A 55,393-nucleotide genomic window follows, 5' to 3' on the forward strand; every position below is an offset into this window, starting at 1 on the left:
CCCAGCGCCTGGGCATTCGCATCATCGCCGAAGGCATCGAGAGCGCGGGCGAACGCGATGCGCTGGTCGAGCTGGGGATCCGCTACATGCAGGGCTACCTGTTTTCTCGCCCCCAGCTCGGCGAGCTCAGCCGGTACTGAGCACCCCCGGTCGGTCGCAGCGCTGCAAGGCGTCTTCTCGTGGCGTGGCTCAGAGTCCCGAGCTTCGTCTGGGCGGGGCCCGCCATCCCCACGAGCGCCACTGGCAGCCCAATAAAGCCTTATTGGCCAGTTGCCATGATTGAACGGATGGTCAATTATCTCGGCACTGTGCGCCATATCGGTGCGCAGACTTGAGACAGCATGGAACGCCAGTAGCCGCGCCCACAGGTGACGGACACGCGAAGGATCGCCCGGGGTATCCCGTCGATACGCGCCTCTGTAATCGGTGGTCAGGGACGGCGTCTCGCTGCAGGAGAGCCCCGATGTCCATTCAGCGCCTGTTTTCCCTGATCTTCAGCGCGATCATCCTCTGCACCGCCCTGCTTTGTCTGCTGGTGGTGCTGCTGGTACAGAACCAGCAGCGGCTCGGCGACAGCCAGGAGAGCCGCTACCAGTCCTACCTGCTGGCCGACGAGCTGCGCCAGAGCTCCGATGACCTGACGCGCATGGCCCGCACGCTGGCGGTCACCGGCGATCCGCTCTACGAGAAGCTGTACTGGCAGGTGATCGCCATCCGCAACGGCGAACGCCCGCGGCCGCAGGAGGCCCAGCGACCGCATCTGGACTTTTTGGTCGCCGGGCAGGATCCCGGCCACGCCGACGGGACGGCCGTGGCGCTGCTGGAGCTGATGCGCCGCCAGGGGTTCAGCGAGGCCGAGCTGGCCAAGCTGGCCGAGGCCCAGGCCAACTCCGATGCCCTGGTGCAGATCGAGACCCAGGCGATGAATGCCGCGCTGGGCCTGTATCGCGACGCCCAGGGCCAGTACAGCGTGCGCGGCGAGCCGGACCTGGCGCTGGCCGGCCAGCTGATGCACAGCCCCGACTACCACCGCGAGAAGGCCAAGATCATGCGCCCGGTGGACGACTTCTTCGTGTTGCTGGACCGGCGTACCGGCGGCGAGGTGGATGAGCTCCACGCCATCGGCCAGCGCTACATGGTCGCCGTCAGCCTGACGGTCCTGCTACTGATCCTGATCGCCGTGCTGGGCATCTTCGCCATCCGTCGCCGGGTCAGCGGCGCCCTGCTGCGCCTGTCGGCCGAAGCCAGCCGGGTGGCCGACGGCGACCTCGTCACCCAGCTCGATGCGCGCAGCTCCGGCGAGTTCGGTGTGCTGTCGCAGTCGTTCGGGCAGATGGTCGGCAAGCTGCGCGAGATCGTCAGCAACGTGGTGCATTCGAGCAATCAGCTCAGCGTCTCCGCGGCGCAGCTGACCAGCACCACCGGCGCGACCCTGGACAATATCAAGCAGCAGGAGCTGCATACCGTGGAGGTGGCCACCGCCATCACCGAGATGGCGGCGACCGTGCAGGAGGTGGCGCGCAGCTCGGCGCAGACCGCCGAAGCGGCGCAGCAGGCCGACCAGGCCGCCGGCAACGGCCGTCAGGTGGTGGGGCAGATGGTGCAGACCATTCAGTCGCTGTCCGGCGAGATCGGCGAGGCCGCCGAGGTGGTGCAGGCGCTGGCCGGCAACACCGCCAACATTGGCGGCATCCTCGACGTGATCCGCGCCATCGCCGACCAGACCAACCTGCTGGCGCTCAACGCCGCCATCGAGGCGGCGCGGGCCGGCGAGCAGGGCCGCGGCTTCGCCGTGGTGGCCGACGAGGTGCGCAGCCTGGCCAAGCGCACCCAGGATTCCACACGGGAGATCCAGGGCATGATCGAACGGCTGCAGGAGGGCGCACAGCAGGCGGTGGCGGTGATGAGCCAGAGCCGCAGCCAGGCCGAGACGGGCGCGCGCCAGGCCGACGAGGCCGGCCTGGCGCTGGAGAGCATCACCCACGCCAACCGGGTGATCAGCGAGATGGCGGTGCAGATCGCCAGTGCCGCCGAGGAACAGGCGGCGGTGGCCCATGACATCAGCCAACGCATCGAACGCATCCGCGACCTGGCCAGCAGCAACGCCGAGGGCTCCGACGAGGTCAGCGCGGCCAGCCACAGCCTGGCGCAACTGGCCGAGCACCTGCAGGGTCAGGTGCGTCACTTCAATCTGGGACGCTAGGGTGCGCGACACGAATGATCTGTCGCTTGCCTTGATCGGTGGGAGGGGCATTAGCCGCGAGCGAACTTGAAGGCGTTAAAAGCATCGCGGCTAAAGCGGAACGCCGCCCAGCTCCTCCCACAGGCGTTCATGGTTGGCGCATCCTACGCGGCCGACGGTGGTGCGCGGCCGCGGGGCTCAGAGCGCGCCGAACACCTTCTTGGCCAGGCTGGTGGCGGCGCCGGCCGGGTTCTGGCGGATGCTCGCCTCCTGCTGGCCGATCATCTCGAACAGGCCGTTGAGCGCCTGTTCGGTGACGTAGCCTTCCGCGCTGCTGTGCTTGCCATCGACCACGCCGAAGGCCGCGGCCTGGCTGGCGAAGGCGTTGTACTGCTGGGCCAGGCCGACTTGGTCGGTGGCCTGCTTGACGATGGGCAGGAACCTGGCGCGGATCTGCTCGCGGCTGCTCTGGTCCAGGTACCGGGTGGCAGCGTCCTGCGGGCCGGCGAGGATGGCCTTGGCATCGCTCAGGGTCATCTTCTTCACCGCCTCGATCAACAGCGCCTGGGCCTGCGGCACCGCGGCCTCGGCGGCCTGGTTCATGCTCGCCTCGAGCTGCTCCACCTGGGCGCCCATGCCCATCATCTTCATGGTCTTGGCGGCCTTGCCGAGCTTGCCCGGCAGTTCGATGCGCACGTCCGGGTTGTCGCTGAAGCCGCCGGGGGCGCCGAGCTGCTTGACCGCGACCTGGGTGCCCTGGATCAGGGCGTCCTTGAGACCGGCGCTGGCGTCCTGCTGGGTCAGGTCGGCGAGCGACAGGGCGAAGGCGCTGGCCGAGAGCAGCAGGCCGGTGGCGAGAGTGGTGAGGCGAAGCATGCTGGGCGTCCTTGTGCGGGGAGGGAATAGGCGCAGCTTAACGGTGCGTGCCGGGCCGCTCAACGCGGCGCGGCCGCCGGTCATCGCCGGCGGCATCCGCCCGGTGGGCAAGCGGGGCGACGACTCGCTATGATCGCAGGCCATGACCTCCCTGCCGCCGCTTCGTCATCCCTGCCCGCCGGGCGCCTGCGACTGCCAGCGCGAACTGCTGGAAGCGCCTGGCGCCGACACGCGGATCCTGCTGCTCACCCGCCAGGAGGAGCAGCGTCTGCTCGAGCGCCTGGAGCGGATCGACAGCCTGGCCGACCTCGAGCGCCTGCAGCAGCGCCTGTTCGAGCAACTGGGCATCCGCATGCATATCGCCCCGGGGCATGGCGAGGTGCGCAGCATGCGTGGCATCGCCATCCGCCTGGAGCCGCAGATCGGCCTGTGCCGCAAGACTCGTCAGGCGATTCCGGCTGCGATCCGCCGCGCTCTGGAGCGGCGTCCGGAAATCGCCTGGCGCCTGCTCGACGCCCACGATCTGTTCCGCGACTGCTGACACCGGCGCCACCCGTCCCGCACTCGCCGCCGGCAGTGAACTCATGCGGCCTCCTCGGGTCTGTCTCCTGTCGGTCCGCCGGGGAAGTGCGTACGGCCGCTTGCCGTCTGGACGCCGACCCCCGTCGTCGCCCGCTTCCCCGTCGCGCTCCAGCCCGCGTCTTTGCGCGCGACCGACCTGTCGTCGTACCCGGTCGTCGGGTGCTGTTCCCATCGCCACGTGAAGATCGCCCCATGTCCCCAACACGTCATCGCCGTACCACCTCTGCTCCTTTCCAGCCCCTTGCCCTGGCGGCCTGCCTGCTCGGCGGCCTGCTGCCGGGCGTCTCGGCCCAGGCCGAGGAAGCCCGCTGGGTCAGCGACAGCCTGAACACCTACGTACGCAGCGGGCCCACCGACGGCTACCGCATCGTCGGCTCCCTGACGTCCGGGCAGAAGGTGCAGTTGCTGCGCACCCAGGGCGACTACAGCCAGGTGCGCGCGGAGAATGGCAATGCCGTGTGGATTCCCAGCCGCGACCTGCAGGAGGTGCCCGGCCAGGCCGAGCGCCTGCCGCAGCTGGAACAGCGGGTGGCCGAGCTCTCCGCCGAGCTCGAGGGCATCGACGAGACCTGGAAGACCCGTGTGCAGGGCATGCAGGAAACCCTGGACGCCCGCAAGAAGTTGATCGCCGAGCTGCAGACCGCGCGCGGCGCGCTGGACGCCGAGCTGACCACCACCCGCGCGCAGTTGCGCGAGGCCCAGGCGCAACTGGGCGAGGAACAGCAGCAGGTGCTGATGCGCTACATGGTCTACGGCGGCGGCATCGCCGGCGCCGGCCTGCTGCTGGGCCTGATCCTGCCGACCATGCTGCGGGTGCGGCGCAAGCGCAACGACCAGTGGATCTGAGCCGGGCCTCAGCTTCGCGCGATCAGCTGACGGGCGATGCCCTGTCGCAGCGGTAGCAGGCCCTGCGCCAGGCGCAGGCCGGCGCCGCGCAGCAGGCGCACGGGCAGGCGGTCGTCGGTGTAAAGCTCCACCAGCAGGTTGGTGGCTTGGTACAGCGGCCAGGTGGCCAGGCGCTGCTGGCGTTCATAGCGGGCCAGCAGCCCGGCGGCGCCGATATCCCGACCCCTGCCGCGGGCGGCGAGCACCAGCTCGCTCAGCCGCTGCACGCTGCCCAGGCCGAAGTTGAAGCCGTGGGCGGTGACCGGATGCATGCCCACGGCGGCGTCGCCGATCAGCGCGCAGCGGCTGCCGACCATGCGCCGCGCGTAGGCGCCGACCAGCGGATAGGCGTGGCGGCTGCTGACCAGCCGCATGGCGCCGAGGCGGCGCTCGAAGCGCCGTTCCATCTCCCGGGCGAAGGCCGTCTCGTCGAGCCCCTGCAGGCGTTCGATCTGCCGTGGCGGCAGGGTCAGCACCACCGACGACTGCCGACCGTTCAGCGGCAGCAGGGCGAGCGTCTGGCCGTAGCCGAACCATTCCCAGGCCACCTGCTGGTGGTCGCGCTCGTGCTCCATGCGGCACACCAGCATGGTCTTGCCGAAGTCCTTGAGCTGCGCGCCGATGCCGAGCTGGCGGCGGGTTTCCGAGAAGCGGCTGTCGGCGGCGACCAGCAGGCGAGCTTGCAGGCGCTCACCGTTTTGCAGCTCGAGTTCGACGCCGTCGTCGCGCTGGCGGATGGCGCTCAGCGCCGAATCGCAGCGCAGCGCCACATCGGCGCATTCGCCCACGGCCTGCCAGGCGGCGCGACGGATGGCCTGGTTGGCGACCAGGTGGCCGAGGCGCTCGGCGCCGGCCTGTTCGGCGCGAATCTGCAGGGCGAACAGCGAGGGGCCGTTGAACACCTGGGCGTCGCGCAGCACGGCGATGTCCTCGGCCGGCAGGCGCGCCCACAGGCCGAGGCGTTCGAGCTGCGCCTGCGAGGCGTGGGTGAGGGCGATCTCGCGGCCGTCGAAGGCCGGCTCGGCCAGCGCCGGCTCGGCCTGGCGCTCCAGCACGGCGATGGACAGGCCGTGCCCGGCCAGGGCGCGGGCCAGGCACAGGCCCGCCGGGCCCGCGCCGATGATGACGACGTCGAAGGTCATGCTGCTGTTCTCCGTATGGACTCAGGCGATTGCCCGCAGGGCGGGGAGCGAGTCTAGGGGCGGGCGCGCTGGCAAACATTGTCCCGGGTCATGGCTGAGGGCATAACCGCGGCCGGGGCGGAATCCCGCCATCGCCACCGCGCGCATTGCGCCACTTTGGCGAGAACTCGCCAACTCGGTGCGCCTGTCGTGCGCGGCAAGGCCCGCACCTCGGCTGAATCCTTTCAGCCGGCACGCATATTGCTCCAGCGGGCGACGTGTCCGGGACCGGCCCGCCAAGAGGCCGCAGCACCCGCCGCCCCCTCCGCATCGTCGCGGTCATCGCCCGCCGCGCGGTCCCCCCGGCCGCCCGGTGAAACCTTGCGCGCACGGCCCGCCGTGTGCCACGCCTCATCTGCAACTGGACTGTCCCATGAAGAAAATCCTCCTGACGCTGCTGTGCCTCGGCATGGTCGCTTGTTCCAAACCCCAGGAGCCCGAATCAAGCGTCGACGTGCTGCTGATCGGCGCCGGCGTGATGAGCGCCACCCTCGGCACCTACCTCAACGAGCTGGAGCCGGACTGGAGCATCGAGATCTACGAGCGCCTCGACCGCGTCGCCGGCGAGAGCTCCAACGCCTGGAACAACGCCGGCACCGGCCACTCGGCGTTCTGCGAGCTGAACTACACCCCCGAGAGCGCGGACGGCGGCATCGACATCGGCAAAGCGGTGGCGATCAACGAGGCCTTCGAGATCTCCAAGCAGTTCTGGGCCCACCAGGTCGATCGCGAGGTGCTGAACCGGCCGCACAGCTTCATCAACAACACCCCGCACATGAGCTTCGTCTGGGGCGAGGACAACATCGAATTCCTGCGCAAGCGCCATGCCGCGCTCGAGCACAGCAACCTGTTCCGCGGCATGGAGTTCAGCGAGGACCCGGCGCAGATCGCCCAGTGGGCGCCGCTGGTCATGCAGGGCCGCGACCAGGCGCAGCCGGTGGCCGCCACCCGCATGGCGATCGGCACCGACGTCAACTTCGGCGAGATCACCCGCCAGCTGGTCGATTCGCTGATCGGCAAGGACCAGGCTCGCCTGCACCTGGAGCACGAGGTGCGCGACCTGCAGCGCAACGAGGACGGCAGCTGGAGCGTGACCGTGGCCGACCTGGCCCGGGGCGGCGCCGAGCGCCGCGTCAGGGCGCGCTTCGTGTTCATCGGCGCCGGTGGCGGCGCGCTCGAACTGCTGCAGCGATCCGGCATCGACGAGGCCAAGGGCTACGCCGGCTTCCCGGTCGGCGGCCAGTTCCTGATGACGCGCAACCCCGAGATCGTCGCCCGGCACCAGGCCAAGGTGTACGGCAAGGCCTCGGTCGGCTCGCCGCCGATGTCGGTGCCGCACCTGGACACCCGGGTGATCGGCGACGAGACCGTGCTGCTGTTCGGCCCCTTCGCCACCTTCTCCACCAAGTTCCTTAAACATGGCTCGCTGCTCGACCTGTTCGGCAGCATGACCAGCGACAACTTCCTGCCGCTGGCCAATGCCGGCATGGACAACATCCCGCTGAGCACCTACCTGATCGGCCAGCTGATGCTCAGCCAGGAAGACCGCATGGATTCGCTGCGCGAGTATTTGCCCGAGGCGCGGGATGCCGACTGGGAGCTGATCCAGGCCGGCCAGCGCGTGCAGATCATCAAGCAGGACGCCGAGAAGGGCGGCGTACTGCAGTTCGGCACCGAAGTGGTGACTTCCGCCGACGGCAGCCTCGGCGCGCTGCTCGGCGCCTCGCCGGGTGCTTCGACTGCCGCGCCGATCATGCTGCAGCTGATCGAGAAGGCCTTCGCCGACAAGGTCGCCAGCCCCGCGTGGCAGGCGCGCCTGAAGCAGATCATCCCCTCCTACGGGCAGCAGCTGAACGACGACCTGGCGCTGACCAACCACGTGCGCCAGTGGAGCAGCGAGCGCCTCGGGCTGCAGCACATCGAAGTGGCGCCTGACGTGCAACTGGCCGCAGAGCCCGAGCCGGCTGCGGTGAGCCTGTAGGGCCTTTCACGCGGTAAGAACGAACCCGCCCTGCGTTTCCGCGCACGGCGGGTTTTTATGTGTAGCCCGGATGAAATCCGGGGCGGATGAGATGAATCTGTCGCGGCGCACCCTGCGGCTCGTCGCCATTGCGACCCGGCGGGTAGGGTGGATCACGCTTCACCGATCCACCGCTCTGGTGGATGTAAAAGGCGACATCCACCCTACGACGACAATCAGGGCGCTGCCGGCTCGTCCTCGTTGCGATCGAGCGCCACCTGGCGGATCGACAGGCGAATCTCCGCCGGCAGCACGCGCTTGGCGGCGCCTTCGGCCAGCTCGCCGAGCAGCGGGTGGTGGCTGAGCTTGCCGGCTTCGTCCTGGCGCAGCACGCCCTGGTCCAGCAGGCTTTGGATGAAGTGGCGGAACAGGCTCTTGTCGAAGAACTCCGGCGCATTCAGCCCATGCAGGATCGACAGGCGCTGGGCCATCACCGTGCACAGGTCTTCCAGCTCCTCGGCGCTGATCGCGTTCTGCCCGGCGTTGAGCAACAGAGCGATGGCCATGTAGAAACGCTGCAGGGTCTGCGCCACCGAGCGCGACAGCAGGGTCAGCAGCACGAACTGGCGCGAGCTGGGCGCCGGGCGCAGGTACACGTCGCCCTCGATCTTGAGCAGGCCCTGCTCGACGAAGGCCGCCAGCCACTGGTCGATCACGCCTTCCAGCTCGTCCTGCTCCCAGCGGATAAACAGCTCTGCCTGCAGGTAGGGATACAGCGCGCCGGTGAAGCGCAGGATCTGCTCGCGGCTGATCCGCGCGCTGCTCTGGAAGAAGCTCGCCAGCAGCGCCGGCAGGGCGAAGATATGCAGCACGTTGTTGCGGTAGTAGGTCATCAGGACGGCGTTCTGCTCGTCCAGATAGAGGATCTTGCCGAGGGCGTCCTTCTGCTCGGCCAGCAGCTGCATGCCCTTGACGTGCTCGATCAGCGCCGCGCCGTCGCCGTCCGGCAAGGTGGTGTGCGGCGAGTAGGGCACCGCGCGCAGCAGCGCCAGGTAGAGGTCGAGCACCCGAGCCAGGGCGCGGTCGTCCAGCGCCAGCCTGCTGGTCGACAGCAGCGCCAGCGCCACCAGGTTGACCGGGTTGATCGCCGCCGCCTCGTTGAGGTGACGCGCCACCCGCTCGCCGAGGCGATTGGTCGCCTCGTTGAGCCAGCTCGGGCGGAACTGCGGCGCCAGCTCCTGGCTGCGCCAGTCCGGCTGCTGCTGGTCGAGGAATTCGGCCAGCTTGATCGGCTCGCCGAAGTTCACCGAGACCTGGCCGAAGCGCTGCTTGAGCGCGCCGAGCACCTTGAACAGGTCGAAGATCGACTCCTTCTTCTTGCTCGCGCCGCGCAGCTCGCCCAGGTAGGTGCGCCCCTCCAGTACCCGCTCGTAGCCGATGTACACCGGCACGAAAACGATGGGCAGGCGATGCGAGCGCAGGAAGCTGCGCAGGGTGATGGCCAGCATGCCGGTCTTCGGCCGCAGCATGCGCCCGGTGCGCGAGCGGCCGCCCTCGATGAAGTATTCGACCGGGAAGCCCTTGCTGAACAGGGTGTGCAGGTATTCGTTGAACACCGCGGTGTACAGCGGGTTGCCCTTGAAGGTGCGGCGCATGAAGAAGGCGCCGCCGCGGCGCAGCAGGCCGCCGATCACCGGCATGTTGAGGTTGATCCCGGCGGCGATGTGCGGTGGCGTCAGGCCGTTGGTGAACAGCAGGTAGGACAGCAGCAGGTAGTCGATATGGCTGCGGTGGCAGGGCACGTAGATCACCTCGTGGCCCTGGGCGATGTCGCGCACGCCCTCGATGTTGTGCACTTTGACGCCGTCGTAGATCTTGTTCCAGAACCAGGAAAGCACCAGTTCGAGGAAGCGGATCACCGTGTAGGTGTAGTCCGAGGCGATCTCGTTGCCGTAGCGCAGCGCCTGGGCTTCGGCCTTCTCCAGGCTGATCTTCTCGCGCTCGGCTTCCTCGGCAATCGCCTGGCGCACCAGCGGGTCGTGCACCAGGCCCTTGACCAGGTTGCGCCGGTGCGACACGTCCGGGCCGATCACCGCGGCCTTCTGGTTGCGAAAATGCACGCGCAGGATGCGATGGACCATGCGCAGGGTGCGCTCCTGGCCCTTGTCCTGCTCGACCAGCTCGCGCAGGTGAATCGGGGTGGAGAACTGCACGCGGGTCTTGCGCCCCAGGATCAGGATGCTCACCAGCCGGCGCAGGCGCCCGGTCACCGCCCAGCTGTCGGCGAACAGCAGCTTCCAGGCGCTGGTCTCGCGATCCGGCGACTGCCCCCAGAACACGCTGACCGGCACGATCTGCGCATCGTCCACCGCGTGGCGGGAGAGGGCGGCGACCACCCGGTCCAGGGTCGGCGAGATGCCGCGCTTGTCCTGGCGGCCGAACCAGTCCGGCTCCGGCGTCAGGTAGAAGAAGGCCGCCGGCTCGACATGTTCCCCGACCGCCACCGGCAACACCGGGCGCGGCAGGCCGGCCTTGCTGCACTCGCGGTCGACCACCGCCAGGTCGCTCACCGAGGGCTGCTGCAGCACGTAGAACACCGGCTTGCTGCGGTCGAGCCTGAGGGTGAAGGCGGACTGGTTGATGGTTTCCGAGCGTACCCAGAGGTACAGCAGGCGGCGCAGCGCCCCGAAGGCGAGGCGGCGGAAGGGGGAACGGGTCATACGGACTCTGCTTGCATGGCAAAACGAGCGATTGCTCGGGAAGGGCGCTAGTGTGCCGCAAGGCCGGGCGACGGGCAAAATTCTCGCCCGGCGCGGCCACGCATCCGCAGGGGGGATCGCGCTTCACCGATGCACCGCTTTGGTGGATGTAAAAGGCGACATCCACCCTACGGCCTCTGCGCCATGCGCAGCGGGATCGCCTCGGTTGCGGCGGCGCGCGCGGCGCACTCTACCAGGCGCAAGCGCCGCGACTCGCTAGCGTGAGCGATATTCGCGCCGCCCACCCACGTCCACGCACCATTGTGGTGAGCAGTTGCTGCCTCACGGCCGCGCCCATGCTGGCCGGATGCCGCGCCAAGGCGCGACGGGCACGCTGGCATCTTTTCTGCAACGAGCCCGCTACCAGCGGAACACAAGCGCAGGACTCGCTCCTGCAAGGCAACGGCGCCTGAACCCACTGCGGCTTTCTCCGCGGGGCTTCGGGCGTTTTTTTTGAGCTGTCGGGCCACTGCGCCGGGCAACTCGCAACAGGTAGCCGGGTTCCAGCCGTATCCGCGGCGACCGGTGGAGAAACGGACTGATGAAGTGGCTTAGCTACCCCGCGCTGCTGTTGCTGCGCGAACTGGGCGTCGTCGGCATGCTGCGCGCCCTGCTCGGCGTCGCCCTGGCCAGCGGCGCCCTGGCGCTGTGGATGCCGGCGAGCCCCGTCGCGCTGGCCTGGACCCTGCTGGCCTACCTGGCGCTTTGCAGCCTGTGGCTGCTGTGGCACGAGCTGCTGCAGCTGCAGGGCTACTGCGACGACTGCGCCCGGCAGGCCGGCCAGGAGCCTGCGGGCGCGCCCGACTGGCCGTTGCTCCAACCGCTCGGCCGCAGCCTGCAGCAGTGGCTGCAGCGTGAGCGCCGCCAGCAACAGCTGCTGCAACAGCGTCTGGACGAAATCTCCCACTCCTCGCAGGAACTCGAGCAGAGCGCCGTGCTGGTGACGCGCAACGCCGAGAGCCAGAGTGACGCGGCGAGCCTGGCGGCGGCCGCCGTCGAGCAACTGAACGTGAGCATCGTCCAGGTCGCGGCGCTGGCCGACGAATCGCGCCGCAGCAGCCTGGTGGCCAGCGAGCAATTGACCGACGGCATCGGCCGGCTTACCGAACTGGTGCAGCAGGTCGCGGAGATGACCCGCCAGGCCCAGGCCACCGACCAGCTGATCCTGCAGCTCAGCAGCAACTCGCACACCATCAACGAGATGTCCGGCACCATCCGCGGCATCGCCGAGCAGACCAACCTGCTGGCGCTGAACGCGGCGATCGAGGCCGCCCGCGCCGGCGAGAGCGGCCGCGGCTTCGCCGTGGTGGCCGACGAGGTGCGCCGCCTGGCCCAGCACAGCCAGGAATCGGCGGCGGAGATCAGCCGCAATATCGACTCGGTGCGGCAGCACATCCAGGGCGCCACCGTGCAGGTCGCCGGCCTCAGCGAGCTGGCGCAACGCAGCGCGCGCAGCTCCGAGGCGGTGTGCAGCCTGCTCGACCGGGTCCAGCAGTGCACCCGGCAACTGACCGAGCAGGTCGACCAGGTCGCCGTCAGCACCGAGCAACAGGGCAAGGCCGTGGCGGAGATCGCCGAGCTGGCCGACCGCGTCCGCCAGGGCAACGCCGACAACCTCAAGGCGGCCGACCAGGCCCGCACCATCGCCCATCATCTGGCGCATCTGACGGGGTAACGACCATGGATGGATTGCACGGACTGGCGCTCGCCGCCGCCGCCCTGGCCGCACTGGCGCTGGCCTTCTACGGCCTGCATCGGCGCCTGCTGCGGCAGAAGCGGGCGCACATTCGCTCGAACGTCCGCCAGCTGGCCCTGCTGCGCGCGCTGATCGCCGGCTTGCAGCGCCATCGCGGCCTGAGCAACGGCGTGCTCTGCGGCGATGCCGGCATGAGCCAGGAGCTGGCCGCCACGCGGCACACGCTGGACCAGCAGATCCGCGCCGCCGGGGAGTTCGGCGGCAGCCATCGCGACGCCTGGGCCAGCCTGATCGACCACTGGTCGCGCCTGCGCGAGGGGCGCGGTGGCGATGCGGCCAACAACCTGGCGCAGCATCACCTGATCATCCGCAACGCCATCTTCCTGATGGAGGACGTCGCCAGCGAAGTCGACCTCAGCGAGGGCCGCGCCAGCCTCGGCTACCTGCCCTGCATCTGGCGCGAGGTGGTGCAGGCGGCGGAATGGGCCGGCCAAGCTCGCGCGCTGGGCACCGGCATCGCCGCCGCCGGCAGCAGCAGCGCCGAGCAGCGGGTACGGCTGCGCTTTCTCTACCAGAAGATCGAGCAGCTGGCCGGCGCCGCCTTCGCCACCCTGCAGCCGCAGCGCGAGCTGTTCCGCCTGGCCCAGCGCCAGCGGGTGATCGAGGACTTCCTGCTCTGCATCGAGCAGGAGCTGCTCGGCCAGGAGCAGCCGGCCATCGCCGCCCGGACCTACTTCCAGCACGCCACCCGGGCCATCGACGAACTGCTGGCCCTGGTCGACACGGCGTTGCAGCAGCTGCAGCCACAGCGCTAGGGAGAACTCAGCGTGCCGACCGCCGCCCTACCTTCGCCTGTCCGCGCCAGCCTCGCCCAGCCGGCTGCCGCGGTCGATCCGATGTTGCGCACGTGCTACCGCGGCCTGTCGCTGGGCAGCCATTTCCAGCCGATCTTCAGCGTCGCCCACGGCCGCGCGGTGGGCTACGAAGGCCTGATCCGCGCCTGGCACGACGATGGCAGCATGGAGTCGCCGGCGGCCTTGCTGGCCATGCCGGACGATGGCCGCGCCTGCCTGGAGCTGGACCGCAGCTGCCGCACCCTGCACGTGCACAACTTCGCCCGCCAGGACAGCGGCCAGGCCTGGCTGTTCCTCAACCTGAACTCGCAGTACCTGGTCAGCGAACGCCCGGACATCGGCTTCACCCGCGACCTGCTGCACAGCGCCGGCATCGCCGCGCAGCGGCTGGTCATCGAGATCATCGAGAGCGAGGTGCGCGACCAGGACCAGCTGCGGCGCTTCATCCACTACTTCCGCGAACTCGGCTGCCTGATCGCCATCGACGACTTCGGCGCCGGCCATTCCAACTTCGACCGCATCTGGGATCTGCAGCCCGACATCGTCAAGATCGACCGCCGCCTGATCCAGGACGCCAGCGGCTCGCGGCGCGTCGAGCGGATCCTCAACGGCCTGGTCAGCCTGCTGCACGAGGCCGGCAGCCTGGTGGTGGTCGAGGGCGTGGAGACCGAGCACGAGGCCCTGCTGGCCATCGCCGCCAACGCCGACATGGTCCAGGGCTACTACTTCGCCAGGCCGCAGCCGCGCATCGGCGAGCCGCCGGGCGTGGCCGAGCGCTTCGCCGGCCTGCTGCGCGGCCAGCAATGGCAGAACGTCAAGCGCCGCGCCGACCTGCAGCACTATTCGCGGGAGGTGGAAGACCTGTTCCGCCAGGCCGTGGCGGAATTCGCCCGGCACCGGCAGTTCACCCGGAGCTGCGGCCTGCTGTTCGCCGACCCGCGCGCGGTGCGCTGCTATCTGCTCGACGAAGCGGGTTACCAGGTGTCGCCCAACGTCTGTGCGCCGCACTACCAGCAGCGGCTGAACCTGCGCTTCGCCCCCTTGCTGTGCGGCGACAACGCCAACTGGTCGCACCGCCACTACCACTACCGGGCCCTGAAGCAACCGGGCGTGGTGCAGGTCAGCCAGCCTTACCTGTCGGTGGCCGACTCGCGTCTGTGCATCACCCTGTCGCAGACCGTCAGGGTCCTCGACCGGCTGCACGTGTTCTGCTGCGACCTGGACTGGCCGGAGCGCTGAGATCCCGTCCGGCGGGGGCGAGCTCGCCACGTCGCGGAGCAAGGCCCGCGGTTGTCCGCGGCGCGCTCAAGCCGTTCCCGCTTGGTTCGTGCCCCGATCGCAGCCGGCTCAGGGTGTGGGAGTCACCCGCCACAGGGTATTGGCCAGGTCGTCGGCGACGATCAGCGCACCGCGCGGATCGACCGTCACGCCCACCGGGCGCCCGCGCGTGGTGCCGTCGGCGCTGCGAAAGCCGGTCACGAAGTCCTGCGGCGGCCCGGCGGGACGACCGTCGCGGAACGGCACGAAGACCACCTTGTAGCCGACCGGCTGCTCGCGGTTCCAGCTGCCGTGCTCGCCGACGAACACCCCCTCGGCGAACGCCTCGCCCATGGCCGCCGTGGAAAAGTCCAGGCCGAGGGCGGCGACGTGCGCGCCCAGGCTGTAGTCCGGGGCGATGGCGCTGGCGACCTTGGCCGGGTCCTGCGGCCGCACCCGCGGGTCGAGGTTCTGCCCCCAGTAGCTGTAGGGCCAGCCATAGAAACCACCTTCGCGCACCGAGGTCAGGTAGTCCGGAACCAGGTTCTCGCCCAGCTCATCGCGCTCGTTGACCACCGCCCACAACTGCCCGGAGCCCGGCTGGATCGCCAGCGCCATCGGGTTGCGCAGGCCGGTGGCGTAGGGCTTGTAGGCGCCGGTTGCGGCGTCGATCTGCCAGATCATGGCGCGGTCGACCTCCGCCGCCATGCCGCGCTCGGTGATATTGCTGTTGGAGCCGATGCCGACATAGAGCAAGCGCCCGTCCTCGCTGATGGTCAGCGCCTTGGTCCAGTGATGGTTGATCTCGGCGGGCAGGTCGGCGACCTTGTTCGGCGGGCCGCTGGCCTCGGTCTGGCCCTCCCGGTAATCGAAGCGCAGCAGCGCGTCCTGGTTGGCCACGTACAGACTGCTCTCGTGCAGTGCCAGCCCGTACGGCGCGTTGAGCTCGTCGGCGAACACCGTCTGCAGCTCGTAGCGGCCGTCGCCGTCGGCGTCGCGCAGCAGGGTCAGGCGGTCGCCGCCTTTGACCTTGGTATTGCCGCTGGCCTTGATATAGCCGGCGATCACGTCCTTGGGCTTGAGCTTGGCCGCATTGCCGCCGCGGCCTTCGGCCACCAGGATATCGCCGTTGGGCAGCACCAGCGTCTGCCGCGGGATCTTCAGGTCGGTGGCGATCGCCGTGACGCTGTAGCCCTGCGGCACCGACGGCTTCTGCTCGCCCCAGGGCGCCGGCTCGGCGATGGTCATGCTCGGCAGCACCCCCCGCTCCGGCTCCGGCAGCTCGGGCGCGGGGCCGAGCGTCTGCTCGAAATCGTGTTCATCGCTACCGCAGGCGCCGAGCAGCAGCGCCAGCGTCATTACCGCCAATGCGTTCGCCCGGTTCATGCCGCACCTCCCGCACGCAGGTTGCTCAGGCCCATCCAGGTCGCCGCGCAGGCCAGCAGCGTGACGATCACCGACAGCAGCAGGCCGGACGGCATGGTGGCCCAGGCGTCCTTGGCATGCTCCAGGGCATTGAAAAAGCCCAGCACCCAGGTCGCCACGAGCAGGAGAAAGTAATTCAGCGGCCGCCCCTTGCGCGGCTCGGCGCGGATCAGGTTGACCAGCGCGAACAGCAACGCCAGCCCGCAGAACAGCAGACCGCCGGCGATCAACCAGGCGGAGAAGTTGCTCCACTGAATTTGATAGGTGCGGTAGTAGGCGATATCGCTCAGCAGCGCGCCGAGAAACAACGGAACGGTCCCGGCGAGCAGGCTCGCATGCAGCGGGTGCGGCGTGGTTCGGTAACTGGAAATGGTGGCGGTCACGGCGGGCTCCTTATCGCGGGGCGACCCCGGCTCGATGCCGACGCGGATGCGCAGGCCCCCAGGCTCGCTCTGACTGTGCATAAGAAGGGGATCGTGGGGGGCGTGCTTAGTTCAGGTTGTTTGGCGGGGCGGCTTGCGGCGGTCTACCGTCTCAACATCCGGTTAAGGAACGACCGCGAATTTGGTGTGCGCCGGGTGCGAAAGAGCGTGGCGAGCGCCTTGGATGAACGCTCGAGCCTGTCCATCAAAAGCTCTCGTGTCCTTCCGGTTCAGAGGGTGCGTAGATAGTGATCCTGAACCTTCTCTCCAGCAGATCGAGTACCTGTTGGACATGCGGCCCCGGTTTGTCGGACTTTATCTGATGCTTCATCGAGGAAAACGTGTCCAGCGAAACCCTGACCCCATCGATGGTTATCCAGAACCAGGAATCAGACTGCAGCCCAGATTCGACGCCCTCGAAGTGTTGCAATAAGTAGTTCTTTAACTCCTCGTGAACATCCCAATAGTCTTCTTGGTATTCGAGTTCGGCGAAAATCATGGCTGCTCCTGAAACCTAGTGTTTAGTTAAGGGACGGCCGCGAGCGTAGCTTGCGAGCACGCCGGTGGGAGCGCAGCGAACGACTTGACTCATTGTTATGTTGCGACGCTACCTTGCTCCTTTGAGAAACCTTTGACGACAAGGTAGAGCAATGGGCCGATGGATGCAAAAACTGCTGTGATTGCGATGTACGGGACTATGGCGATGAATGGTTTGTTGCGTGATTTGTTGTCTTGATACATCCAGATGCAAGTCATCGTGGCGAGAATGTAGAGATCGATGACGACTTGCGCGGTGTCCAGGTTGGACATTAGTTCAATGCCGAAGTCTACAAGCGATTGCTCTGCTTGGGACATTGTAAATACTGTGTAGGTTGTGAATGCCAACAGTACGATTAGTGGCAACGCTACTTTTTTCATGACACCTTCCTTGGCTAGAAGTGAAATATAACGTTTGGTTAAGGGGCGGGCTTTAGCCCGTCCCAGTGAGCGGAGCGAGCGAGTTGAACCAATTGTTATACACCTGGCTGCGGTGCGACCTTGAATTTAGGCCATTGGTTGTAACCGACGCTTGGGTTGTTTGATTGTAGTTCTTTTATGAATTCGACTTCTTTCACGTTTACTTCCTTGTCTGTTGCAGTTTCGGACTCCCAGAGAATTTGCTTGCGAACTGTAAAGTCGCGCATTTGTTCTGGGGTGAAGTCGCGTTCAATCAGCTTGCTGTCGGCGCTGCCAAAGTAATTTAGCGTTCCAGTTAAGTCTTTGCCAACGTAAATCTTGCCGTTCGGGTAAGTGATTTTGTAAATGACTTTCATAGGCGGCGCCGATGTTGGATGGCGAGTGTGTATAACGTTTGGTTAAGGGGCCGGCTTTAGCCGGTCCCGAGTGAGCGAAGCGAACGACTTGAACCACTAGTTAGGTGTTACGTAGGAAGTCGACCAAGCGCTCGTTGATACGATACATTGGAGTATTTCCTGGTGTTATGTCTTGCACAAAGCCGTGCTGCGCCAGATACAGAACTGCCGCTCTCAATTCCGGGTGCTTGTCGGTGTGATACTCGAAGCATGGCTCGCTTGTAAAGGCTATTACTGTATTGCTTTCTTTTATAAAGAAGGCTCTAACACCTTTGCCTTGAGGTGAGCTAATGTCTGAACGCATTTCTTCTATTATTTCAGGGAATCTTAATTCTATGTCTTTCCATAGCTTTTCTGATGCCTTGGCCTCTTTTTTCTCGCGGCGTGCATCAGTGAATTTATCTGCAAGGTAATTTCCTGCTGCTCCTGTAAGAGCGCCTGATAGAAATCCTATGGAAAGAGATAGAAGATCCATTTTTCACCTAACGTTTGGTTAAGGGGCGGGCTTTAGCCCGTCCCAGTGAGCGAAGCGAACGATTTGAACCAGTTGTTATAAGTCAATCATAGCAACCCAGTTGGAAGTCATAGCGGGGGTCAAATATCTCTTTCCCAAGCAAGTCCTCAAATTTTGAAAGCTGATGGCGATCTAGATCATATCCATAATAAGAGTCTTCAATGCTAGACCAGCCCATTATTGCTTTCAGACTCTCGAAATTTCCATCTGGTATTGCTATCTCGAAAATAAGGGTCTCTGTATTTTTATCGAAGGCTTCAATGACATAATTCATGGCTCGATTATCCTTGTGCTATCCGCAGCTTTTGTCTGTTCGCCCGTAATATGATCAAACTCACCCAGGTGCTTTCCACGCTTGTTATATTTCTCTACTGCACCATGCTGAAAGTCCCACTCATAAATATTTCCATCGCTGTCTTTCCAGCGTGGTCTGAGTTTTCCGCCGCCTTGGACAGAGGTTTTCTTTTTAGCTTTTACTGCGTCAGGGAAGGCGGGTAAGGCTGTTGGCGCGGGTTGATAGCCCAACCCAGGAACACTCATCACCACATACAGCGGCTGTATTCCCGATTCAGCCGGGAAGACCAAGATGAAATCTTTGTACTCGGGCGGGTAAATTGGATTTTCCAGCGCTTTCGCAGCTGCATCCGTTGCTGGATAAACCCAAATAGGTGGGACTTGCGGCCCTGCCTTCAGGGGAGGGATGCCTAACGCGTCTACGGAATCAACTGCAGGCGTCCAGACTAATGTGATTCCACCGCCGAAATCGGCTACCTGCTCCTCACCCTGGGGCGTGAACTGCACCACATCGATCATTTCCCAGCCGGTCTTGGCGGCTGTATGAAAGCCGTAGGCTTTGATGGTGCCGTCAGCTCCCTGTTCGATGCGAAACCGCACTCTCGTGCGTGCGCTCGTCATTCTGCGGAGCTGCTCAGGTGTGTAGAGATCCGAGTTACCCATTGGGCTGGGCCACATCAGAGCAACCAGCCCAACTAGAGTGCTTGCTATGACACCGCCTGTAATAACGGCTCCAGAAGAGGCTGCCCCACCCGCAACACTACCCCCACCAACAGCCCCGCCAGCTGATCCCGCTACGGCAAGGCCGCGAAGCGATAAACCGCTCAGCCCGGCAATAGACTCGCCAGATAGGCGACTCAGTGGGTAGTCACCGTTGGCATTAGCGCTGCTGGCGGCCAGTACAGCTGTTTTGCCATAGCGGCTAATGAGTTCAGCCGGAGCCGTGCGTGGATAATCGATTTGGCCGTCAGGCAAGGTGCAGGGCTTTGCAAAGACACAGCCGGCCGGTGGTGCCAGCGGCGCTGCTTTCTTGGGTTCTTCCACGTTCAGAACGAGTGGGCGTGGCTGTTGTTTATCGAAATCTCCGTTGTAGGGCGGAGCGGGTGGCTCCTTTCGTTCATCTCTATTATTTGGGACGTAGCCGCTCATCTGGAAATCTTCCTTGAAAAAGGCGAAATGATACGCCGTGGTGGTGGTCAGTCCATGCGCGTTGTCACGCTTTAACGGTCATGCTTAATTTTTTGTATCTCGCGGCGGTTTTGCGAACTTGAAGTCACGCAATTTTTTGCTCTGACTTATAACGTTTGGTTAAGGGGCGGGCTTTAGCCCGTCCCAGCGAGCGAAGCGAGCGGTTTGAACCATTTGTTATGCGCTCTTCATGTGGTCAAGCCACTCTATTGTTTTTGTGGCAGGGTTTACATATACAAAAATCAAGCCACTAGGAGGTCTGCTATTTTCGTCGAAACCGATAGCGCTAAGTTCTTTTAGACCAGAATGGTACTCCGATAGAAACTCTAGGAATATTTCAATAATTTCATTGTAATTATTGTCATCTGCTGGCTTTGGAATAAGTAGTTTGAACCTGTGGTTGTCGTTAGCCTCTGCATATATTGCGAAGGCTAAGGTGTAAGGGTTGTTTTTACTGATTTTCCCTTTTGTGCCGTAAAGCACTGGCTCAATTTTTGGTTGAGACATAACTTTTGTCGTGGTTTCAGAAAGCTTTTTCTTGAGAATGGCGTAATGATCTTTCCCCATTTCCCCGAAAAAAGCTTCGAAATATGGCTTTGAAATATACGCGGCTACAAGTGGAAAGATGAACCATTCTAGGCATGCTTGAGGCCCACTTGGGGGTCTAGACTCGACTGACACTTTAATTTTGTCATTGCTTAGTCCCTCTTTGAAATCTTGGAATAGATCTTCTGGAAGGCTTTCTTCATATATCAGTGCGATGTCAGGTTTGCTCATGGCCTCTTCCTTGTGTGCATAACGTTTGGTTAAGGGGCCGGCTTTAGCCGGTCCCGAGTGAGCGAAGCGAGCGACTTGAACCATTTGTTAGGGGTGCTCGATGTACCATTGCAGATACTTGACTCGCTCTTGTGTCTTTTCTAGAAGGCAAGCAGTGTAGATTGTCCCAAAGCCGCTTCCTGTGATTGACTCATAGGTCTCAAAATCGCAGCTTTCATCTCGGAACTTTATCCATGCAATTTGGGCTTCTTTAAGATAACCGTCTTGAGATTTTGCTCCCTGAGCCTGCGGAGCACCGTTATCTTTGTATCTTGCAACAAGTACCTTGTATGACTGATTTAAGGAGGTATCAGCTTTTTTGAGTTGACGCTTGAGGCATTGATACATCTCTACTTCATTGGTTGCAGAACTACATATGTTCTCTTTCATTGGGGCTGCATGAGCAATACCTGCGAAAGCTCCAGCAAAGATAAATGTAGCTGCAGATTTTCGGTTCATGATTACCCTAACTATTAATTAGGCGACATCGCTGTCGCGTTTCCACGCGACAGCTGTCGCATAACCTTCCTTGTCGTCTTGTAAGTCCTTGTCTAGCTTGAAGGTGGTCGCGGCAAACGCGACAGCACTCAGGGAGAAACGCGACATGGATGACGGCAAGCCCAAGCTGCTGGATCAACTGCGCCAGCAGATTCGAGTCAGAAACTATTCCATCCGTACCGAAACTGTCTATGCCGAGTGGGCAAAACGCTATATCCGCTTCCATCGCTATCGACATCCGGCGGAGATGGGCGCGGCGGAGATCGAGGCTTTTCTGACCCACCTGGCGGTCAAGCGCGATGTGTCCGCCTCGACGCAGAACCAGGCCCTGGCCGCGCTGCTGTTTCTCTACAAGGAGGTACTCAAGCTGGATCTGCCCTGGTTGCAGGGCATAGCGCGGGCGAAGAAGCCCCAGCATCTGCCGGTGGTGTTGACTCACGCCGAGGTGGAGGCCTTGCTGGCGCAGTTGCAAGGCGTGAGCTGGATCGTCGCCAACCTGCTCTACGGCTCGGGCTTGCGTCTGCTGGAGGCGCTGCGGCTGCGGGTCAAGGACCTGGATTTCGCCCGGCGGGAGATTCTGGTGCGCGATGGCAAGGGCCAGAAGGACCGCGTGACCATGTTGCCCATGCGCGTCGTCGAGCCGCTGCGGCTTCATCTCGACAGGGTGCGGCAGCTGCATCGCAGCGACCTCGCCGAGGGATTTGGCGAGGCCAACTTGCCTTTCGCCCTGGTGCGCAAGTATCCCAATGCGGCGAAGGAGTGGGGCTGGCAGTTCGTCTTTCCATCGCTCAATCGTTCGCGGGACCCGCGCGGCCAGGGGATATTCCGCCATCACCTGCACGAGAAGACCATCCAGCGTGCGGTGCGCGAGGCGGCGCGGCGTGCCGGTTCGATCAAGCACGCCACGCCGCATTCGCTGCGCCATTCCTTCGCCACCCACCTGCTGGAGGCGGGCCAGGACATTCGCACGGTGCAGGAGCTGCTCGGCCACGCCGACGTGAAGACCACCATGATCTACACCCATGTGCTCAATCGCGGCGGTTTGGCGGTGCTAAGCCCGTTGGATCGCTAAGGCGATTCTGAAAGGCTATGTCCCAGTATTGTGTTGCACGGTGTCGATGCTTTGCGTAGGAGCCGCGCCCCGCGGCGAATGCTGTGCACTCCTCTGCTTGTGCGCAATGGCTGCAATCGTTTCGCCCCGAGGCGGGGCTCCTACGCTGTGTTCGCCGGTTCCTTGAGGTGCTGTGTCGTGGCCTGCCAACGGCCGCAACAGCCAATTGGGACATGGCCTTCTGAAAAGGCCATTGACCGCCACGCCTGCGAAGGCGCTGGTCCAGGTGCTGCGTAGCCTCCGGGTTATTCCCCTTCGGGCCAGCGCAAGCGCTGTTCAGCGATAAAGCTGCTGTCCCGCCTTCGCGGGAATGACGACTATTTCAGGGTATGCCCGGGCGCGCCGACGGGCGGCGGTAACCTCCGGTAAATCTCCGCGGCCAACGCTCGGTTGCATTCAGCGCGTCCGACTTCTTATAGTTCCGCCGGCATTTTTGCAGGCCTGGCTCGTGCCCACGAGCGGCGCGCCAGGCTTTGACCGCACTGGTGAGAGGCCATGATCGATATAAGAAACCTGACCAAGCGTTTTGCGCAGCACACGGCTGTCGACGACCTGTCGTTCCAGGTCCAGCCGGGGGAGGTGCTGGGCTTTCTCGGCCCCAACGGCGCCGGCAAATCCACCACCATGAAGATGCTCACCGGCTTTCTCGCGCCGACCTCCGGCACGGCGAGCATCCTCGGCTGCGATATCCGGACCCGGACCCTCGAGGCCCAGCGGCAGATCGGTTACCTGCCCGAAGGCGCGCCCTGCTACGGCGACATGACGGTACGCGGCTTCCTCGACTTCATCGCCGAGGTGCGCGGCTTCCGTGGCGCCGAGAAGCGCCAGCGGGTCGAGCGCGCGGTGGCCCAGGTGGAGCTGGACAAGGTACTGGAGCAGAGCATCGAGACGCTCTCCAAGGGCTTCAAGCGCCGCGTCGGCCTGGCCCAGGCGATCCTCCACGATCCGCGCGTGCTGATCCTCGACGAGCCCACCGACGGCCTCGATCCCAACCAGAAGCATCAGGTGCGCCAACTGATCCAGGGCCTGGCGCGCGACAAGATCGTGATCATTTCCACCCACATCCTCGAAGAGGTCACGGCGCTGTGCACTCGCGCGGTGGTGATCGCCCAGGGCCGCCTGCTGGCCGACGGCACGCCGCTGGAGCTGGAGAGCCGCTCGCGCTACCACCAGGCGGTGACCCTGGTGGCCGCCGAGCCGCTGGACCTGGACGCCCTGGCCGCGCTGCCGGGGGTGGCCGGCATCGAGGAGAACCATCTGGAGCACAGCTTCAGCGTGCTGGCCAGGCCGGGCGAGGTGATCTTCCCGCAGGTCAATGCACTGATCGGCCAGCGCGGCTGGCAGATCAAGGAACTCAACGTGGAACGCGGCCGGCTCGACGAAGTGTTCCGCAGCCTGACCCGGGGAGAGCAGCCATGACCCAGTTGCCGGTGATCTTCAAGCGCGAGCTGGCGAGCTACTTCGCCACGCCGCTGGCCTATGTATTCATCGTGATCTTCCTGGTGCTGTCCGGGGTGTTCACCTTCTACCTGGGCGGTTTCTTCGAGGGTGGCCAGGCCAACCTCTCGGCCTTCTTCAACTTCCACCCCTGGCTCTATTTGTTCCTGGTGCCGGCGATCGCCATGCGCCTGTGGGCAGAGGAGCGCAAGTCAGGCTCCATCGAACTGCTGATGACCCTGCCGATCACCCGCTTCGAGGCGGTCACCGGCAAGTTCCTCGCCGCCTGGGTGTTCGCCGGCATCGCGCTGCTGCTGACCTTCCCGATGATCATCACGGTCAACTACCTGGGCGAGCCGGACAACGGCGCCATCGCCACCGGCTATATCGGCAGCTGGCTGCTGGCCGGCGCGTATCTCGCCATCGGCTCGTGCATGTCGGCGCTGAGCAAGAACCAGGTGATCGCCTTCATCCTCGCGGTCAGCGCCTGCTTCCTGTTTATCGTCAGCGGCTTTCCCATGGTGCTCGACGCCTTCGCCTGGGCGCCGCAGTGGTTGGTGGACGCCATCGCCTCGCTGAGCTTCCTGGTGCGCTTCGACGCCATCAGCAAGGGCGTGATCGATTTGCGCGACCTGCTGTATTTCCTCTCGCTGATCGCTGCCTGGCTGACCGCCACCGCGGTGGTCATCGACCTGAAGAAAGCCGACTGAGGAGCGCCCATGAAAAAGCTGATCTATTCCGGCGCCGGGCTGCTGCTGATCGCGGCGGCCTTTCTCGCCTTCAACCTGCTGGCCGGCCTGGGCCTGGGCGGTGCGCGCCTGGACCTGACCGAGCAGAAGCTCTACACCATCTCGGACGGCACCAGACAGATCCTTGGCGAGCTGGACGAGCCGATCAACCTGTACTTCTTCTACTCGGACAAGGTGGCCAAGGACCTGCCGGCGCTGCGCACCTACGCCCAGCGCGTGGAGGAGATGCTCAAGGCCTACCAGGCGCAGGCGAACGGCAAGATCCGCCTGCACATCATCGACCCCGAACCCTTCTCCGAGGACGAGGACAAGGCCGCCGAGTTCGGCCTGCAGGGCATCCCCCTGCAGCAGGGCGGGGATTCGATCTACTTCGGCCTGGCCGGCACCAACGCGCTGGACGACACCCAGGTGATCCCGTTCTTCGCCCTGGACCAGGAGGAGCACCTCGAATACGAACTGAGCCGCCTGGTGCAGAGCCTGGCCAAGCCCGAGCTGCCGGTGGTCGGCGTGCTCTCCGGGCTGCCCATGACCGGTGGCTTCGACATGATGGCGCGCCAGCCGACGCCGCCATGGATGGTGCTGGAGCAGGTGCGCCAGCTGTTTTCGATCGAGCAGCTCAAGGCCGACGTCGACCTGATTCCCGACAACGTCTCGGTGCTGTGGCTGGTGCATCCGAAGAACCTGCCCGAGCAGACCCTGTACGCCATCGACCAGTTCGTCCTGCGCGGCGGCAAGCTGATGGTGTTCGTCGACCCCTTCGCCGAGGCCGACAGCGGCGACATGCCGGGCGAGATGGCGCTGGACAAGGCCTCGAACATCGAGCCGCTGTTCCAGGCCTGGGGCCTGCGCCTGGTGCCGGACAAGGTGCTCGGCGACGGTTCCTACGCCATGTCGGTGAATATGGGCCAGGGTCAGCGCCCGGTGCGCCACGCCGCCTGGCTGAGCCTGCCGCGCAAGGCGCTGGACCAGGAGGACATCGCCACCGCCGGGCTGGAGAGCGTCACCGTCGCCACCGCAGGCATCCTCGAGCCGGTCGAAGGCGCCAAGACCCGCTTCACCCCGCTGATGCAGAGCTCCGAGTACGCCATGCCCTTCGACGCCCAGCGCTTCGCCATGCTGAGCACCCCGGAGGAGCTGATCCGCGAGCTGGAGCCCACCGGCGAGCGCTACGCCATCGCCGCGCGCATCGACGGCCCGGCGCAGAGCGCCTTCCCCGACGGCATCGAAGGGCGCAAGGACGGTCTCAAGCAGGCGGACAACATCAACGTCATCGCCGTGGCCGATACCGATATCTTGAGCGACCGCCTGTGGGTGCAGGTGCAGGACTTCTTCGGCCAGCGCATCCCGCAGCCCTGGGCGGATAACGGCAGCTTCGCGATCAACGCGCTGGACAACCTGGCCGGCTCCGAGGCGCTGATCAGCGTGCGTTCGCGCGGCCGCTTCAGCCGTCCGTTCGTGGTGGTGGAAGAGTTGCAGCGCGCCGCCGAACAGCGCTTCCGCGAGAAGGAGCAGGCGCTGCAGGCGCGCCTGGCCGAGACCGAGCAGCAACTGGCGGCGCTGCAGCGCAGCGACGACCCGACCCAGGCGCTGGAGCTGACGCCGGAGCAACAGAGCGCGCTGCAGAGCTTCATCCAGCAGAAGCTGTCGATTCGCAAGGAGCTGCGCGAGGTGCGCTACCAGCTCAACGCCGATATCGAGGCGCTGGGCCGCACCCTGAAGATCGTCAACATCGCCCTGGTGCCGGCGCTGCTGACCCTCGGCGTGCTGGCCTTGTGGCTGTGGCGGCGGCGTCGTCGCGCCTGATGAGATGCGTTGCGTAGGGTGCAATCCGGGGGAAACGGTTGAACATGCCCCGGATTGCATCCGGGCTACGCCTCGAGTTCGTAGGTGGATAGCGCTTTTCATATCCACCTTACGAGCCCGCTTCGTATTCGAGAGTGAGGAGATCATGGGGCGCAAAGGTCTGATCGCATTGATCGTCATCGTGCTGCTGTGCCTGCTGGGTTACCTGGCGCTGCAGCAGCGCCAGCAGCAGGGCACTGCACAGCTCGAACGCGCGCCCTGGCTGGCGGCCGAGCAATCTTACCTGGGCAGCCTGCAGGCGCTGGAGATCGAGAGCCCCGGCGAGCCGGCGGTGCGTATCGAGCGCCGCGGCGACAGCTGGGTGGTGCCGGCCAAGGCCGACTATCCGGCCGCGCGCGAGCCGCTCGCCGAGCTGCTGCGCGCCCTGCGCGAGGCCAGGACGGTCGAGGCCAAGACCGCCAACGCCCAGTGGCACGCGCGCCTGGGCTTGGCGGAAAGCGGCGAGGAGGGCGAGCAGGCGCTGCGCCTGAAGCTGCAGTTCGACGGCCATCCCGAGTTGAGCCTGCGCCTGGGCAAGCCGTCGCAACAGGGCAGCGGGCAACTGGTACGCCGCGCCGGCGAGGACCAGGTGTGGTTGATCGATCGGCAGCTGGACCTGCCGACCCGCGAACTGGACTGGCTGGATCGGCGCGTCACCGACATCCCCTTCGCCAGCGCCAAGAGCTTGCAGCTGCGCTACGCCGATGGCGAGGCGCTGAGCCTGAGCAAGGTCGACGCCGAGCAATACAACTTCACCGTCGAGCAGCTGGGCAAGGACCAGAAGCTCAGCTTCGAGGGCGCGGCCAACGGCATGGTCACGCTGTTCTCCAACCTGCGTTTCGCCGATGCCGCGCCGTTGGCGCAGGTCGGTTTCAAGCAGGCGCCGATGCTGCAGTTCAGCCTCAGTGGTTTCGATGGGCAGCAGCTCGAGGGCGCGCTGTACCAGCAGGGCGAACAGCACTGGCTGGTGCTCGGCGAACGCCAGGGATTCGAGGACGGCGAGGTGGCCGCGCGCAGCGATTGGGCCTATCGTCTGGACGCCGAGCAGGTGCAGAGGCTGGCGAAGAAGTTGCGCGATTTGCTGGCGAAAAACGGATAAAAACCGGCTGTAACCCCGATGTTGTCTGGTTTGCGCTCGGTTCTAAAAAAGTGCTTTTCAGTCACATTTCATGCTTTATACTCGGCCCAGCGGTTGCAGCAAGAACGCCCTTCGCTTGACCTGCTCCATGCTCCAATTGCCGGGGTTGGCGAACGATGGACAGAACGTTTTTACCGAGCCGTCACAGCGCCTATTCGGGACAATAAAAATTTGCGAGTTGGAGAAGTTGGCAATGGCAGATCGTGAGACCGGAACCGTCAAATGGTTCAATGATTCCAAGGGATACGGGTTCATTCAGCGCGAAAGCGGCCCGGACGTTTTCGTTCACTACCGCGCCATCCGCGGCGAAGGCCACCGCACTCTGGTCGAAGGCCAGAAGGTCGAGTTCGGCGTGACCCAGGGCCAGAAAGGCCTGCAGGCGGAAGACGTCTCCGCGCTCTGAGCTCCAGCTCGAAACAACACAAGGCCCGTCGATGACGGGCCTTGTCGTTTGTGGCGTACCTTGGGCCGCTAAGGCCTGGATCACTGTAGCCCGGATGTAATCCGGCAAGTGTGCCGGCATGCCCCGGATTGCATCCGGGCCACGGGCTAGGGGCGAAGATAATGACCCCACGCAGCTTTGCCTAGGAGCCTCGCCCCGGGGCGAGGCTTTGCCAGGCCGTGCAGCCCAGATTCGCGGCGAGGCGCCGCTCCTACAGATTTGGTGCGTGACGGGTATGGCGCCAAGCGGCCGCTGTTATTCGGTGCGCCAGACGATCTCGGTTTCACCATCGGCATCGACCTTGATCCAACGGTCGGCTTCTTCCTCGCTTTCGTCCTCGATCCAGCTGCCCGGTGCGCAGCGCACCTGTACGCCGAGCGCAGCATGGGCGGCGCGGGCGCAGGCGAGGTCGTCGGCCCAGGGCGTGGCGTCGCTTTCCAGATACAGGCTGTGCCATTTGCCCACGGCTTTCGGCAGCCAGGTCACCGGCACGCCGCCGGCCGTGCACTTGAAGGTCTGGCCCTTTTGCTGCCAGTCGCTGCACGGGCCGAGCGCCTCGCCCAGCCACTGGGCCACGGCGTCGCGTTCGGCGTCTTTCAGGTAGATCTCGATATCGGGTTGGCGCATGGCTTCTAGTCCTGAGAACTCGTGCTCGGAGTTTTGACGATCCAATCGTAGCGGATGGCGACGGTCACTTCGAAGGGCGCGGCGATCACTGCCTCGCGCCGCTCGGCGCTGGCGCGCCAGCCGTGCGGAGTCATGGCCAGCAGGTCGGCGCGGGCCTGGGCGTCGGCCAGATACAACGGGAACTGCAGGGTCTCGCTGTGCGCCAGGCGCATGCCCGGTGGAATCAGCGTCAGGTGCTTCTCGTCGTCGTAATCGCGCACCTTGTCGTACAGCTTCTGCCGCAATTCCATCAGGTGCACGCGGGTCGGGCCCATGCGCAGCAGGCCGCCGCCGGGGGCGAGCAGGCGCCTGGCCTCGCTCCAGTCGAGCGGACTGAACACGCTGGCCAGCAGCTCGCAACTGGCATCGGCGAGCGGCACGCGGGCCATGCTCGCCACCAGCCAGTTCAGCTGCGGGGCGCGTTTGCAGGCACGCTTGATCGCCTCGCGGGAGATATCCAGGGCATAACCCTCGGCCTCGGGCAACCCTCGGGCGATCTGCTCGGTGTAGTAACCCTCGCCACAGCCGATATCCAGCCAGCGCGCCGGCTGGCGCTCGGCGGCCAGTGCGGCCAGGCGCGCCGCCAGCGGGGCGTAGTGGCCGCCGTCGAGAAAACGCCGGCGCGCCTCGACCATGGCAGCGTTGTCGCCGGGGTCGCGGCTGTTCTTGTGCTGCACCGGCAGCAGGTTGTAGTAGCCCTGGCGGGCGCGGTCGAAGCTATGCCGGTTGCTGCAGGCCAGACCGCTGTCGCTGCGTTCCAGCGACGTCTGGCAGAGGGGGCAGATCAGCATGCGTAAAATCCGGGAATAGGCCGTCGCGAGCGCGCCGAGAGCAAGGCGGACGGAACGCAGCGACGAGACATATCGAATAGATAGGCGAGGAGCGAGTACCGCCCAACGCAGCTATCGGTGTGCGCAGCAGGCATATTCATGGATTTTCATGCCAGCAGTTTCACCAGGGTTCGGTAGTAAACCTCGGTGAGCAGGTCCAGATCGCTGGCCAGCACCCGCTCGTTGATCTGGTGGATGGTGGCGTTGACCGGGCCGAGCTCGACCACCTGGGTGCCGAGGGTGGCGATGAAGCGCCCGTCGGAGGTGCCGCCGCTGGTCGACGGCGTGGTCTCGCGACCGGTGACGCTCTTGATGCTGGCGGCCACGGCGTCGAGCAGGTCGCCCGGCTGGGTGAGGAACGGCAGTCCGGACAGCGCCCACTCCAGGTGGTAGTCCAGGCCGTGCTTGTCGAGGATGGCGGCGACGCGCTGCTGCAGGCCCTCGACGGTGGACTCGGTGGAGAAGCGGAAGTTGAACACCGCCTTCAGCTCGCCGGGAATCACGTTGGTGGCGCCGGTACCGGAGTTGAGGTTGGACACCTGGAAGCTGGTCGGCGGGAAATAGGCGTTGCCGTGGTCCCAGTGCTCGGCGGCCAGTTCGGCCAGCGCCGGGGCGGCCAGGTGAATGGGGTTCTTCGCCAGGTGCGGGTAGGCCACGTGGCCTTGCTTGCCGTAGACGGTCAAGGTGCAGCCGAGCGAGCCGCGGCGACCGTTCTTCACCACATCGCCGAGCAGGCTGGTGCTCGATGGCTCGCCGACGATGCACCAATCCAGGCGCTCGCTGCGTTCGCGCAGGCGTTCGACCACCGCCTTGGTGCCGTGCTGGGCCGGGCCTTCCTCGTCGCTGGTGATCAAAAAGGCGATGGCGCCCTTGTGCTGAGGGTAATCGGCGACGAAACGCTCGACCGCGACGATCATGCTCGCCAGGCTACCCTTCATGTCGGCGGCGCCCCGGCCGCAGAGCATGCCGTCGTCGTCCACGCGCACGTCGAACGGCTGGTACTGCCAGGCGTCCAGCGGGCCGGTGGGCACCACGTCGGTGTGGCCGGCGAAGCACAGCACGGGGCCGTCGCCACCGCGCCTGGCCCAGAAGTTCTCCACCTCTTCGATGCGCATGCGCTCCACCTCGAAGCCGCAGGCGGCCAGGCGGCGCATCATCAGGTCCTGGCAGCCCTCGTCGACCGGGGTCACGGACGGACGGCGGATCAGGTCGAAGGCGAGCTCCAGGGTCGGGGTGAGGGTGGCGGTCATCGTGGCTCCGGTACGGCGGCTGGCGTGAAGGCCGGCCATCTTAAAGCAAAAGTGGTTACCGATCAGTCATAAGGCGCGCAGCAGGATGCGTTCGCAATCCGCCAGGTCGAGCTCGCCCCACAGTCCCGGCGTGGCGAGGGCCTGGCGCTGCAGCTGCGCCAGCACCTCGGGCACCGCCTCGGCGTCCAGGCCGTGCTCGGTCAGGCGGGTCGCCAGGCCGAGGCGGCGAAACAGCGCGGTGGTGGCAGCGATGGCGTCGTCGATACGCTGCCGCCGATCGCCCTGGTGCAGCTGCCAGACGCGCTCGGCGTATTGCGTCAGCTTGGCGCCCTTGGCCTCGCGCTGTTCGGCGAGTTGCGCGGGCAGCAGCACGGCCAGCGCCTGGGCCGGGGCGAGGTGATAGAGGGCGCTCAGTTGCTGGCCGATCAGCCGGGCGCTGCGGTCTCGCGGCACGCCGCAGCCGTACGCGCCATCGAGCGCCTGCAGCGCGCACCAGAGCAGGTTGGCGTGCACGGCGCTGTCGCCTGGGCTGGCCGTGAGCGCCAGGCCTTGCTCGATCAGCGTCAGCAGCAGGCCTTCGGCGTAGCGATCCTGCAGGGGCGCGTCGCTCTGCCGGGTGAGGTAGCGCTCCAGCGTCCGGACGAACGCCTCGATCAGCGCGTGGGCCAGCTGGCGCTGGGATGCATTGGCCCTGCTGGCGGGGTCGAGGATGGCGAAGCGCGGATGCAGCAGCGGGCTGGCGAAGGGCAGCTTGCGTTGCCACTCGACATGGCTGACCAGGCCGTTGGCCCGCTGCAACGCGCGGCCGAACGGCAGGGTCAGCACGCAACCCAGCGGCAGCGCCGCGCGAATCGGCATGCCGGTGAGCAGCTGCAGCGGCTCGCCGGCATGGCACAGGGCGGCGGCGAGGAACTTGCCGGCATCGATCGGCCCGTCGCCGCCGACGGCCAGGATGAAGTCGCAACGCTCGTGCCTGGCCAGGCTGAGCGCGCGCAGCAGGGTGTCGTACTGCGGGCAGGTCTCGATCCCGGCGAAGCGATTGAGGAGGCAGTGGCGCAGGTTGCGTTCGACCTCGGCCCAGAGACCGTTGCGCAGGATATCGGCGCCGCCGTGCAGGGCCAGCACGCGGCTGCCGGGTGGGATCTCCTCGGCCAGGCGGGCGAGCTGGCCGTGGCCGAAGTGCAGGCGGGTGGGGTTATGAATGCTGAAGTTGCGCATGGGCGAGGCCTCGCTGCTGCGCTCAACTATAGCGCCGGCACCGGCGGCCTGCGTCCGACCCGCCCGGCGGGCTTGGGCGTGGCCGGGGGCGCGCCTATAATGCGCGCCTGCTGGCAGGGGACGAGATGAACACAGACGAACAACGCTTCGGCGGCATAGCCCGGCTCTACGGCCGTGACGGTTACCAGCGGCTGGCCGCCGCGCATGTGGCGGTGGTCGGTATCGGCGGCGTCGGCTCCTGGGCGGCCGAGGCGCTGGCGCGCTCGGGGGTCGGCGAGATCTCGCTGTTCGACCTGGACGACGTCTGCATCACCAATACCAACCGTCAGCTGCACGCCGTCGAGGGCGCGGTGGGCAAGGCCAAGGTCGACGAGATGGCGGCGCGCATCCGCGCCATCAACCCGGACTGCGTGGTGCACGCGGTAGCCGATTTCGTCACCCGCGAGACCATGGCCGAATACATCACCGAACAGCTCGACGGGGTGATCGACTGCATCGACAGCGTGCCGGCCAAGGCCGCGCTGATCGCCTGGTGCAAGCGGCGCAAGATCCAGATCGTCACCACCGGCGGCGCCGGCGGCCAGGTCGACCCGACGCAGATCCAGATCGCCGACCTCAACAAGACCTTCAACGACCCGCTGGCAGCCAAGGTGCGCAGCACCCTGCGCCGCGACTACGGCTTCTCGCGCACGCCGGGGCGCACCTACGGCGTGCCCTGCGTATTTTCCACCGAACAGCTGCGCTACCCCAAGCCGGACGGCAGCGTATGCCAGGCCAAGGGCTTCGTCGGCGAAGGGGTCAAGCTCGACTGCGCCGGCGGTTTCGGCGCGGTGATGATGGTCACCGCCAGCTTCGGCATGGCGGCGGTCGCCAAGCTGGTGGACAAGCTCGTGGCCGGCGCACGACGGCCTGCCGAGCGCGGGCGCAGCGACTGATGGCGCCCTGCCCGCAGGCGCGCCTGGCTAAGCTGGGACGAACAGGACGTGCGCCGGGAGGGCAGGGACGCTTCGACCTGTCTGCGTGTTGAGGTGGTCCGTGGCATACCTGTTTCCCCGTCTGCGCCGCCTACCGCGCCTGCTGTTGCTCGTCTCGCTCCTGCTGATGGGCGGCGCGCTGCCCGCGGCGGCTGAGCCAAGGCTGCGCATCGGTACCGGCGACTGGGTGCCCTATGTCGACCAGCGCCGCGACGATGGCGGCGCCCTGGCGCGCCTGGTCCGCGCGGTATTCGCCGAGGCGGGCCTGGAGGTGGAGTACCGCTTGTACCCCTGGGATCGCAACGTGCTGATGCTGCAGCAGGGCCAGCTGGACGCGATCATGCCCTACAGCTGCAGCTCCAGCCGCCTCGACTACGCGGTGTGCAGCGAGCCGCTGGTGCGTGGCGAGGTGGTGCTGTTCCATCGGCGCCAGCTGGATTTCGACTGGCGGCGCATCGAGGACCTCGGCCGCTACCGCATCGGCACCACCCTCGGCTATTCCTACGGCTCGCGTTTCGACCGGGCGCAGCAGAAGGGGCTGCTGCAGGTGACGCAGAGCGGCAAGGAGGACACCAGCTTCCGCCTGCTGGAGCACGGGCGCATCGACCTGCATCCGCAGGACCGCGCGGTGGGCTACGCCACGCTGCGCCGCCTGTTCCCCGGCGCCGAGGGCCGCGCCATCACCCATCACCCGCGCCACCTGAACACCGAGCCGCTGCGCCTGCTGTTTCGCAAGGACGACGCTCGGGCCGCCGAGCTGCTGCGCCGGTTCAACGTCCAGTTGCGGCGTTTCGCCGAACGCGGCGATCTGGAACGCCTGCAGCAGGCGCTGTATTCCGGCGATGCCGATGCCTGGCAGCCCGACAACCGGGGGCAGGCGAGGCGGGACTGAGGCGCGAATGCCTCTATACTCGCCGACCGTTTCCTTGAGATCGCCGTGATGACCAATAACGATGTGCTGCGCAGCCTGCGCTACCTGCTGGATGTCGGCGATGCCGAGCTGGTGGAGATCTGCCTGCTGGCGGACCATCCGGTGACCCTGGAGCAGATGTCCGCCTGCCTGCGCAAGGAGGACGAGGCCGGCTACCAGAGTTGCAGCGACGCGCTGCTGGCGCATGTGCTGGAAGGCCTGGTGTTCTGCAAGCGCGGCAAGGACGACAGCCGGGAGCGTTTGCCGGTGGCGACGCGGCTGAGCAACAACATCGTGCTGAAGAAGCTGCGCGTGGCCTTCGAGCTCAAGGACGAGGACATGCAGGCCATCCTCCAGACCGCCGACCTGCCGATGACCAAGGCCGAGCTCGGCGCGCTGTTCCGCAAGCCCGGGCACAAGAACTACCGCGAGTGCGGCGACCAGATCCTGCGCAACTTCCTGCGTGGGCTGACGCTGCGCGAGCGGGGCAAGGACGACTAGAAGCGTGGCAACGCCGAACTGTCGGTGAGTTGCGCTCTATCCAGGTAGTGCGCGCTTCGTAGGGCGGGTCAGGCCGCGCCCCCTGTCGGAAACGCTGCCCATCCATGGGGTCGCTGGCGCGCTTGCGGCATTCACCGAACTCATGGGGATCGCGCCCGGCGGGTGATGCGGCGCGACGGTGGCGATCGTTCGGCGTTGGGCGCCGCTAGCGTTCGCCAGGCCTTGTCGCCCTGCGCACCATGCATGCGTCACAGGGCCCGGTGCGCATGGCGCACCCCGCAAGGATGCGCCGCGCGTACCGGGCTAGGCGCAAACCCGCGCGATGGCCGCGGCCAGCTGCTCCAGACGACTGGCCTCCATCCCCGCGACATTGGCGCGGCCGCTGCCGACCATGTAGACGCTGAAATCCTCGCGCAGGCGCTGCACCTGCAGCGGCGTCAGGCCGGTGTAGGAGAACATGCCGCGCTGCTCGGCGATATGCGCGAAGCGCTCGCTCAGGCCGTGCGGCGCCAGCGTCTCGACCAGGCCGCGACGCAGGCTGGCGACGCGCAGGCGCATGCCTTCCAGCTCGTCCTGCCACAGGTTCCTGAGTTCGGCGTCGGCGAGAATCTCGGCGACCACCGCGGCGCCGTGGGCCGGCGGCGTCGACCACAGGTTGCGGGCGATGGACGCCAGCTGGCTGCGGATATCGGTGAGCTTGTCGGCGCTCGCTGCGCAGACGATCAGCGCGCCGGTGCGTTCGCGGTACAGGCCGAAGTTCTTCGAGCAGGAGCTGGTGATCAGCAGTTCCGGCAGCTCGGCGGCGAACAGGCGCACCGCCCAGGCGTCCTGCTCCAGGCCGTCGCCGAAGCCCTGGTAGGCGAAGTCGATCAAGGGCAGCAGTTCGCGCGCCTTGACCACTTCCAGCACGCGCTTCCAGTCACGCGGGGCGAGGTCGAAGCCGGTGGGGTTGTGGCAGCAGGCGTGCAGCAGCACCACGTCGCCCTTGGGCAGGTGGGCCAGCGCCGCGATCATCGCCTCCACATCCAGCCGGTTGTCGGCGCCGACGTAGGGGTAGTGGCCGACCTTGAGTCCGGCCGCGGCGAACAGCGTCTCGTGGATCGGCCAGGTCGGGTCGCTCAGCCAGATGCCGCGCCCCGGCAGGCAGTGGCGGATGAAGTCGCCGGCCAGGCGCAGGGCGCCGGTGCCGCCGGGCGTCTGGGTGGCGCCGGCGCGCTGGCCGACCAGCAGCGACGAGTCCGCGCCCAGCACCAGCTGGCTAAGGCGCGCGCCGAAGGCCGCATCGCCGTGGCCGCCGACGTAGGTCTTGGTCAGCTCGGCGTCTACCAGGCGCTGCTCGGCCAGCTTGACCGCGCGTGGGATCGGCGTCAGGCCCTGGGCGTCCTTGTACACGCCGACGCCCAGGTCCATCTTGGCCGGGTTGCGGTCCAGGCGATAAGCCTCCATCAGGCTCAGGATCGGGTCGCCCGGCACCCGGGCGATGGCGGCGAAATGGTTCACTTGCGACCCTCGGCAGCGGCGGCCAGCACATCGGTGCGCGCGGCCATGATGAAGTCGTTGCGGTGCAGGCCGCGCATCTCGTGGCTCCACCAGGTGACGGTGACCTTGCCCCATTCGGTGAGCAGGGCCGGGTGGTGGCCGACTTCCTCGGCGATGGCGCCGACCGCGTTGGTGAAGGCCAGGGCGTGGCGGAAGTTCTTGAACAGGTACACGCGCTCCAGCTCCATGTGGTCGCCGCGCACCTCGATATTCCAGTCCGGAATTTCGCGGATCAGTTCGGCCAGTTCTTCATCGGACACCTTGGGCGCGTCGGCGCGGCAGGCTTCGCATTGGGCTTGGGCAAGGGACATGGGGATTCTCCTGGGTAAGCAACTAGGGTTGATTAGGCAAATATCGACATACCGCGTCTGTAGGAGCCGCGCCCAGCGGCGAATCGGGGCAGCGCATAGTTGCAGAGCTTCGTCCCGAGGCGGGGCTCCTACAAAAAGGCGCTGCGCAAGCCTTCTCGGCTTGGCTTCAGGCCGCAACCGCTGATCGGCTCGCTCCTCTCCCATAAATGGGCGAGGAGAGTTAAAAGCCTACGCGGCTTTCGGCGGAAACTTCGGCGCGTGCAGGCCCATCCGCATGGCCTGGTGCACCAGCGCCATGATGTCTTCATGGGCCAGTTCGAACAGACGCTTGAGTTCGGGCAACACGAAGTACAGCGGCTGCAGGATGTCGATCCGGTAGGGCGTGCGCATCGCCTCCAGCGGATCGAAGGCCTGGTGCTCGGGCACGTCGGACAGGGCGTAGAGGGTTTCCTTCGGCGAGGAGAGGATGCCGCCGCCGTAGATGCGCCGGCCTTCCGGGGTGTCGACTAGGCCGAACTCGATGGTCAGCCAGTACAGCCGCGCCAGGTAGACGCGCTCTTCCTTGCTGGCCTTGAGGCCGAGCTTGCCATAGGTGTGGGTGAACTCGGCGAACCAGGGGTTGGTCAGCAGCGGGCAGTGGCCGAAGATCTCGTGGAAGATGTCCGGCTCCTGCAGGTAGTCCAGCTCCTCGGGGGTGCGGATAAAGGTGGCCACCGGGAACTGCTTGCTGGCCAGCAGCTCGAAGAAGGTCTGGAACGGGATCAGCGCCGGCACCCGCGCCACGCGCCAGCCGGTGCTGGCTTCGAGCACGCGGTTGATCTCGCCGAGCTGGGGAATGCGCTCCAGCGGCAGGCCGAGCTGTTCGATACCGTCCAGGTATTCCTGGCAGGCGCGGCCTTCAATCACCTTCAACTGGCGGGTGATCAGGGTGTTCCACACCTGGTGCTCGGCTTCCGGGTAGTGGATAAAGCCGCTGTCGTCCGGTTCCCGGGCCAGGTACTGCGTACTCTTCATCGATGCCTCCTGCGGGGGCTGTTGTTCTTGTGTTGGACAAAGAAATAACCCGAGTGCGCGGGCGAGGGCAGGGGGCGGGCAGGGTCAGGGGCGGCAGTGGAACCTGGTAGTGCGTAAAGAATGGATTACGGCTTCGGCGAAATCGCCGGATATCGCCTTGTCGCTGCGCTAGGCTGTCACATATTCTTGACGATAATTACGCCGCCCTCGTCGATTTTTCCCCGGCGGCCCATAACAAGACAGACACGAGCCTCGCCATGCGTATCAAGGTCCACTGCCAGAACCGCGTCGGCATCCTGCGCGACATCCTCAACCTGCTGGTCGACTACGGCATCAACGTCGCCCGCGGCGAAGTCGGTGGCGAGCAGGGCAACGCCATCTACCTGCACTGCCCGAACCTGATCAACCTGCAGTTCCAGTCGCTGCGGCCGAAGTTCGAGGCCATCGCCGGGGTGTTCGGCGTCAAACGCGTCGGCCTGATGCCCAGCGAGCGGCGCCACCTGGAGCTCAACGCGCTGCTCGGTGCGCTGGATTTCCCGGTGCTGTCGATCGACATGGCCGGCTCGATTGTCGCGGCCAACCGTAGCGCCGCGCAGCTGCTCGGCGTGCGCGTCGACGAGGTGCCGGGCATGGCGCTGTCGCGCTATGCCGAGGACTTCGACCTGCCCGAACTGGTGCGGGCCAACAAGGCGCGGATCAACGGCCTGCGGGTGAAGATCAAGGGTGACGTGTTCCTCGCCGACATCGCCCCGCTGCAGAACGAGCACGACGACAGCGAGGCGCTGGCCGGCGCGGTGCTCACCCTGCACCGCGCCGATCGGGTCGGCGAACGCATCTACCACGTGCGCAAGCAGGAGCTGCGTGGCTTCGACAGCATCTTCCAGAGCTCCAGAGTGATGGCTGCGGTGGTGCGCGAGGCGCGGCGCATGGCGCCGCTGGACGCGCCGCTGCTGATCGAGGGCGAGACCGGCACCGGCAAGGAGCTGCTGGCACGCGCCTGCCACCTGGCCAGCCCGCGCGGGCAGTCGCCGTTCATGGCGCTCAACTGCGCCGGCTTGCCGGAATCCATGGCCGAGACCGAGCTGTTCGGCTACGGCCCCGGCGCCTTCGAGGGCGCGCGCCCGGAAGGCAAGCTCGGCCTGCTCGAGCTGACCGCCGGCGGCACGCTATTTCTCGACGGCGTCGGCGAGATGAGCCCGCGCCTGCAGGCCAAGCTGCTGCGCTTTCTGCAGGACGGCTGCTTTCGCCGCGTCGGCAGCGACGAGGAGGTGTACCTGGATGTACGGGTGATCTGCGCCACCCAGGTCGACCTGTCCGAGCTGTGCGCCCGCGGCGAGTTCCGCCAGGACCTCTATCACCGCCTCAACGTGCTTTCCCTGCATATCCCGCCGCTGCGCGAATGCCTCGACGGCCTGGCGCCTTTGGTCGAGCACTTCCTCGACTCGGCCAGCCGGCAGATCGGCTGCGCGCTGCCCAAGCTGGCGCCGGCGGTGCTGGACAAACTCGCCCACTACCACTGGCCGGGTAATGTGCGCCAGCTGGAGAACGTGTTGTTTCAGGCGGTGTCGCTGTGCGACGGCGGCACGGTCAAGGCCGAGCACATCCGCCTGCCGGATTACGGCGCGCCGCAGCCCTTGGGCGAGTTCTCGGTGGAAGGCAGCCTCGACGACATCCTCGGCCGCTTCGAGAAGGCGGTGCTGGAGCGGCTGTACCGCGACCACCCGAGCAGCCGCCAGCTAGGCAAGCGCCTCGGCGTGTCGCACACCACCATCGCCAACAAGCTGCGCCAGCACGGCCTGGGCAAGGAATAGGCGGCCGTGGTGCCCGACCCGTTGCCGCCTCTGCGAGACGGGTTCGCGCGCGCCGCGCTGCAGCTCATTGCCACGTTGCCTTCGGCGGCAACCCGCTAGGGAAACTCTGAAATAGCCTTCATTCCCGCGCAGGCGGGACAGCAGCTTTATCGCTGAACAGCGCTTGCGCTGGCCCGAAGGGGAATAATCCACAACCTGCGTAGTCCCTGGGCTCCCGCCTTCGCGGGAGTGACGATAGATGGCTTCTTCAGAACTTCCCTAGTGCTGCCACTGCTGCCTGACGACCTGCCAGTGCTGGTCATCGAGCCATTCGTCGGCCATGGGGAAGAAGATGTTCTCTTCGCTGTCCATGTGGTCGTGGTAGTGACGCAGGTAGTCCTCGACGACGCTGGCGATCTCCTCCGGCGTATGGCCGGACTGCTCCAGCGCCGCGAGCTGGCCGGCGATGCGCGCGAAGCCCTGGTGGTCGCGTTCGATCTCCAGCACGCGCTGGTGCAGCGGGGCGCGGGTCGCCAGCAGTTGCAGGCGGATCAGTTCTTCGTTGCGGTGGTGGCGGGCCTCCGCGTCGCCGTGCAGCGAGGCCAGCAGCTCGAACAGTTCGCGCCGCCCGGCGTCGTCGCAGCTACCGTCCTTGAAGCGTGCGAGCAGCTTGCGGAGCTGCGCGATGGAGGTGCAAAGGTCGTGGTGATAGCTGTGAAGCTCCTCGAGCAAGGGGTGCATGGCGGCCAACCTCATCGATCAGGGCGCGGGTGCCTTCTATAAAGCTTAGGTCAGTCGGCGAGTGGGCTGCAGATGGCCGATAAAGGGCGCAGCGGTCAGTGCCAGGTCGACAGGGCTTCCCAGGAGCGGAACTTGTCGCCGGGAATCGGCTGGCTGATGGAGAAGCCCTGGGCGATGTCGCAGCCGAAGTCGCCCAGGCGGTTCAGGGTCTCCTGGTTCTCCACGCCCTCGGCGACCACTTCGAGGTCGAGGTTGTGCGCCAGTTCGACGATCGAGCGGACGATCTTCGCCGAATCGTCGTCGTCGCTGAGCATGCGGGTGACGAAGGACTGGTCGATCTTCAGCGAATCCACCGGCAACTTCTGCAGGTAGGCCAGCGAGGAATAGCCGGTGCCGAAGTCGTCGATGCTCAGGCGGGTATCCAGGCTCTTGAGCTGGCGCAGGGTCTCCAGCGCCGCCACAGGGTCTTCCATCAGCGCGCTCTCGGTAAGCTCGAACTCGATCCAGCCCGGCTGCGCACCCCAGGTGGCGAAGGCGCCGCGAATGCGTTCGAGCAGCTTGGGATCGCGCAGGTCGCGCGCCGACAGGTTGATCGATATCGGCCGTTCGTCGCCTTCCTCGTGCCAGGCGTAGCGCTGGCCCAGTGCGGCGTCGAGTACCCAGTAGGTCAGCGGGGTGATCACCCCGCTGCTCTCGGCCAGCTTGATGAACTCGTTGGGCGGCAGCAGGCCGTGCTGCGGGTGCTGCCAGCGCACCAGGGCCTCGCTGCCGCACACCCGGTTGGTGGCGATCTGCAGCTTCGGCTGGTAGTAGAGCAGCAGCTGGTTGCCGTCGATCGCCCGGCGCAGGTCGCTCATCAGTGTCCGGTGCAAGGCGCAGTCGCGGTCCAGGTCGCCCTGGAACAGCGCATGGCCGTCGCCGTTGCGCTGGGCCTGGTCGCGGGCGCTGCCGGCGCGTCGCAGCAGGACGTCGGCGACGGTGCCATGGCCGGGGTAGAGGGCGATACCGATATGGGCCCGGGCATCGAGCAGCATCCCGGAAAGCTCGATCGGCTCGTACAGCGCCACGAGGATCTTCTGCGCCAGTTGCGTGGCCTGTTCGGCGCCGCCGCTGGGCATCAGCACCGCGTAGTCGCTCTCGCCGATGCGCGCCACCGGGTTGCCCGCACCCGCCGCCTGCACCAGTCGCTCGGCGATGGCCTGTTGCAGGCGGTCGCCTTCGCGGTTGCCGAGGGTCTCGTAGACCTCGTGGTTGTGCCCGACCTGCAGTTGCAGCACGCCGAGCGCGCGGTGTTCCAGCTTGGCGCTGGCGATCGCTTCGTCCAGCAGCTCGCACAGGCGCAGGCGGTTGGGCAGGCCGGTCAGGGTGTCGAAATAGGCCATGCGCCGGATGGTGGCCTCCGCCTGCCGCGCCCGCTCGCGGGTGCGCAGGGCGCTGATGCCGAAGCCCAGGTCGTTGGCGGTGGCCAGCAGCAGCTCGACCTCCTGCGTGTCGAAGGCGTCGGCCTCGGCGGCCATGATCGTCAGCATGCCGATCAGCGCGCCTTCGACGCGTAGCGGCAGCACGATGGCCGACGCATAGCCGCGCTCGCACGCCTCCTCGCGCAGCGGTGCCTCGGGATCGTTGAGGATGTCGCGCGTCACGAAGGGTTGCCCGGTTTCGAGCATCGTTTCCACCACGTGGATGAAGGGTTGCGCCGCGTCACTGGTCGCCCAGGTCTCGCCGATCTCGAGAAAGCCGGCGTCGAGGCCTCGGCGGGCCACCGGGCGGTAGGCTGGGGTGCCGTTCTCCTGGCGGTAGTCGACCCAGGCCAGGCGATAGCCGCAGTCCTCCACCAGCACGCGGCAGACTTCCTCGAGCAGGGCCGGCTCGTCATCGGCGTGGAGCAGCGCATGGTTGACCGCAAGGCGGGTCGACAGGGCGCGGTTGAGGCGCTGGATCTCCAGCTCCGCCTGGGCGCGGCGGGCCTTGATGCGCAGCGACTGGATGCCGAATGCCAGGTCTTCGGCGGCCTCGCCGAGCAGCTCCAGTTCCTCGTCGCCGAACGCATCGGGCTCCGGTGCACCGATGCCGATGGCGCCGAAGATTGTCCCCTCGACCCGCAGCGGCAGCGACAGGATCGAGGCGATGCGGTGGGCGGTGGCGCCTTCGCGCCAGGGGGCGGTGTTCGGGTCGGTCTGGACGTTGCGCGCCAGGCTCGGTTGCCCGGTACGGATCGCCGTCCCCGACGGACCGTGGCCGCGCTCGTTGTCGGCCCAGGAGATGTTCAGCGACTCGACGTAGGCCCGGTCGACCCCGGCATGGGCCACCGGGGTGACCGTTCTCGCCGCATCCTGTTCGGCACGGCCGACCCAGGCCAGGCTGTAGGCGCATTCGTCGACTATCACCCGGCAGATGTCCTGCAGCAGGGTCGCCTCGTCCTCGGCGCGCAACAGTGCCCGGTTGCACCCGCTCAGCGTGCGCAAGGCGCGGGCGAGCCGGTGTTCCTGGCTGGCGCAGCGGCGGGCTGACATGGTTCGCCTCCAAGTCTTACAAGGCTTGAGTGGAGTATAGAGCCGAGCCGCCCGCAGGGGTTACGGGCAGCGCTGCCTCGAGCGACGAAAGCGCAGTCGCCTCAGAGCAGCCCCGTTATCAGGCGCCCGAGCACTTCCATCGCCTGTTCGCTGCGCGCATCCCAGGGATGGCCGTAGTTGAGCCGCGCGCAGTGGCCGAAGCCCTGGCTGGCGGAGAAGATCGGCCCCGGCGCCAGGCTGATGCCCTGCGCCAGGGCCAGGCGCAGCAGGCGCAGGGAATCCAGCCGCTCGGGGAATTCGAACCAGAGAAAATAGCCGCCGGCGGGGCGGGTGACCCGTGTGCTGGCAGGAAAGTGCCGCGCCGCCGAGGCGAGCATGGCGCCCTGCTGCATCTCCAGGGCGTGGCGCAGCCGGCGCAGGTGGCGGTCGTAGCCGCCGTGCTGCAGGTAGTCGGCGATGGCCGCCTGGGCCGGCACCGAGGGCGAGATGGTGGTCATCAGCTTGAGCCGGGCGATCTGCTCGGCGTAGCGCCCGCCGGCCACCCAGCCGACCCGGTAGCCTGGCGCCAGGCTCTTGGAAAACGAGCCGCAGTGCATCACCAGGCCTTCGCGGTCGAAGCTCTTCACCGGCTTGGGCGGCTGGCTGGCGAAGTACAGCTCGGCGTAGACATCGTCCTCGATCAGCGGTACCTGGTGCTTTACCAGCAGCTCATACAGCGCCTGCTTCTTCGCCTCGCTCATGCTCGCGCCGAGCGGGTTCTGCAGGCTGCTCATGAACCAGCAGGCCTTGATCGGCAGGCGCTGCAGGCTCTCGGCCAGCGCCGCCAGGTCGATGCCTTCGCGCGGGTGCACGGGGATTTCCACCGCCTTGAGCTTGAGTCGTTCCAGCACCTGCAGGCAGGCGTAGAAGGTCGGCGACTCGATGGCCACCAGGTCGCCCGGTTGGGTCACGCACTGCAGGCAGAGGTTGAGCGCCTCCATGGCGCCGTTGCTGATCACCAGCTCCTCCATCGGCAGCATCACCCCGCTGACCATGTAGCGCAGGGCGATCTGCCGGCGCAGGTCGGGGTTGCCGGCGGTCATGTCGGCGATCACCTCGTGCGGCGAGAGCATGCGCAGGGCATGCGCCATGCTCTTGGCCAGGCGCTGCAGGGGGAACAGGTCGGGGCTGGGGAAGGCCGAGCCGAAGGGCACGGTGTGCGGATCCTTCAGCGAGGCGAGTACGGAGAACACCAGCTCGCTGACGTCGACCTCGGTGGTCTGCGCGGCGTGGGCGGCGGGCTCGGGTTCGTGCAGCGGGCGCTTGGCGTGCTCGCGGACGAAGTAGCCGGAACGTGCGCGGGCCTGAATCAGGCCGCGATCCTCCAGCAGGTAGTAGGCCTGGAACACGGTGGACGGGCTGACTCCGTAGGTGCGGCTGGCGTGGCGCACCGAGGGCACCTTCTCGCCGGGGCCGAGCACGCCGCTGCGGATCAGCTCGGCGATCTCGTCGGCGAATTTCTCGTAGCGTTTCATCCTGTCCTGGTTCACCGGCGCAAAGGGTACGGACGAGCACTTTACGGGCAGAAGGGCAGACATGGCAGTGCCTCGTGAAGGGGGACGTATCTCGGTTGTGGCAACCGTAGCCCGGATGCAATCCGGGGGCGGACATCGAATCGCCCCGTATTGCATCCGCGCTACGACGCCAGTGGCCCATTCCCCGCGGGGCGCGGCTCCTCACGGATATGACAGCACCTGTAGGAGCCCCGCCTCGGGGCGAAGCGCTAGCGCAGCGGCGCGAGGAAAGTGCTCCTGGTGCTCACGTAGCTCTGCGAATCGGCCTGGTCACGCACCTCGAAGCGGACGGTTTGCGGCCCAGCGCCGTTGCTCGTGGTCGTCAGCGCAACGCTTACCGGCAGATCGCGAATCTCCCCCGGCGCCAGCTTCAGCGTACTCGGGCCGTGCAGTTCGAAATCGCCGGGCTCGACCAGGGCGATGGCGTAGCTGCGCGCCTGCTGGGTCTTGTTGATGATCTTCAGGCTGTAGATGTTCTCGACCTGGCCGGCGGCGTTTTCGCGGAACAGGCCGCGGTCGCGGGTCACGTCCAGGGAGATCAGCGGGCGCTCGGCCAGGGCCCAGGCGAAGGCGCCGATCATCAGCGCCAACATCGCCGCGTAGCCGGCCAGGTTGGGCCGCAGCCAGCGGGTCTTGCCGCCGGCCAGCTCGCGCTCGGAGCCGTAGCGCACCAGGCCGCGGGCATAGCCGAGCTTGTCCATCACGCTGTCGCAGGCGTCGATGCAGGCGCCGCAGCCGATGCATTCCAGTTGCAGGCCATCGCGGATGTCGATGCCGGTGGGGCAGACCTGCACGCACAGGGTGCAATCGACGCAGTCGCCCAGGCCCTCGGCCTTGTAGTCGGCGTCCTTGCGCCGCGGACCACGGTTTTCGCCGCGGGCGGCATCGTAGGAAATGATCAGGGTGTCGCGGTCGAACATCACGCTCTGGAAGCGCGAGTAGGGGCACATGTCGCGGCACACCTTCTCGCGCAGCCAGCCGGCGTTGATATAGGTGGCGGCGGTGAAGAACAGCACCCAGAAGGCCGTGGTGGCGCCGACTTCGAAGGTTGCCAGGTCTACCGTCAACTGACGGATCGGGGTGAAGTAGCCGACGAAGGCCAGCGCGGTGACCAGGCTCACCGCCAGCCACAGGCCATGCTTGGCGCTGCGGCGCAGGATTTTCTGCAGCGACCAGGGCGCGGCGTCGAGCTTGATGCGCTGACCACGGTCGCCCTCGGTGATCTGTTCCACGCGCATGAAGACCCAGGTCCACACGCTCTGCGGGCAGGCATAGCCGCACCAGACGCGGCCGGCCAGCACGGTGATGAAGAACAGGCCGAAGGCGGCGATGATCAGGATCGCCGAGAGCAGGATGAAGTCCTGCGGCCAGAAGGTCGCGCCGAAGATATGGAACTGGCGGTTGTCCAGATCCCAGAGCACGGCCTGGCGACCGTTCCAGTCGAGCCAGGCGGTGCCGAAGAACAGCAGAAACAGCATGCCGGCGCCGAGCAGGCGCAGGTTGCGAAAGCGCCCGCTGAAGCTGCGGGTGTGGATCGGGCCACCGGCCTGGGCCGGGGTCAGGCGGATGGGCTTGGCAGCATCGATGCTCTCGACGGCCCGCACGGGAATCAGCTCAGTCATGGTGTTGCCCTCGTCAGGCGTTAATCAGGCTGGCGCCATGATCGGGGCGGGGCTGTTTGCAAAACAGACTCAGGTTTTCGATAAAAAAGCGGATCAGATGTGGCCGATGATGCCAGCGGAAAACTCCTGCTGCGCCTCAAGGCCACGCCGTCTCTGGCACCTTTGGCTTTAGCCGGAACGGCCAAAACATCGGTCTGCGACATCGCGCCGCGCCAATCAGCGCTCGGTGCCGGCCACTCCTGCGCATATCTGATCCGCTTTTCTAAGGCTTTTCTGCAGCTGTTTTCGGTGCACGCCCGGCAGGCATAGTCGACGCCCGTGATCAGGAGGTATGCCTGCATGTACCAATACGACGATTATGACCGCGCGCTGGTGCGCGAGCGCGTCGCCCAGTTCCGCGACCAGATTCAGCGGCGCCTGGCCGGCGAACTGAGCGAGGAGGAGTTCCTGCCGCTACGCCTGCAGAACGGCCTGTACCTGCAGAAGCACGCCTACATGCTGCGCGTGGCGATTCCCTACGGCACCCTGTCGGCGGCGCAGCTGCGCGCGCTGGCGCACATCGCCCGCGCGTACGACCGTGGCTACGGCCACTTCACCACGCGGCAGAACATCCAGTTCAACTGGATCGAGCTCGAACGCGTCGGCGACATCCTCGACTGGCTGGCCGCGCACGACATGCACGCGATCCAGACCTCGGGCAACTGCGTGCGCAACATCACCACCGAGGCTTTCGCCGGGGTCGCCGCCGACGAATACCTCGACCCGCGCCCGCTGGCCGAGATCCTGCGCCAATGGTCGACGGTCAACCCGGAGTTCCTGTTCCTGCCGCGCAAGTTCAAGATCGCCCTGTGCGCCGCCGCCGAGGACCGTGCGGCGATCCAGGTGCATGACATCGGTCTGCAGCTTCACCGCGACGCGGCCGACGAGTTGCGCCTGCGCGTGCTGGTCGGCGGTGGCCTGGGGCGCACGCCGATCATCGCCCAGCCACTGCGTGACGGACTGCACTGGCAGGACTGCCTGTCCTACGTCGAGGCCATCCTGCGCGTGTACAACCGCCACGGCCGGCGCGACAACAAGTACAAGGCGCGGATCAAGATCCTGGTCAAGGCGCTGGGCATCGAGGCCTTCGCCGCCGAGGTGGAGCGCGAGTGGCAGCCGATCAAGGACGGCCCGGCGCAGCTCACCGAGGACGAGTACCAGCGCGTCGCCGCGTCCTTCCACAAGCCGGCCTATGTCGAGCTGGCCGATACCGATATTGACTTCGGCACCCAACTGGCGCGCGACGACGCCTTCGCCCGCTGGGTGTCGCGCAACGTCAGGGCGCATCGGGTGCCCGGTTACGTCAGCGTGGTGCTGTCGACCAAGCCGGGCATCAGCGCGCCGCCTGGCGACGTCAGCGCCGAGCAGATGGAGGCGCTGGCCGACTGCAGCGAGCGCTACGGATTCGGCGAGATCCGCGTGGCCCACGAACAGAACCTGGTGCTGCCGGACGTGCGCAAGGCCGACCTGTATGCGCTGTGGCAAGAGATGATCGCCGCGGGCCTGGGCAGCGCCAATGCCGGCCTGCTCACCGATATCATCGCCTGCCCGGGCGGCGACTTCTGTGCGCTGGCCAACGCCAAGTCGATCCCCATTGCCCAGGCCATCCAGCAGCGCTTCGACGACCTCGACTACCTGCACGACCTGGGCGAGCTGAGCCTGAACATCTCCGGCTGCATGAACGCCTGCGGCCATCACCATATCGGCAACGTCGGCATCCTCGGCGTCGACAAGAACGGCAGCGAGTGGTACCAGCTGACCCTCGGCGGCAGCCAGGGAGCCAACGCGGCGCTGGGCAAGGTGATCGGCCCGGCCTTCGCCGCCGAGCAGGTGCCCGACGTGATCGAGCGCATCGTGCACACCTACGTCGATTACCGCGAGGTGAACGAAGGCTTTCTCGACACCTTCCAGCGCATCGGCCTGGAGCCGTTCAAGGAGCGCGTCTACGCCCGGGAGGCGGTGGCATGAACAATCTGATTCGGCTGGTCGAGGGGAGGGCCTGCATCGTCACTGACGACCCCTGGCAACTGGGTGCTGAAAGTGCCGGCGCGGCGCCGCAGATTCTGCCGTTGGCCGCCTGGCGCGAGCGGCAGCCGGCCGAGGTGCTGGAGGGCAGGGCGATGAGTGCCGATGGCCTGCTGTTGCAGGTGGACGACGAGCCGGAGGCACTGCAGCCGTTTCTCGCCAGCCTGCCGCTGATCGCCATCGACTTTCCCAGCTTCCGCGACGGCCGCGGCTACAGCCAGGCCTACCTGCTGCGCACCCGTCTGGGCTGGCGCGGCGAGCTGCGCGCGGTGGGCGAGGTGCTGCGCGATCAGCTGGCGCATATGCGCCAGTGCGGTTTCGATGCCTTTGCGGTGCGTGGCGACAAGTCGGTGGTCGATGCGCTCAAGGGCCTGGATGGTTTGAGCGTGCTCTACGGGCGCTCGGCCATCGAGCCGCGGCCGCTGTTTCGCCGGGGGCGTGGCTGAAGGCGCAATCGGACTCGGTGGAGCGGTGCGCTCGGCGGCTCAGCGCGGAAACTGCGCGCCCATCCGCGTGCTGATCGCCTCCGCCACCTCCAGCAGGCGCCGCGCCGCCTCCCCGTCGCTTTCGGCCATAAAGCCCGGGGCCGCGCCGACCACGGTGATGACCCCGGCCAGGCGCTGGCCGCCGGCGAACAGCGGTGCCGACAGCGCGTTGACCCCGGCCATCAACGAGCCGTGCACCGCCTGGATATGGTTGCGTTGCAGCTCGCTCATGGTCGCCGCCAGGGCCGCCGGCGAAGGCGCCGCCGGCAGCCGCAATTCTTCCTCGCGCAGCGCCGCGGTCTCGGCATCCGGCAGGAAGGCGTTGCACACCAGACCGGTGGACGAGTTCAGCAGCGGCAGCACCGAGCCGACCTGGGTGACCAGGGTGACCGCGCGGATCGCCTGCTCGACATGCACCACCGCCGGGCCGCGATTGCCCCAGACCGCGAGAAAACAGGTCTCGTTCAGCTCGTCGCGCAGTTGCGCCAGGTAGGGGGTCGCCAGCTTGACCACGTCCAGCCGGCCGAGCGCTGCCAGGCCGACGAACAGCGCGGCGGGGCCCAGGCCATAGTAGTTGGTCTGCGCATCCTGCTCGGCGAAGCCGCTGGCGATCAGTGCCTGCAGATAACGATGGACCTTGCTCGCGGGCATGCCGAGGTGTTCGGCCAGGCGCGACAGCGAGGTGGCCGGGGCCAGCTCGGCGAGCCCGGTGAGGATGTCGGTGCCGACTTCGGCCGCCTGCACCTTCTGGCGCCGGGGGGCGGTGGCCGGGTTGCTGTCTGTCATGAATGGGCTGCCGCTGGGGAAAGGCGCTTTTTATAGCTTGACGCCCCCTTGAGTTCAAATTACTTTTTGCGTAAACGAGTTACGCAAAGTGAGGCGGTCATGCAATCACCACAACAAGCGATCGAAATCGGGTACCTCAGCGGCTTCGGCAACGAATTCAGCAGCGAGGCCCTGCCGGGGGCGCTGCCGGTCGGCCAGAACTCGCCGCAGAAGGTGCCTTACGGGCTCTATGCCGAGCTGCTCTCCGGCACCGCCTTCACCGTGCCGCGCGCCGAGGCACGGCGCACCTGGCTGTATCGCATCCGCCCTTCGGCCTGCCATGGCCAGTACCGCCGGCTGGAGCGCCAGCTCGATGCCCAGCTCGGCCCGGTCACACCCAATCGGCTGCGCTGGAACCCGCTGCCGCATGCCGGAGACGCCACCGATTTTCTCGACGGCCTGACCTGCCTGGCCGCCAACGCCGAGCCGAACCAGCCGGCGGGCGCGAGCCTCTATACCTACGCGGCGAACCAATCGATGCAGCGGGTGTTCTTCGACGCCGACGGCGAGCTGCTGATCGTGCCGCAGCAGGGCGCGCTGCGCCTGGTCACCGAGCTGGGCGTGCTGGACGTGACGCCGCTGGAGATCGCGGTGATTCCGCGCGGCATGCGTTTTCGCGTCGAACTGCTGGAAGCTACGGCCCGTGGCTACGTGTGCGAGAACCACGGCTGCGCGCTGCGCCTGCCGGACCTCGGGCCGATCGGCAGCAACGGCCTGGCCAATCCGCGCGATTTCCTGACGCCCGTCGCGCGTTACGAGGATCGCGACGAGCCGGTTCAGCAGGTGCAGAAATTCCTCGGCGAACTCTGGGCGACCGAGCTCGACCATTCGCCACTGGACGTGGTCGCCTGGCACGGCAACAACGTGCCCTACAAGTACGACCTGCGCCGCTTCAACACCATCGGCACGGTCAGCTTCGACCATCCCGATCCGTCGATCTTTACCGTGCTGACCTCGCCCAGCGCGATCCACGGCATGGCCAACATCGACTTCGTGATCTTCCCGCCGCGCTGGATGGTGGCGGAGAACACCTTCCGCCCGCCGTGGTTCCACCGCAACCTGATGAACGAGTTCATGGGCCTGATCACCGGCGAATACGACGCCAAGGCCGACGGCTTCTCGCCGGGCGGCGCCTCCCTGCACAACTGCATGAGCGCGCACGGGCCGGACAACGCGACGACGGTCAAGGCCATCGAGGTCGAACTCGCGCCGCACAAGATCGACCAGACCATGGCCTTCATGTTCGAGACCGGCAGCGTGCTGCGTCCCACCGCCCGCGCCCTCGAATGCCCGCAGCTGCAGAGCGACTACGACGCCTGTTGGTCCGGCATGCGCAAGACCTTCGATGCGGAGAACCGCTGATATGACCGCTTCCAACTGCCTGCGCAGCTGGGTCGAATCGGCCAACGGCCACCCCGACTTCCCCCTGGAAAACCTGCCGCTGGGGGTGTTCAGCCGAGATGACCAGGCGCCCCAGGGCGGCGTGGCCGTCGGCGACTTCGTCCTCTCTCTGCGCAGCGCCGCCTGCGCCGGTCTGTTCCAGGGCGAGGCCGCGCTTGCCGCGCAGGCCGCCAGCGGCGCCAGCCTCAACGACTTCTTCGCGCTCGGCGCCGGCCCGCGCCGCGCGCTGCGCCAGGCCCTGCAGGTGCTGCTCGGCGAACACAGCCAGCAGCGCGAGGCCATGCAGGCGCTCGGCGAAACGCTGCTCGTGCCGATCAGTGCCTGCCGTCTGCATCTGCCGGCGCGGGTGGGCGATTACACCGATTTCTACGTCGGTATCCATCACGCCAACAACGTCGGCAAGCTGTTCCGCCCGGACAACCCGCTGCTGCCGAACTACAAGCACGTACCCATTGGCTATCACGGCCGCGCCTCGACCATCTGCGTGTCCGGCACGCCGGTGCGTCGCCCCTGTGGCCAGACCCTGGCGCCGGGCAGCGACATGCCGCAGTTCGGTCCGAGCAAGCGCCTGGACTACGAACTCGAACTGGGCATCTGGATCGGCCAGGGCAACGAGATGGGCGAGCCCATCGCCATCGAGCGGGCGGCGCAGCACGTGGCCGGCTTCTGCCTGCTCAACGACTGGTCCGCGCGCGACGTGCAGGCCTGGGAATACCAGCCGCTGGGGCCGTTTTTGTCGAAGAACTTCGCCAGCAGCGTATCGCCCTGGGTGGTCAGCGCCGAGGCGCTGCAACCCTTCGCCATGGCGCAGCCACCACGCCCGGCAGGTGACCCGCAGCCGTTGCCCTATCTGTTCGATGCGCGCGATCAGGCCGGCGGCGCGTTCGACATCGAGCTGGAAGTGCTGCTGCTTACCGCGGCCATGCGCGAGCAGGGCCTGCCGGCGCAGCGGATCGCGCTGAGCAACACCCGGCACATGTACTGGACCGTGGCGCAGATGGTGGCTCACCACAGCGTCGGCGGCTGCAAGCTGCAGCCCGGCGACCTGTTCGGTTCCGGCACCCTGTCCGGCCCGCAGCCGGATCAATTCGGCAGCCTGCTGGAAAGCACCTTCGGTGGGAAGCAGCCGATCGAACTGCATAGTGGCGAGCAGCGGACCTTCCTCGAGGACGGCGACGAGGTGATTATGCGCGCCCGTTGCCGCAAGGAAGGGCAGCCTTCGATTGGCTTCGGCGAATGCCGAGGCGTGCTGTTGCCGGCCAAGTACTAGCATCGGTCGGCGCTCGGGAATAGAGGGTGCAGTGACGGACCTGGGTCAGCTCGTGAGAGCGAGCCTTATCCTGGGCACCTATTGATGCCCCACCTGGATGTGACTACTCGATGTCACACCTGCCGAAAATGGCAGGCCCAGACAGCGCAAAGCCCCGGAATACGGGGCTCTGTGCAGTTGTTGGTGGAGCCGGGGGGATTTGAACCCCCGTCCGCCAGCTCTCCGCTATTGGTTCTACATGCTTAGCCATCTCTACTGAGTTAACTCCGCGCCGCCCGAGTGGCAGGGTGCTTGGAGCGAGCTGTATGAGTTTTAGCCGTTACGTCTACAGCGAACTTGGCGGCGATCCTGTTCTATATGACTGACCAAATCTTCGGGTTTACAGGCATCCCCTAGGGTCAGCTGGCGCCCTTAGGCGGCCAGAGCGTAGTTGTCGTCGTTGGCAACTATGAAGTTGTGGCAGCGAATTTACGAGAACTGTCACCTACTCGGCATGCCCCTCAAGTTTCGTTACCGGCGTCGAATCCTAATCGGCCCCAAAACCTTCGTGGTTACAGCTAGGACGCGAGTGTACGGCAAAGGTTCCGCAACGTCGACTGCGGATTCCAACGCGGGACGCTATGATGACGCCTCGCGTCCCTCTCGAGGGCCCCATGGAAAGGAGTCGTCATGCCGAGCTCTAGCCGCTACCCCCTGCGCCAGTGGATCTGGCGGGCTTTCGTGCAGAGCGCGCTGATCCCGCTGATCCTGGTGGAGTCGGTGTTGATCGCGGTGTACCTGCTCAGCAATCAGGCGATTCGCGACTCTCAGGTCGGCCACCTGCAGGAGGCTGCGGTGAAGGATCTCGCCAGCGCCGCGCTGCGCGAGGGGAAGATCGTCGACGGGCGTCTGCGCTCGATCGAGTCCCTGGTGCAGGTGTACCGCGACGCGACCCAGCGCGCGCTGCTCGATACCCGCTTCCAGGCCGACGAGCTGGAGCGCAGCCGCCACGCCAGCACCGAATCGGGGGTGTTCTACACCCGCAGCGACGATGGCCGCGCGGCCTCGTTCTACGCCAACAGCACGCCGCCGGCGCAGCAGGATCGCGCCAAGGTCATGCGCCTGTCGCAGGTCGACCCGCTGATGCGTTCCATCCAGCAGGCCAATCCGCTGGTGGCGGCGCTCTACTTCAATAGCTGGGACAGCTACAACCGCATCTACCCCTGGTTCGATACGCCGGCGCAGTATCCCCATGACATGGTGATCCCGGACTACAACTTCTATTACCTGGCCGACGCCAAGCACAACCCCGAGCGCAAGGTGGTGTGGACCGAGGTCTACCTCGATCCCGCCGGCCTCGGCTGGATGATGTCGGCGATCGCCCCGGTCTACCGCGGCGACTTCCTCGAGGGCGTGGTCGGCCTGGATATCACCATCGACCAGGTGCTCGGCGAGATCGCCGAGCTCAACGTGCCCTGGCAGGGCTACGCCATGCTGGTCAGCCACGACCACAACATCATGGCGCTGCCGGCCGCCGGCGAACTGGATTTCGGCCTGCGCGAGCTGACCCATTATTCCTACGAGGAGGCGGTGCGCCGCGAGGTGCTCAAGCCCGAGGACTTCAACCTGGCCAAGCGCGAGGGCATGGCGCCGCTGCTGCAGGCGATGAACGAGGGCCGCGGCAACGTCCAGGAGGTGCTGCTCGGCGGGCGCAAGCAACTGGTGGCCTGGAGCGAGATTCCGCAGACCGGATGGCGCCTGCTGCTGGTGGTGGACGAGGAACAGATCTTCCACGAGACCAACCAGCTGGCCGAGCGCTACCTGCAGATCGGCTACCTGCTGATCGCCGGCCTGCTGGCCTTCTACCTGCTGTTCTTCGCCTGGATGTGGCTGCGCTCGCGGCGCCTCAGCGACCAGTTGGCCCAACCCATCGCCGGCATCGTCGAGATGGCCGGCAGCCTGGGCCAGGGCAACTACCTCCCGGCCACGCCGGACAGCCACATCACCGAGGTCAGCCGCCTGGCCGACGCCGTGCAGCAGGCCGGCAAGCAGCTGCAGGCCAGCGAGCAGGAGCGCCAGGAGGCGCAGAACATCCTCGAGCTGGTGCTCGAGAGCACCACCGAGAGCCTCTGGCAGATCAACGCCCGCGACCTGAGCATCGACCTCAGCGAACGCTTCGTGCGCCGTTTCGGCCTGGGTGCATGCCATCTGAGCCTGAGCGAGTTCAATCAGCGCGTGCATCCGGACGATCTGGAGCGCCTGCGGCACCTGCGCAAGCACTTCGCCGAGAGCGGCGACGAGCACTTCGATGCGGAGTACCGCTACCTCGATTTTCGCGGCGAGTATCTCTGGCTGCTCAGCCGCGGCAAGGTGCTGGAGCGCGATGAGAGCGGCTGGCCGCTGCGCATCGCCGGCACCCATGTCGATATCACCCGCCTCAAGCAGGTGCAGGAGGAATTGCGTCACGCCAGCCTCGAGGCCCTGGCCGCCAGCCAGGCCAAGAGCCGCTTCCTGTCGAGCATGAGCCACGAGCTGCGCACGCCGCTCAATGCCATCCACGGTTTCGCCCAACTGATCGAGATGGAGGCGCAGGACAAGGCCGACGCCCGCCTGGAGAGCGATTACGCCCACGAGATCGTCAATGCCAGCCGCCATCTGACCTCGCTGGTCGACGACATCCTCGACCTGTCGAGCATCGAGAGTCGTCGCCAGCAGCTGCAGTTGCAGCCGGTGGAGATCGGCACGCTGCTGGCCGGTTGTGCCGAGTTGGTGCAACCGGAAGTGCAGCAACGCCAGCTGCAGCTGCAAGTGATGGCGGCCGCCGATCCGCCGCTGTTCGTCCAGGGCGATCCGCGCCGGGTACGGCAGATATTGCTCAACCTGTTGTCGAACGCGATCAAGTACAACAGCCCGCACGGCCTGATTCGCATGGGCTACGAGGTGCGTGCCGACTGCGTGCGGCTGTGGGTCGACGACACCGGCCCGGGTCTTTCCCGCGAGCAGCAGGCGCAGCTGTTCCAGCCGTTCCAGCGTCTCGGTCGGGAGAGTTCGAACATTCCCGGCACCGGTATCGGCCTGGTCCTGTGTCGCGAGCTGGCCAGCCTGATGGAGGGCGAGATCGGCGTGCGCAGCGAGCCGGGCGTGGGCAGCCGCTTCTGGCTCGATCTGCCCAGCGCCGCGCGCCCGGACGAGGCGCACGCCGCTGTGGCGCCGCAGCCGACGCAGAGCGAGCGGCGCCTGGTCCAGGTGCTGTGCGTGGAGGACCACCCGGCCTGTCTGAAGGTTCTCCAGGAGGCGCTGCGCGAATTCGCCGAGGTCCGCGGCGTGGGCACCCGGCAGAGCGCGCTGGCGGAGTTGCGCGACGGCGAGCCGGCGTTGCTGCTGCTGGATATCGACCTGCCGGACGGCAGCGGGCTGGAGGTGCTCGACGTCATGCGCGCCGAGCCGCGGCTGCGTGAGGTGCCGGTAGTGGTGATCAGCGCGGTGGCCGACACCGCGCTGTTCGACGAGGCCCGGGCGCGCGGGGCGTCCGCCTGCCTGAGCAAGCCGGTGGACCTGCAGGAAGTGCGGCGGGTGGCGCTGGAGCTGCTCTACACGGGTTATTGAGCGCGGCCGGCGTCACTCGCTGGCCGAAAGCATGTCGAGGGCCTCGCCGAGCACCTTGACCGATTCGCTGTGGTTGCCGGCCTTGTGCAGGGCTTCGCCCTCGGCGCGCAATTCCTGGACCTTGGCCAGCACGGCGGGATCGGCCGGCGGGTCGCTTTGCAGCATGGCGTCGATCTTCGCCATGTCGGCGGGGCAGTGCATGGCCCACAGCGGCGCGCTGAGCAGGGCGGCGGCGAGAAAGGCAGTTAGGCGGCGCATGGTGGCTCTCCTGAAACGGGAATGGGAACTTCAGTATAGAAAGCCGCAGCCGCCTGCCAGGGCCGCCGGTCACCCGCCCGGGAACGACTGCGCCAGGCCGGCGTGATGCCGCGGGCTATCCCTGCCTGCGACGGGGCGCCCGCGGATCAGGCGCTGCCCTGTCACTCAGCCCTTCACGCACACCAGCTGGCGCAGGCTGTGCACCACCTCGACCAGGTCGCGTTGGGCCGCCATCACCGCGTCGATGTCCTTGTAGGCCATGGGGATCTCGTCGATCACGTCCTTGTCCTTGCGGCATTCGACATGGGCGGTGGCGCGCAGCTGGTCGGCCAGGTCGAAGCGCTGCTTCGCCTGGCTGCGGCTCATCACCCGACCGGCGCCGTGGCTGCAGGAACAGAACGCCTCGGCGTTGCCCAGACCGCGCACGATGTAGCTGCGCGTACCCATGGAGCCGGGAATGATGCCCAGCTGGCCATGCTGCGCCGATACCGCGCCCTTGCGCGTGACCAGCACCTCGCGGCCGAAGTGGCGCTCGCGCTGCACGTAGTTGTGATGGCAGTCCACCGCCTCCAGCTGTGCCTCGAACGGCCGGCCGAGCACCTGGCGGGTCGCC

Annotated in this window: 51 protein-coding genes, 1 other RNA gene and 1 pseudogene (2 of these 53 only partly in view); 25 read left to right on the forward strand and 28 right to left on the reverse strand. The window is 66.3% G+C overall.

Features of this window, described 5'->3' with window-relative positions; genetic code table 11:
• From ACUTAF_RS03655 to ACUTAF_RS03665, 3 genes and pseudogenes are all read left to right on the forward strand, one after another.
• Positions 1-140, forward strand: the 3' portion of a protein-coding gene (locus tag ACUTAF_RS03655) for an EAL domain-containing protein (RefSeq protein WP_445578697.1). Its footprint begins 640 nt before the window's first position; the window shows 140 of its 780 coding nt (coding positions 641-780); its start codon lies beyond the left edge, outside the window; its stop codon occupies positions 138-140.
• A 995-nt stretch (positions 141-1,135) separates the two neighbouring features.
• Positions 1,136-1,342 (forward strand): annotated as a pseudogene (locus ACUTAF_RS03660) (HAMP domain-containing protein); the annotation flags it as partial.
• The gene (locus tag ACUTAF_RS03665) at positions 1,334-2,203 is read left to right on the forward strand and encodes a methyl-accepting chemotaxis protein (RefSeq protein WP_445582396.1); all 870 of its coding nucleotides are present in this window, start codon (positions 1,334-1,336) and stop codon (positions 2,201-2,203) included. The pseudogene ACUTAF_RS03660 and the gene ACUTAF_RS03665, both read left to right, overlap by 9 nt.
• A gap of 177 nt (positions 2,204-2,380) precedes the next feature.
• On the opposite strand, the gene ACUTAF_RS03670 is transcribed toward ACUTAF_RS03665, so the two are convergent.
• Positions 2,381-3,058, reverse strand: a complete 678-nt coding sequence (locus tag ACUTAF_RS03670) for a DUF4197 domain-containing protein (protein WP_445578698.1) — start codon at positions 3,056-3,058, stop codon at positions 2,381-2,383.
• A 142-nt stretch (positions 3,059-3,200) separates the two neighbouring features.
• Here ACUTAF_RS03670 and ACUTAF_RS03675 point away from each other — a divergent pair, with 142 nt between their 5' ends.
• On the forward strand, positions 3,201-3,599 hold the full coding sequence (locus ACUTAF_RS03675; RefSeq protein WP_445578699.1) for a hypothetical protein: 399 nt from the start codon (positions 3,201-3,203) through the stop codon (positions 3,597-3,599).
• Positions 3,600-3,832: 233 nt separating this feature from the next.
• Positions 3,833-4,486, forward strand: a complete 654-nt coding sequence (locus ACUTAF_RS03680; RefSeq protein ID WP_445578700.1) for a TIGR04211 family SH3 domain-containing protein — start codon at positions 3,833-3,835, stop codon at positions 4,484-4,486.
• 8 nt (positions 4,487-4,494) lie between these two features.
• On the opposite strand, the gene ubiM is transcribed toward ACUTAF_RS03680, so the two are convergent.
• Positions 4,495-5,667: a 5-demethoxyubiquinol-8 5-hydroxylase UbiM gene (gene ubiM / locus ACUTAF_RS03685; protein ID WP_445578701.1), complete on the reverse strand. Its 1,173-nt coding sequence runs from the start codon at positions 5,665-5,667 to the stop codon at positions 4,495-4,497.
• A 412-nt stretch (positions 5,668-6,079) separates the two neighbouring features.
• On the opposite strand from ubiM, the gene ACUTAF_RS03690 reads away from it, so the two are divergent.
• Positions 6,080-7,687, forward strand: coding sequence for a malate:quinone oxidoreductase (locus tag ACUTAF_RS03690; protein ID WP_445578702.1), 1,608 nt, complete (start codon positions 6,080-6,082; stop codon positions 7,685-7,687).
• A gap of 215 nt (positions 7,688-7,902) precedes the next feature.
• On the opposite strand, the gene plsB is transcribed toward ACUTAF_RS03690, so the two are convergent.
• Positions 7,903-10,386, reverse strand: a complete 2,484-nt coding sequence (gene plsB, locus ACUTAF_RS03695; protein WP_445578703.1) for a glycerol-3-phosphate 1-O-acyltransferase PlsB — start codon at positions 10,384-10,386, stop codon at positions 7,903-7,905.
• 1,168 nt (positions 10,387-11,554) lie between these two features.
• On the opposite strand from plsB, the gene ACUTAF_RS03700 reads away from it, so the two are divergent.
• The 3 genes from ACUTAF_RS03700 to ACUTAF_RS03710 are packed head-to-tail and all read left to right on the forward strand — an operon-like array spanning position 11,555 to position 14,214.
• Positions 11,555-12,100: a methyl-accepting chemotaxis protein gene (locus ACUTAF_RS03700; RefSeq protein WP_445582397.1), complete on the forward strand. Its 546-nt coding sequence runs from the start codon at positions 11,555-11,557 to the stop codon at positions 12,098-12,100.
• 5 nt (positions 12,101-12,105) lie between these two features.
• The gene (locus tag ACUTAF_RS03705) at positions 12,106-12,936 is read left to right on the forward strand and encodes a nitrate- and nitrite sensing domain-containing protein (RefSeq protein ID WP_445578704.1); all 831 of its coding nucleotides are present in this window, start codon (positions 12,106-12,108) and stop codon (positions 12,934-12,936) included.
• A 12-nt stretch (positions 12,937-12,948) separates the two neighbouring features.
• The gene (locus ACUTAF_RS03710; RefSeq protein WP_445578705.1) at positions 12,949-14,214 is read left to right on the forward strand and encodes an EAL domain-containing protein; all 1,266 of its coding nucleotides are present in this window, start codon (positions 12,949-12,951) and stop codon (positions 14,212-14,214) included.
• 108 nt (positions 14,215-14,322) lie between these two features.
• Here the strand turns inward: ACUTAF_RS03710 and ACUTAF_RS03715 are convergent, their stop codons facing one another.
• From ACUTAF_RS03715 to ACUTAF_RS03760, 10 genes are all read right to left on the reverse strand, one after another.
• Positions 14,323-15,618 (reverse strand): PQQ-dependent sugar dehydrogenase, encoded by a 1,296-nt coding sequence (locus tag ACUTAF_RS03715; protein WP_445578706.1) that lies wholly within the window; start codon positions 15,616-15,618, stop codon positions 14,323-14,325.
• A complete protein-coding gene (locus ACUTAF_RS03720; protein WP_445578707.1) occupies positions 15,615-16,040 on the reverse strand; it encodes a DUF2231 domain-containing protein in 426 nt (141 codons plus the stop codon). Before ACUTAF_RS03720 ends, ACUTAF_RS03715 begins: the two co-directional genes overlap by 4 nt.
• Positions 16,041-16,284: 244 nt before the next feature.
• Positions 16,285-16,578 (reverse strand): hypothetical protein, encoded by a 294-nt coding sequence (locus ACUTAF_RS03725; protein ID WP_445578708.1) that lies wholly within the window; start codon positions 16,576-16,578, stop codon positions 16,285-16,287.
• Between the two features lie 95 nt (positions 16,579-16,673).
• On the reverse strand, positions 16,674-16,997 hold the full coding sequence (locus tag ACUTAF_RS03730) for a DUF2834 domain-containing protein (RefSeq protein ID WP_445578709.1): 324 nt from the start codon (positions 16,995-16,997) through the stop codon (positions 16,674-16,676).
• 95 nt (positions 16,998-17,092) lie between these two features.
• The gene (locus tag ACUTAF_RS03735; protein WP_445578710.1) at positions 17,093-17,392 is read right to left on the reverse strand and encodes a GIY-YIG nuclease family protein; all 300 of its coding nucleotides are present in this window, start codon (positions 17,390-17,392) and stop codon (positions 17,093-17,095) included.
• A gap of 100 nt (positions 17,393-17,492) precedes the next feature.
• Complete coding sequence (locus tag ACUTAF_RS03740) at positions 17,493-17,906, reverse strand: hypothetical protein (RefSeq protein WP_445578711.1); 414 nt, start codon at positions 17,904-17,906, stop codon at positions 17,493-17,495.
• Positions 17,907-17,988: 82 nt separating this feature from the next.
• On the reverse strand, positions 17,989-18,219 hold the full coding sequence (locus ACUTAF_RS03745) for a DUF7683 domain-containing protein (RefSeq protein ID WP_445578712.1): 231 nt from the start codon (positions 18,217-18,219) through the stop codon (positions 17,989-17,991).
• Complete coding sequence (locus ACUTAF_RS03750) at positions 18,216-19,388, reverse strand: colicin E3/pyocin S6 family cytotoxin (RefSeq protein WP_445578713.1); 1,173 nt, start codon at positions 19,386-19,388, stop codon at positions 18,216-18,218. Before ACUTAF_RS03750 ends, ACUTAF_RS03745 begins: the two co-directional genes overlap by 4 nt.
• Positions 19,389-19,604: 216 nt before the next feature.
• Positions 19,605-20,204, reverse strand: a complete 600-nt coding sequence (locus ACUTAF_RS03755; RefSeq protein ID WP_445578714.1) for a hypothetical protein — start codon at positions 20,202-20,204, stop codon at positions 19,605-19,607.
• 87 nt (positions 20,205-20,291) lie between these two features.
• Positions 20,292-20,702, reverse strand: a complete 411-nt coding sequence (locus tag ACUTAF_RS03760) for a lysozyme inhibitor LprI family protein (protein ID WP_445578715.1) — start codon at positions 20,700-20,702, stop codon at positions 20,292-20,294.
• Positions 20,703-20,847: 145 nt separating this feature from the next.
• Between ACUTAF_RS03760 and ACUTAF_RS03765 the strand changes: the two genes are divergently transcribed.
• The 6 genes from ACUTAF_RS03765 (at position 20,848) to ACUTAF_RS03790 (ending at position 27,421) form a co-directional block, all read left to right on the forward strand.
• On the forward strand, positions 20,848-21,813 hold the full coding sequence (locus tag ACUTAF_RS03765) for an integron integrase (RefSeq protein WP_445578716.1): 966 nt from the start codon (positions 20,848-20,850) through the stop codon (positions 21,811-21,813).
• A gap of 534 nt (positions 21,814-22,347) precedes the next feature.
• Positions 22,348-23,271, forward strand: a complete 924-nt coding sequence (locus ACUTAF_RS03770) for an ABC transporter ATP-binding protein (RefSeq protein ID WP_445578717.1) — start codon at positions 22,348-22,350, stop codon at positions 23,269-23,271.
• Entirely contained in the window at positions 23,268-23,999 is a 732-nt protein-coding gene (locus ACUTAF_RS03775) for an ABC transporter permease subunit (protein WP_445578718.1), read from the forward strand. Before ACUTAF_RS03770 ends, ACUTAF_RS03775 begins: the two co-directional genes overlap by 4 nt.
• A gap of 9 nt (positions 24,000-24,008) precedes the next feature.
• Positions 24,009-25,841: a GldG family protein gene (locus tag ACUTAF_RS03780; protein WP_445578719.1), complete on the forward strand. Its 1,833-nt coding sequence runs from the start codon at positions 24,009-24,011 to the stop codon at positions 25,839-25,841.
• 145 nt (positions 25,842-25,986) lie between these two features.
• On the forward strand, positions 25,987-26,979 hold the full coding sequence (locus ACUTAF_RS03785; protein WP_445578720.1) for a DUF4340 domain-containing protein: 993 nt from the start codon (positions 25,987-25,989) through the stop codon (positions 26,977-26,979).
• A gap of 232 nt (positions 26,980-27,211) precedes the next feature.
• The gene (locus tag ACUTAF_RS03790; RefSeq protein WP_013716441.1) at positions 27,212-27,421 is read left to right on the forward strand and encodes a cold-shock protein; all 210 of its coding nucleotides are present in this window, start codon (positions 27,212-27,214) and stop codon (positions 27,419-27,421) included.
• A 294-nt stretch (positions 27,422-27,715) separates the two neighbouring features.
• Here the strand turns inward: ACUTAF_RS03790 and ACUTAF_RS03795 are convergent, their stop codons facing one another.
• The 4 genes from ACUTAF_RS03795 to ACUTAF_RS03810 all read right to left on the reverse strand — a co-directional run bounded on the left by ACUTAF_RS03795 (position 27,716) and on the right by ACUTAF_RS03810 (position 31,424).
• Positions 27,716-28,087 carry a hypothetical protein gene (locus tag ACUTAF_RS03795; protein ID WP_445578721.1) on the reverse strand — a complete coding sequence of 124 codons (372 nt, stop codon included), beginning with the start codon at positions 28,085-28,087 and terminating at the stop codon, positions 27,716-27,718.
• A 5-nt stretch (positions 28,088-28,092) separates the two neighbouring features.
• Positions 28,093-28,917, reverse strand: coding sequence for a putative RNA methyltransferase (locus tag ACUTAF_RS03800; protein WP_445578722.1), 825 nt, complete (start codon positions 28,915-28,917; stop codon positions 28,093-28,095).
• A gap of 146 nt (positions 28,918-29,063) precedes the next feature.
• Complete coding sequence (gene dapE, locus ACUTAF_RS03805; protein WP_445578723.1) at positions 29,064-30,206, reverse strand: succinyl-diaminopimelate desuccinylase; 1,143 nt, start codon at positions 30,204-30,206, stop codon at positions 29,064-29,066.
• A 66-nt stretch (positions 30,207-30,272) separates the two neighbouring features.
• On the reverse strand, positions 30,273-31,424 hold the full coding sequence (locus ACUTAF_RS03810; RefSeq protein WP_445578724.1) for an iron-containing alcohol dehydrogenase: 1,152 nt from the start codon (positions 31,422-31,424) through the stop codon (positions 30,273-30,275).
• A gap of 125 nt (positions 31,425-31,549) precedes the next feature.
• Between ACUTAF_RS03810 and tcdA the strand changes: the two genes are divergently transcribed.
• From tcdA to ACUTAF_RS03825, 3 genes are all read left to right on the forward strand, one after another.
• Positions 31,550-32,359, forward strand: coding sequence for a tRNA cyclic N6-threonylcarbamoyladenosine(37) synthase TcdA (tcdA, locus tag ACUTAF_RS03815; protein WP_445578725.1), 810 nt, complete (start codon positions 31,550-31,552; stop codon positions 32,357-32,359).
• 100 nt (positions 32,360-32,459) lie between these two features.
• The gene (locus tag ACUTAF_RS03820) at positions 32,460-33,290 is read left to right on the forward strand and encodes a substrate-binding periplasmic protein (RefSeq protein WP_445578726.1); all 831 of its coding nucleotides are present in this window, start codon (positions 32,460-32,462) and stop codon (positions 33,288-33,290) included.
• Between the two features lie 48 nt (positions 33,291-33,338).
• Positions 33,339-33,809 (forward strand): YehS family protein, encoded by a 471-nt coding sequence (locus tag ACUTAF_RS03825; RefSeq protein ID WP_445578727.1) that lies wholly within the window; start codon positions 33,339-33,341, stop codon positions 33,807-33,809.
• A 303-nt stretch (positions 33,810-34,112) separates the two neighbouring features.
• On the opposite strand, the gene ACUTAF_RS03830 is transcribed toward ACUTAF_RS03825, so the two are convergent.
• The 3 genes from ACUTAF_RS03830 to phhA all read right to left on the reverse strand — a co-directional run bounded on the left by ACUTAF_RS03830 (position 34,113) and on the right by phhA (position 36,673).
• Positions 34,113-35,309, reverse strand: coding sequence for an amino acid aminotransferase (locus ACUTAF_RS03830; protein ID WP_445578728.1), 1,197 nt, complete (start codon positions 35,307-35,309; stop codon positions 34,113-34,115).
• A complete protein-coding gene (locus ACUTAF_RS03835) occupies positions 35,306-35,659 on the reverse strand; it encodes a 4a-hydroxytetrahydrobiopterin dehydratase (RefSeq protein WP_003241907.1) in 354 nt (117 codons plus the stop codon). Before ACUTAF_RS03835 ends, ACUTAF_RS03830 begins: the two co-directional genes overlap by 4 nt.
• Positions 35,660-35,887: 228 nt before the next feature.
• On the reverse strand, positions 35,888-36,673 hold the full coding sequence (gene phhA, locus ACUTAF_RS03840; RefSeq protein ID WP_445578729.1) for a phenylalanine 4-monooxygenase: 786 nt from the start codon (positions 36,671-36,673) through the stop codon (positions 35,888-35,890).
• A gap of 257 nt (positions 36,674-36,930) precedes the next feature.
• On the opposite strand from phhA, the gene ACUTAF_RS03845 reads away from it, so the two are divergent.
• Complete coding sequence (locus tag ACUTAF_RS03845; RefSeq protein WP_445578730.1) at positions 36,931-38,484, forward strand: sigma-54-dependent transcriptional regulator; 1,554 nt, start codon at positions 36,931-36,933, stop codon at positions 38,482-38,484.
• 258 nt (positions 38,485-38,742) lie between these two features.
• Here the strand turns inward: ACUTAF_RS03845 and ACUTAF_RS03850 are convergent, their stop codons facing one another.
• The 4 genes from ACUTAF_RS03850 to ccoG all read right to left on the reverse strand — a co-directional run bounded on the left by ACUTAF_RS03850 (position 38,743) and on the right by ccoG (position 44,892).
• Complete coding sequence (locus ACUTAF_RS03850) at positions 38,743-39,204, reverse strand: hemerythrin domain-containing protein (RefSeq protein ID WP_445578731.1); 462 nt, start codon at positions 39,202-39,204, stop codon at positions 38,743-38,745.
• A gap of 95 nt (positions 39,205-39,299) precedes the next feature.
• Entirely contained in the window at positions 39,300-41,717 is a 2,418-nt protein-coding gene (locus tag ACUTAF_RS03855) for a bifunctional diguanylate cyclase/phosphodiesterase (protein WP_445578732.1), read from the reverse strand.
• A 101-nt stretch (positions 41,718-41,818) separates the two neighbouring features.
• Positions 41,819-43,231, reverse strand: coding sequence for a GntR family transcriptional regulator MpaR (mapR, locus tag ACUTAF_RS03860; protein ID WP_445578733.1), 1,413 nt, complete (start codon positions 43,229-43,231; stop codon positions 41,819-41,821).
• Between the two features lie 248 nt (positions 43,232-43,479).
• Entirely contained in the window at positions 43,480-44,892 is a 1,413-nt protein-coding gene (gene ccoG / locus ACUTAF_RS03865) for a cytochrome c oxidase accessory protein CcoG (protein WP_445578734.1), read from the reverse strand.
• A gap of 99 nt (positions 44,893-44,991) precedes the next feature.
• Here ccoG and ACUTAF_RS03870 point away from each other — a divergent pair, with 99 nt between their 5' ends.
• From ACUTAF_RS03870 to ACUTAF_RS03880, 3 genes are read left to right on the forward strand one after another with little or no spacing between them, the layout of a single operon-like run.
• Positions 44,992-45,201, forward strand: coding sequence for a hypothetical protein (locus ACUTAF_RS03870; RefSeq protein WP_445578735.1), 210 nt, complete (start codon positions 44,992-44,994; stop codon positions 45,199-45,201).
• Between the two features lie 30 nt (positions 45,202-45,231).
• Positions 45,232-46,899, forward strand: coding sequence for a nitrite/sulfite reductase (locus ACUTAF_RS03875; protein WP_445578736.1), 1,668 nt, complete (start codon positions 45,232-45,234; stop codon positions 46,897-46,899).
• Positions 46,896-47,402 (forward strand): DUF934 domain-containing protein, encoded by a 507-nt coding sequence (locus ACUTAF_RS03880; RefSeq protein ID WP_445578737.1) that lies wholly within the window; start codon positions 46,896-46,898, stop codon positions 47,400-47,402. The genes ACUTAF_RS03875 and ACUTAF_RS03880 overlap by 4 nt, the downstream gene beginning before the upstream one ends.
• A gap of 39 nt (positions 47,403-47,441) precedes the next feature.
• Here the strand turns inward: ACUTAF_RS03880 and ACUTAF_RS03885 are convergent, their stop codons facing one another.
• Positions 47,442-48,227, reverse strand: coding sequence for an IclR family transcriptional regulator (locus ACUTAF_RS03885; RefSeq protein ID WP_445578738.1), 786 nt, complete (start codon positions 48,225-48,227; stop codon positions 47,442-47,444).
• Positions 48,228-48,326: 99 nt separating this feature from the next.
• Between ACUTAF_RS03885 and hmgA the strand changes: the two genes are divergently transcribed.
• Together hmgA and fahA are read left to right on the forward strand one after the other, a co-directional pair.
• Positions 48,327-49,628 carry a homogentisate 1,2-dioxygenase gene (hmgA, locus tag ACUTAF_RS03890; RefSeq protein ID WP_445578739.1) on the forward strand — a complete coding sequence of 434 codons (1,302 nt, stop codon included), beginning with the start codon at positions 48,327-48,329 and terminating at the stop codon, positions 49,626-49,628.
• Between the two features lies 1 nt (position 49,629).
• Positions 49,630-50,937 carry a fumarylacetoacetase gene (gene fahA / locus ACUTAF_RS03895; RefSeq protein WP_445578740.1) on the forward strand — a complete coding sequence of 436 codons (1,308 nt, stop codon included), beginning with the start codon at positions 49,630-49,632 and terminating at the stop codon, positions 50,935-50,937.
• A 181-nt stretch (positions 50,938-51,118) separates the two neighbouring features.
• Here the strand turns inward: fahA and ssrA are convergent.
• Positions 51,119-51,475, reverse strand: a transfer-messenger RNA (tmRNA) gene (gene ssrA / locus ACUTAF_RS03900).
• Positions 51,476-51,606: 131 nt separating this feature from the next.
• Between ssrA and ACUTAF_RS03905 the strand changes: the two genes are divergently transcribed.
• Positions 51,607-54,522, forward strand: a complete 2,916-nt coding sequence (locus tag ACUTAF_RS03905) for a hybrid sensor histidine kinase/response regulator (RefSeq protein WP_445578741.1) — start codon at positions 51,607-51,609, stop codon at positions 54,520-54,522.
• 12 nt (positions 54,523-54,534) lie between these two features.
• On the opposite strand, the gene ACUTAF_RS03910 is transcribed toward ACUTAF_RS03905, so the two are convergent.
• Both ACUTAF_RS03910 and ACUTAF_RS03915 read right to left on the reverse strand, forming a co-directional pair.
• Entirely contained in the window at positions 54,535-54,780 is a 246-nt protein-coding gene (locus ACUTAF_RS03910; protein ID WP_445578742.1) for a hypothetical protein, read from the reverse strand.
• Positions 54,781-54,945: 165 nt separating this feature from the next.
• Positions 54,946-55,393, reverse strand: the 3' end of a protein-coding gene (locus ACUTAF_RS03915; protein ID WP_445578743.1) for an RtcB family protein. It continues 773 nt past the right edge of the window; 448 of the gene's 1,221 nt are visible here — the last part of the coding sequence; the start codon falls outside the window, past its right edge; the stop codon is at positions 54,946-54,948.

It is taken from the genome of Pseudomonas sp. SP16.1 (genome assembly GCF_052682975.1).

What these genes read in the sequence shown, in the direction of transcription:
- ACUTAF_RS03665 (WP_445582396.1), top strand. Translation starts at nt 1,334, where the DNA reads ATGGTCGGCAAGCTGCGCGAGATCGTCAGCAACGTGGTGCATTCGAGC.
- ACUTAF_RS03670 (WP_445578698.1), bottom strand. Translation starts at nt 3,058, where the DNA reads ATGCTTCGCCTCACCACTCTCGCCACCGGCCTGCTGCTCTCGGCCAGC.
- ACUTAF_RS03675 (WP_445578699.1), top strand. Translation starts at nt 3,201, where the DNA reads ATGACCTCCCTGCCGCCGCTTCGTCATCCCTGCCCGCCGGGCGCCTGC.
- ACUTAF_RS03680 (WP_445578700.1), top strand. Translation starts at nt 3,833, where the DNA reads ATGTCCCCAACACGTCATCGCCGTACCACCTCTGCTCCTTTCCAGCCC.
- ubiM (WP_445578701.1), bottom strand. Translation starts at nt 5,667, where the DNA reads ATGACCTTCGACGTCGTCATCATCGGCGCGGGCCCGGCGGGCCTGTGC.
- ACUTAF_RS03690 (WP_445578702.1), top strand. Translation starts at nt 6,080, where the DNA reads ATGAAGAAAATCCTCCTGACGCTGCTGTGCCTCGGCATGGTCGCTTGT.
- plsB (WP_445578703.1), bottom strand. Translation starts at nt 10,386, where the DNA reads ATGACCCGTTCCCCCTTCCGCCGCCTCGCCTTCGGGGCGCTGCGCCGC.
- ACUTAF_RS03700 (WP_445582397.1), top strand. Translation starts at nt 11,555, where the DNA reads ATGACCCGCCAGGCCCAGGCCACCGACCAGCTGATCCTGCAGCTCAGC.
- ACUTAF_RS03705 (WP_445578704.1), top strand. Translation starts at nt 12,106, where the DNA reads ATGGATGGATTGCACGGACTGGCGCTCGCCGCCGCCGCCCTGGCCGCA.
- ACUTAF_RS03715 (WP_445578706.1), bottom strand. Translation starts at nt 15,618, where the DNA reads ATGAACCGGGCGAACGCATTGGCGGTAATGACGCTGGCGCTGCTGCTC.
- ACUTAF_RS03725 (WP_445578708.1), bottom strand. Translation starts at nt 16,578, where the DNA reads ATGATTTTCGCCGAACTCGAATACCAAGAAGACTATTGGGATGTTCAC.
- ACUTAF_RS03730 (WP_445578709.1), bottom strand. Translation starts at nt 16,997, where the DNA reads ATGAAAAAAGTAGCGTTGCCACTAATCGTACTGTTGGCATTCACAACC.
- ACUTAF_RS03735 (WP_445578710.1), bottom strand. Translation starts at nt 17,392, where the DNA reads ATGAAAGTCATTTACAAAATCACTTACCCGAACGGCAAGATTTACGTT.
- ACUTAF_RS03740 (WP_445578711.1), bottom strand. Translation starts at nt 17,906, where the DNA reads ATGGATCTTCTATCTCTTTCCATAGGATTTCTATCAGGCGCTCTTACA.
- ACUTAF_RS03745 (WP_445578712.1), bottom strand. Translation starts at nt 18,219, where the DNA reads ATGAATTATGTCATTGAAGCCTTCGATAAAAATACAGAGACCCTTATT.
- ACUTAF_RS03750 (WP_445578713.1), bottom strand. Translation starts at nt 19,388, where the DNA reads ATGAGCGGCTACGTCCCAAATAATAGAGATGAACGAAAGGAGCCACCC.
- ACUTAF_RS03755 (WP_445578714.1), bottom strand. Translation starts at nt 20,204, where the DNA reads ATGAGCAAACCTGACATCGCACTGATATATGAAGAAAGCCTTCCAGAA.
- ACUTAF_RS03760 (WP_445578715.1), bottom strand. Translation starts at nt 20,702, where the DNA reads ATGAACCGAAAATCTGCAGCTACATTTATCTTTGCTGGAGCTTTCGCA.
- ACUTAF_RS03765 (WP_445578716.1), top strand. Translation starts at nt 20,848, where the DNA reads ATGGATGACGGCAAGCCCAAGCTGCTGGATCAACTGCGCCAGCAGATT.
- ACUTAF_RS03770 (WP_445578717.1), top strand. Translation starts at nt 22,348, where the DNA reads ATGATCGATATAAGAAACCTGACCAAGCGTTTTGCGCAGCACACGGCT.
- ACUTAF_RS03775 (WP_445578718.1), top strand. Translation starts at nt 23,268, where the DNA reads ATGACCCAGTTGCCGGTGATCTTCAAGCGCGAGCTGGCGAGCTACTTC.
- ACUTAF_RS03780 (WP_445578719.1), top strand. Translation starts at nt 24,009, where the DNA reads ATGAAAAAGCTGATCTATTCCGGCGCCGGGCTGCTGCTGATCGCGGCG.
- ACUTAF_RS03785 (WP_445578720.1), top strand. Translation starts at nt 25,987, where the DNA reads ATGGGGCGCAAAGGTCTGATCGCATTGATCGTCATCGTGCTGCTGTGC.
- ACUTAF_RS03790 (WP_013716441.1), top strand. Translation starts at nt 27,212, where the DNA reads ATGGCAGATCGTGAGACCGGAACCGTCAAATGGTTCAATGATTCCAAG.
- ACUTAF_RS03795 (WP_445578721.1), bottom strand. Translation starts at nt 28,087, where the DNA reads ATGCGCCAACCCGATATCGAGATCTACCTGAAAGACGCCGAACGCGAC.
- ACUTAF_RS03800 (WP_445578722.1), bottom strand. Translation starts at nt 28,917, where the DNA reads ATGCTGATCTGCCCCCTCTGCCAGACGTCGCTGGAACGCAGCGACAGC.
- dapE (WP_445578723.1), bottom strand. Translation starts at nt 30,206, where the DNA reads ATGACCGCCACCCTCACCCCGACCCTGGAGCTCGCCTTCGACCTGATC.
- ACUTAF_RS03810 (WP_445578724.1), bottom strand. Translation starts at nt 31,424, where the DNA reads ATGCGCAACTTCAGCATTCATAACCCCACCCGCCTGCACTTCGGCCAC.
- tcdA (WP_445578725.1), top strand. Translation starts at nt 31,550, where the DNA reads ATGAACACAGACGAACAACGCTTCGGCGGCATAGCCCGGCTCTACGGC.
- ACUTAF_RS03825 (WP_445578727.1), top strand. Translation starts at nt 33,339, where the DNA reads ATGACCAATAACGATGTGCTGCGCAGCCTGCGCTACCTGCTGGATGTC.
- ACUTAF_RS03835 (WP_003241907.1), bottom strand. Translation starts at nt 35,659, where the DNA reads ATGTCCCTTGCCCAAGCCCAATGCGAAGCCTGCCGCGCCGACGCGCCC.
- phhA (WP_445578729.1), bottom strand. Translation starts at nt 36,673, where the DNA reads ATGAAGAGTACGCAGTACCTGGCCCGGGAACCGGACGACAGCGGCTTT.
- ACUTAF_RS03845 (WP_445578730.1), top strand. Translation starts at nt 36,931, where the DNA reads ATGCGTATCAAGGTCCACTGCCAGAACCGCGTCGGCATCCTGCGCGAC.
- ACUTAF_RS03850 (WP_445578731.1), bottom strand. Translation starts at nt 39,204, where the DNA reads ATGCACCCCTTGCTCGAGGAGCTTCACAGCTATCACCACGACCTTTGC.
- ACUTAF_RS03855 (WP_445578732.1), bottom strand. Translation starts at nt 41,717, where the DNA reads ATGTCAGCCCGCCGCTGCGCCAGCCAGGAACACCGGCTCGCCCGCGCC.
- mapR (WP_445578733.1), bottom strand. Translation starts at nt 43,231, where the DNA reads ATGAAACGCTACGAGAAATTCGCCGACGAGATCGCCGAGCTGATCCGC.
- ccoG (WP_445578734.1), bottom strand. Translation starts at nt 44,892, where the DNA reads ATGACTGAGCTGATTCCCGTGCGGGCCGTCGAGAGCATCGATGCTGCC.
- ACUTAF_RS03875 (WP_445578736.1), top strand. Translation starts at nt 45,232, where the DNA reads ATGTACCAATACGACGATTATGACCGCGCGCTGGTGCGCGAGCGCGTC.
- ACUTAF_RS03880 (WP_445578737.1), top strand. Translation starts at nt 46,896, where the DNA reads ATGAACAATCTGATTCGGCTGGTCGAGGGGAGGGCCTGCATCGTCACT.
- ACUTAF_RS03885 (WP_445578738.1), bottom strand. Translation starts at nt 48,227, where the DNA reads ATGACAGACAGCAACCCGGCCACCGCCCCCCGGCGCCAGAAGGTGCAG.
- hmgA (WP_445578739.1), top strand. Translation starts at nt 48,327, where the DNA reads ATGCAATCACCACAACAAGCGATCGAAATCGGGTACCTCAGCGGCTTC.
- fahA (WP_445578740.1), top strand. Translation starts at nt 49,630, where the DNA reads ATGACCGCTTCCAACTGCCTGCGCAGCTGGGTCGAATCGGCCAACGGC.
- ACUTAF_RS03905 (WP_445578741.1), top strand. Translation starts at nt 51,607, where the DNA reads ATGCCGAGCTCTAGCCGCTACCCCCTGCGCCAGTGGATCTGGCGGGCT.
- ACUTAF_RS03910 (WP_445578742.1), bottom strand. Translation starts at nt 54,780, where the DNA reads ATGCGCCGCCTAACTGCCTTTCTCGCCGCCGCCCTGCTCAGCGCGCCG.